Genomic DNA, 57,671 nt, shown 5'->3' with positions numbered 1-57,671 from the left:
AGGACCAGACTGCACTGCAGGAAAAGCTAGACGAGCTTAATTCGGAAGCCGAGCGAATCGGTGATGAAATTGCAAATATGCAGGATCAGAATAAAGTCTACGAGGGCGGCAAATTTATGTGGCCGACCAATTCCACTTACATTACGTCACCGTTTGGTTTCCGTATTCACCCTGTGACAGGCTATTATACTGGACATACGGGTGTGGATATCGGCGCCAGCTATGGTTCACCTGTCTATGCAGCGGCTGATGGAACCGTTATCGTGGCAAGCAATTCTTACGGCGGATATGGCGTAGCAGTAGTAATTGACCACGGAAGCGGAATCAGTACTCTGTACGGTCATAACGACCACGTGGAGGTTAGCGTAGGACAGCATGTCAAACGGGGGCAGATTATTGCATACTCCGGAAACAGTGGTGTGTCCACTGGACCTCATCTGCACTTTGAAGTCAGAATCAACGGCTCTTATGTGGATCCGATGTCATATTTTTAAATAAAGGGTGAAGAATGAATTTACAACCTAGAATATACGAGTTATTGCATAAAAGAGGTATTGAGACGGAAGCTGATATTGAAGAGTTTCTGTCGGACAAACCTCAGAAGACTTACGATCCATTCCTGCTTCTTAACATGGAGGCAGGAGTGGATTTAATATTGTCTTCTATTGAAGAGGACGAGAAAATCTGTATCTATGGAGATTACGATGCTGATGGAATCACTTCTACGGCAGTGCTTATGGAGGTCTTGTCCAATTTGACGTCCAATCTGGCATATTATATTCCGTCCCGCTTTGAGGAAGGGTACGGACTTAACTGCGGAGCCCTGGACAAAATCAAGGCAGCAGGAATTGATCTTGTGATTACCGTGGACTGTGGCAGTGTATCCTGCGCAGAGGTAGAACATGCCAAGGAAATCGGACTTAAAATACTGGTAACAGACCATCATACCATTACAGATAAAGTGGCGGACTGCCTGGTGATTAATCCTATGCAGCCAGGCTGTCCATATCCTTTTAAACATCTGGCAGGAGTAGGAGTAGCCTTTAAGCTGGCGCAGGCAATTGCAGCGGAGACAGGGCTTCCAAAGTCTGCAGTTAACAGAACGTTGGATCTTGTTGGCGTGGGCACCATTGGAGATATTGTGCCTTTGGTTGATGAAAACCGCACTTTGGCCAAATATGGAATTCGGTCACTAAACCTGACCCAAAGACCGGGGCTTTCAAAGCTTATCGAGGGAACCAGTCTACAGAGAGGAAAGATTAAATCGGAGAATATCTCTTACGTAATCGTACCGCATCTCAATGCGTCTGGGCGTATGCAGGATGCCAAAATTGCAGCGTCTTTGATGATGGAAAAGGACAGCGAAAAGGTGAAAGAAGGGGTGGAAACTTTAATTTCCTGCAATCAGCAGAGAAAGAAAATTCAGAGCGAAACCTTTGAACAGTGCTGCAATATTGTAGAAGAAAAATATCAGACTGCCCCTTTTCTTGTTATAGATTTGGAGGATGCCCATGAGGGGATTACTGGCATTGTTGCAGGAAAGCTGAAGGAAATCTACCATAGACCTGCAGTGATTGTTACTCCTACGGCGGGAGATTGCCTTAAAGGCACTGGAAGGGGTATTGAGGGAATAGACCTTTACAGCCTTTTAAAAGATAACGAGGAACTCTTTGAGCGGTTCGGTGGTCATGCGGCGGCCTGCGGATTTACCATGAAAAAGCAGCATCTTGATACTTTGCGCAGTCGTTTAAATGAGTCGATGGGAAGAATTCTTGCTGACAATCCGGAGTTGGCGGATGCACACATTCAGGCAGATTTAAAATTGGAAGCAGGTGATGTTAATCTGCAGCTGGTTGCGGAGCTTAAGATGCTGGAGCCTTTCGGATGTGAAAACCCTCAGCCTCTAGTCAGTATTAGACTTAGACCTGGGTCCATCAGAAAGATGGGCAACCAGAATCAGTATACCAAGTTCATCGGCGTTTTGGATGACGGCAGGGAGATTCAGTGCGTCATATTTAAAGAGGCAAAGTCATACGATGAATTACTGAAAAAAGGTCAGCCTCTTACAGTTACTGGAAATCTGGAAAGTCAGACATGGAATGGGAAACAGTATCTGCAGATTACGGTGCAGGCCATAGAGGAATAGGTGAGAGGAAATGATAAAGATTAAGAAACGACAATTTGCAGCAGTCATACTGTGCACGGTACTTGTAACCTTGCTTTTGACGGCAGGCGGATTTTATCTGCTTACTAGTGCAGCCGGCGTAAAGCTGGTGCAGGGCAAGGACTATAATATGCTTACCGATATGTCGCAAAAGTATAGTAAGTTGTATACGCTGCAGAATACTATCAATGATAAGTTTCTTTGGGAAACCGATGAGAGAGAACAGATGGAAGTCATGTATAAGGCGCTGGTGGATTCTTTGGGGGATAAGTATTCCAGTTACATGAATGAAGAAGAAACGGAAAAATGGAATCGCTATGTTACGGGAGTATTCAGTGGTATCGGCATTACCTTCACAGAAAATGAAAAGGGACAGATGGAGATTTCCAGCGTTATTAAAGAAGGACCAGCAGACATCAGCGGAATCAAGGCTGGTGATATTATTCGCAAGGTAGACGGAAAGTCATACAGTACCTTAGATGAGGTTTCCACCGCCATTCAGGGTGAGGAGGGGACTGTCGTAAAACTGACTTATCTGCGTGGCAAAAAAGAAAAGACTGTATCCATCGTCAGAGGAGTTGTGGAGGAGCGCAGCGTTTATGCGGGCACAGTGGGCGATTCCTATGGCTATATCAGAATTACTGGCTTTGAAAAATCTACAGCTGAGCAGTTCAAACGGGAATTGTCGGCTTTTGAAAATAACAAAAAAATTAAAGGTGTTGTCATAGATATTCGGGATAATCTGGGCGGTATTATGGAACAGAGTATTGAAATTGCAGATGCATTGCTGCCGGAATGCACTATCGTCCACACCGAGGATAGCAAGGGAAAGAAAGAGTACTATAACTCCGACGAAAGCTGCACGAAACTGAAATATGTCCTTTTAATCAATGAAAACAGTGCAAGTGCTTCAGAGATTCTGGCTGCCGCCGTCAAGGATAATGAGGGCGGAAAGCTGGTGGGAATGACAACCTATGGGAAAGGAATCATTCAGAATTCCATGATGTTCAGTGATAGCACTTCTCTGAAGCTGACCACTATGCAGTACCTGTCACCAAAGAATCATAAAATTCACGGCATCGGAATCAAGCCGGATTACAAGGTGAAACAGCCGAAAAATGAAAAGGAAGATATGCAGCTTAAAAAGGCAATTTCGCTGCTTTCGTAGAGCCACTTTGGGCAAGTGCTGTAGTATAAAAGGTTTTAGACTTAACTCTAAAGCCTTTTTGATTGTAGGTGCTGTTTAAATTCCTGATGCGATTTGTTCCGCTGTGGCTATAGTGTTAATAAAGCATAAACGAATCCTGTAGATTTTAGGCCTGCAGGTTTTTTCTTGGGTTAGAGCGCCACTTTTCGCTGCATTTTTGTGTTTTATGGCATCGGCGGGTTGAAATGTGCCACATTTTCCTTATTTCCGGGATAAAATGGCATACGGTAGCTTAGATGTGCCACGTTTCATCTTTTACCAGACAAAACTGGCGGACCTAACGGAGCTGCCATCTTAGATAAGCAAGTGAAAACCGGAAAAAGGTCTGTCGAGGAGTCCTTCTAGGGCATTTTTAGTCAAAACCCAAGTGGAGTCTCGCCATAATTTCCGAAATAGTTGAAGAATGTGGCAGTTTTCGGGATGGCAGTGCCATTATTTAAGAAAAATCAATGAAATATGGCGTGCAGTGTATCAGCTTACAGACCATGAACATTTCTGACACAGTCAGCGATTGATGGCTTTGGTGTAAAGTGGCTAATCAGCGGACAATCAGACAGAGAATTGCCTTTGACTTTCACAGGTAAAAGTGATATAATTGAAAATGAAAATATTGAAAGAAGAAAGGAGCCTGTTCATGGCCTACGATTCAAAGTTCAAAAGAGACGATATTGATGAGTTGTTCGATGGAATACTGACCCTGAAAGACAGAGAGGACTGCTATAGATTTTTCGAGGATATCTGCACGATTAACGAAATTCATGCCATTGCACAACGGCTTCAGGTTGCGAAGCTTCTTTCTTTAAAGAAAACATACAGTGAAATTGAAGAGATGACAAAGGCTTCTACTGCGACAATCAGTCGCATTAATAAATGTCTGGTTTACGGGGCGGACGGCTACCAGAGAGTATTAGAGCGCCTTGATAATCAGAAGAGAAAATAGAGAAGTTCAGTAAGGGCGCCGTTTGTGTGTCCTTGCTTTTTTCTTTATAAGAATGTTGAGGGGAGATGAGATTTTGAGTAGTATTTATATTTATGACGGACCTTTTGAAAAAGGGGAAAAGGGATATGACCTTATCAGGCAGGCTGCTGTTCGCTACTGCGGAGAAGCCGGTGTAGATTATCCGGTACTGGAGGCGGAGATTTTGAGAGAAGATAAAGGAAAGCCATATTTTGTGGATATTCCTTTGGAATTTTCACTGTCTCACAGTGGAGCGCTGTGGATGTGCATGGTTTCTCAGCAGCCTTGCGGACTTGATGTGCAGTATGTGAAGGACTGCAAATATGAGGAGATTGCGAGAAGACTCTTTACAAAAGAAGAACAGCACTACGTGGAGCTTTGGGGACAGGAAGGCTTCTTCGATGTTTGGGTCAGAAAAGAAGCACTTTGCAAGTGCACGGGACAGGGTATTTTTAGCGATATGCCGTCTGTTGCAGACAGAAACAGTAATTTGCTTGGCACGGTAGCCTGGAATGACAGAGAATATTTTTTTACAGAAATAGAAATTGCACCGGATATCAAATGTGCGGCATGTACAGATGATGAGGCACAGGTAGTGATTCGCGTATTATAATATTGTAATCGGGAGGACTTATGGCAGTCAGTATAGACAATGCGGCTTTGCGGTATTTATCCGCCAGAAGCCGCACTGTTTTTGAGATGAAAAAGAAATTAGCAGAAAAGGGTTTTGAGGAAGAGGAAATTGAAGCGCTTATTCAGCGTTTTTTATCCTATGGATACTTAAACGATGCCACGTACTGCCTATCCTATTTTCGCTATGCCTTTGAAAAAGGCAAGGGCAAGAGAAAGGTTTTTCAGGAACTGCGTCAGAAGGGCGTGGACAGTTTGACTATAGAAAATGCTTTTGAGGATTACTTGCAGGAAGAAGAAAACGAATACGACGAGCGGGCGATGGCGCTGGCAGAAGCGGAGAAGGTGCTGCGTATTGCAGGTGTCAGCAGAGACGAGGAAATTCCGGAAAAAATTTTGGGAAGGATTGCAAGGCGTCTTGGCAGCAAGGGATATGGCGGTGAAACTATTTACGGCGTGATAGGAGAACTTAGAAGATGAGCAGGACAGAGAGAACAGAGTTACTGATTGGGGAGGCAGGTGTCAACAGCCTGGCTTTGGCAAAGGTTCTCGTCTTCGGCGCAGGTGGTGTTGGAGGCTATGTGTGTGAAGCTCTGGCGAGAGCAGGAGTTGGGATGATTTCTATTGTAGATAACGATGTGATTTCAGAAAGCAATATCAATAGGCAGATTATTGCAACCTATGATACTCTGGGCATGGAAAAAATAAAGGTTATGGAGCAGAGGATTTTATCTATCAACCCGAGCTGTAAAGTAAGCACCTATGGGTGTTTTTACCTGCCTGATACGCAGGAAGCGGCACAGTTTGACTTTACGGACTACGACTATGTGGTGGACGCTATTGATACCACTTCAGCCAAACTGGATATTATTTGCAGGTGTAAGGAGGCAGCAACGCCGGTGATTTCCTCCATGGGAACAGGAAACAAGCTGGATGCTTCACGCTTTGAGATTACCGATATTAGTAATACCAGCGTTTGTCCTTTGGCAAAGGTTATCAGAAAAGAACTGCGGGACCGCAGGATCAAAGACGTAAAAGTTCTATATTCTAAAGAAGAACCGGTGAAAACAGGAAGCAGAACACCGGGCAGTATCAGTTTTGTGCCGCCGGTGGCGGGACTTCTTATCGCAGGAGAAGTCATTAGAGATTTATTAAAACGTTAATCTATTTTTAATCTTTCTTTCCTTTTTCTTTCATGTTGACGAGGTAAGATAAGTATACAAAAGGGGATACCATAGAAAACGATTAAAAATGGAAAGGAAATTATCATGGATAAGCTTGAAAAAATTGAAAAAATCATCGAAAAGACAGGTGTATCTTATGCAGAGGCGAAGAACGCTTTAGAAGAAGCAGGAGAGGATCTGCTGGACGCCATCGTACTTCTTGAAAGTCAGGGCAAAATCAAGAAACCGGAAATGGGTTCTTACACAACCAAAACAGAGGAAACCAGCGAGGCGTTTCGAGAGGCTGCAATGTGCTACGAGGAAAAAGACGGTGAGAAGTTCGGAAACATCATGGTGCGCATTTTGAAATGGTTTGGACAGCTTATTAAAAAGGGCTGTGAAAACTTTTTTATCGTCAAACGCTATGGGCAGGAAGTTGTCAATGCGCCGGTTATCGTTTTGATTTTACTTCTGTGCTGCACATTTTGGGTAATCGTGCCGCTGATGATTGTAGGAATGTTCTTCGGTTATAGCTATAGCTTCAGTGGAACAATCACACAGTCTGTAGATATCAACAAAGCGTGTGACAAGGCAGCAGAAGCTGCGGAAACAGTGAGACAGGAGTTTTCCCAAGAGTTCGTGAAGGGATCTTCCAACCCGAAAAATAAATAACAGCGAAAGTAGGAGAGATACAGGTGGCAGAGAAAATTTTACTGGTAGAAGACGATACCAAAATAGCAAGATTTGTGGAACTTGAACTTGCTCATGAAGGATACTCAGTAGTCAAGGCTTTTGACGGCAGACAGGGTTTGGAACTAGCGGAAAGCGGCGGCTTTGATCTGATGCTTCTTGACATCATGCTGCCCGGTCTCAACGGTTTGGAAGTGCTCAGAAGGCTCAGAAGGGCTTCTGATATGCCGGTTATTATGCTGACGGCCAGAGATGCGGTTATGGATAAGGTTTCCGGACTTGATTCTGGGGCGGACGACTATATTACCAAGCCTTTTGCAATTGAAGAACTGCTTGCGAGAATTCGTGTTGTCTTCAAGAAACGGAGTGGACAGAAGCATACTCGAAAATTTACCGTAAAAGGAGTCACCATGGATACAGATCGTCACGAGGTCACCTATAACGGCGAAATCGTAGAGCTAAATCACAGAGAATATGAGCTGGTTCGCATTCTCATGGAAAATAAGAATATTGTTTTGAATCGGGAAAAGCTTTTGGACAGTGTATGCGGCTATGATTATATGGGGGAAACGAATATCATAGATGTATATGTGCGCCACATCAGAAGCAAACTTGACGATCGTTTCGGCATTAAATTTATTACAACTGTGCGAGGCGTAGGCTATGCAGTCAAAGAGGATTAAAAAGATGAACGAAGCAAGCCGCATGACCTCTATTGCCAGAAAGATAAATTTTGAGTTCTGGCTGCGCCAGTTTGCTAATTTCATCGCCATCGACCTGATATTGCTGATTACTATTTGCGTCAGCTTTTTCCTTTGGAGAGAGGGACTGGTGCCGGATTCAGAAATGGTCAGCGATCGGGATTTTATCTGGGGTAACTATGAAAACTGGCGGTATATCATAGAGACAGAATCAGGAAAAGTCTATTCCTATTACATTCGGGATTATGGTGCATTCTTTAAAATACCGGCGCTGATTTTGTTAATCCTTCAGGCAGTTATGCTTATTGAGGATTTGTTTCACACCAAAAAGGTGCGTCATCTGATGAAACCCCTTAACGACATTGCAGTCAGAACAGAAAAGCTTTCTAACATGGCTTTTGACAGTGCAAAAATGGAAAGTTTTGAACAGGCGGTCTCAGGACTGGATCCGGAAAATCCAGAGGCAAAAGTTTCCACGGGAGATCAGGATCTTCGCAGTCTGGAGATTGCCATCAATAATCTGATTGAGCGCATGCGGGAAAGCCACAGGCAGCAGGATCGTTTTGTTTCTGACGCTTCCCACGAGTTGCGCACGCCTATTTCGGTTATTCAGGGGTATGTTAATATGCTGGATCGCTGGGGCAAGGAAGACGAAAAAATTCTGGAAGAATCCATCGAAGCAATTAAGAACGAGTCTGAACATATGAAAAACCTCATTGAACAGCTTTTGTTTCTTGCCAGAGGTGACAGCGGACGGAATACGCTGGAGTTCACGCAGGTGAATCTGACGGAAATTGTAGAAGAGGTGTGGGAAGAATCGGAGATGATTGATGAGGATCATGTGTACCGCTTTGAGGGTGAACCGGGTCTTTGGCTGCGTGCAGATCGCGCCATGCTGAAACAGTCCCTGCGCATTCTAGTACAAAATGCGGCTAAGTATTCAGGCTCAGGAGATACTATTTATCTTAGAACAAAGCGCATTGACGGAAGACCTGCTTATATTGTTCAGGATGAAGGAATCGGGATGGCTTCTTCGGAAGTGGTGCATGTATTTGAGCGGTTTTATCGGGCAGACGCTGCCAGGAGCCGATCAGAATCAGGAACTGGCCTTGGGCTTTCCATTGCAAAGTGGATTATCGACGCCCATAAGGGAGAAATCGAAGTACTGTCCAGACCTGAGTTTGGGACCAGGTTTACCGTAAAATTATAGAAAAATAGAAGCGGCTATTTCTAAGCTGGCATCGTATTTTTGCACCATTTTTTCTAAAATGAGGGTCAATGGTGCGGATTGGGGAGCCGTTGAAGAAGAGTCTGCACCATTTGACATTGAAATATAACGTCATGGTGCAGATTTAACGGCTTGGCAGTCATAGGCGGTGAGCGTTTTGCATATAGTGTACCATGTTTATCGATATTAATAAAAAGAGAGTAAGGCAAGTGGGAGTAGGCGCATTGGCGGCGGTACTGGCTATCGGTCTTGCTGCGGGCTATCGAGTCGTCAAACCGGGAGAGGCGAAGAAAGGACCGGAACAGATGACCGCAGGAAGCACGCAGGCTACGGACTGGGGTCTGTCTTTTCAGACTGAAGGGCAGCCGCCTGTGGGAAATGCCAGCAGTGAAGAACTCGCTAAATACGATGCATATTACTGCAGTGATTCCAAAGAAAAGGTATTGTATTTAACCTTTGACGCCGGCTTTGAAAACGGCTGCACTGGAGAGATTTTAGACGTGCTGAAAAAAGAAAAAGTGCCTGCTGCATTTTTCCTGGTAGGAACTTATATGAAGGAAAACGGGGATTTAGTAAAGCGCATGGCGAAGGAAGGGCATATCGTCGGCAATCACACCATGCACCACCCGGATATGTCAGCTATCACCGACGAGGCTGCATTAAAAGAGGAACTGGAAGGGGTAGAAAAAATCTACAAAGAGGTTACAGGAAAAGAAATGCAAAAGTTCTACAGACCGCCCCAGGGCAAGTTCAGCACCTCCAATTTGGAGCAGGCGAAAAAGCTGGGCTATACCACCGTCTTTTGGAGTCTTGCTTACGTAGATTGGTATGTTGACAAACAGCCGACTAGAGAGGAAGCGTTGGAAAAACTGCTGCCAAGGACTCATAATGGGGCGGTGATACTTCTTCACTCCACTTCTAAGACCAATGCAAAGATTTTGCAGGAACTGATTAAAAGGTGGAAAGACGAGGGATATACCTTTAAGTCGCTGAAAGAGCTGGGAAACTGAGACATTTGACTGGCAAGTTGGTGTTGCAGACATAAGAATTCTATGATATAATCGAATCAAAAGGAGGGGTTTTTATGGAAAATGCAGCACAAAAGACAAACAAGAAGAACATACTGATTCGTATATTAGCGATAGGGCTGCTTCTTTTCTTTCTGTTCTTTGGAATGGAGATGAAAAGCGGATACTGCTTTGGGGTAGAAGTCTTTCATAGCCTAGGATTGAGCCCGTGGTCTCTAGTGAATCAGGGATGGTTTTATCCCGGGATTTTAAGTATCACCGGAGCCCTTGCTTCCATCATTTTGTTTTCCTTTGCGACAAAAGACAGAATGAAAACTTTCAGCTATTTCATGATAGGAGCCCTTGCAGTAGGCATCGGATGCAGTGTTTTGTCACTTCATGGTGTGATATAGCAGCGTATATCAGCCGCGAATTTTAACCTGCAGCTGGGTGATGTATTCGTCCTCGCAGTTGGTGTCGTGATTATCAATCATATAGAGTTCAAGCGGGTCGCTTTCAGCAGTGTACCCGCTTTTTTTCATGTGGATGAAAAAGTTTTTCCATGCAGCAGGGATGTTCTGGTAGCTGCCGCAGCAGGTTGCGCAAAGATATTTGCCTGCGGGAAGGGTTGTATCGAAGCTGCCTTTGTCCACAATACAGAAAGCGGAGTTGAAGTGACCATAGTGGCCTTTTTCGATAAAATCCAGCGGAATAGTGGCTCCGGTTCTGCTGTTTCCGATGAGATAGAGGTGTGATTCGTGCTCCTTTTGCAGTTTTTTGATGACAAAGTCCAAATCCTCATCACGGTAAACCCTCTCACTCAGCTTTAGAATTTTTCGTACAGGCAGGACTTCGACGTGAGGCTGTTCGCTGCCTGGTGCGCTCCTTCTATGACTCTCAATTTCTGAAATGCGGTCTGTCAGCTGACTTTTCAGGTTTTGCAGGGTCAGCATTTTTTCGTCGATAACAGAAATTTCCTGCTGAAAAAGGGCCAGGGTTTTGGCAAGATCAAAATCTGCCAGATGATTTTTGATTTCCTCCATAGAAAAGCCAATGGTGCGCAGATCTCTCAGGATGTTCAACGTGCGGATATCGCCAATACCGTACATTCTGTAGCCGTTATTGTCACGATGTGGCTTTAAAATCCCGATTTCCTCATAGTAGCGCAGGGAGTCGGTACCGATTCCATACAGGGCTGAAATTTCTCCGATTTTGTAGTATTCTTTCATAAAAAAACTCCTTTACCTTGGTATTATACCAAGGTTTATAATGAAAGGGAAGAGCATGGGAGGAAATCATGGATTTAGATGTAAAACGGGAGATTAAACATAAATTTTTCAGCTATGCGCTGCCATCGGTGGCAGCAATGTGGGTTTACACCATTTATACTATGGTGGACGGCATGTTTGTGTCAAGAGGTGTAAGCACTACGGCGCTGGCTGCTGTCAACATTGCTATGCCGCTGATTAATGCTGCTTTTGCTTTGGGCATTTTATTTGCGGTGGGCGCCAGCACAAAAGCTTCTATTTGTAAAGGACAAAATAATCAAAAGGAAGCAAGTCGGATTTTTACCACCAGTACGGTAACTGTATTTTGCCTGGCATGGATTGTGGTAATTGCAGCACAGCTGAATTTGCATAGACTCGCTCTGCTTTTGGGTGCGACGGAGGGTACGATAGAATATGTAGAGGATTATCTGCGCATTATCGTTTGCTTTGTGCCATGCTATATGACTTCTTATAATATGGAAGTTTTGATTAAGGCGGATGGCTTTCCAAAGAAAGCTATTATGACGACCTGTGTGGGAGCGGTTACCAATATTACGCTGGACTATTTCTTTGTCATGGTATTTCAGTGGGGGATAAAGGGTGCAGCTATTGCTACGGGGATTTCTCAGGTGCTAACCTTTACAGTATTTTTGAGTCATTTTCTTTCAAAAAAATCCTACTTTAAGTTTGTAAAAATCAAATGGCATATCAGGGAGGTGCTGGGTTTTGCCAAACTGGGCATAGCCGACAGTGTCACGGAGTTTTCTGTAGGCGTGATTATTTTCATGTTCAACAATGTGCTGATACGTGTCTCTGGAGATAATGGTGTGGTAATCTATACGGTCATCGCTTACGTTTCTCAGCTGATTCTGATGACTATGATGGGGATTAATCAGGGCATGCAGCCTCTTGTCAGTTTCTATCACGGCAGGAAGGAAAATACGGTTCATCGGTATATTCTTCGCATTGCGATTTTTAGTGCGGCAGTAGCTTCGGTGCTGTCTTTTGCTGTCGGTGCACTCTACCCTAATCCGGTGGTGGCGGTCTTCATCGATCCAAGCCTTGATATGGAGCTGTACCTGGATGGGGTGCGGGCGTTTAAGCTGTTTTCGTTTTCTTTCCTGCCGCTGGGCGTGGTGATTATTCTGGCGGGATATTTCACAGCGCTGGAACAAAACAAACCAGCCATGGCAATCTCTATGGGCAGAGGTTTGATCTTTGTAACAATTTGCCTGTTGCTCTTTGCAAAACTCTTTGGAGAAATCGGCGTATGGCTGTCTATGGGTGTTTCAGAAACGATGGCGTTAATACTGGCGCTGGTATTATATAAGTGGAAGCTGGCAGGAGGGCGAGATGAGAACCCGGCTAATCGTTAAAGCAAAATGCAGGAATCTATATAGAAAACCCGAACTTTTGGGCAGTAAGCGCCTAAAAGTTCGGGTTTTTGGCAGTTTTAAGACTTTTTATTATAGTATCTGGTTTCTTTGCAAAATGCGTGTTACGAAGCGGAGCTGCTTGGCTGGAATGCGGCCTTGACCAGTCGCCATATTTGTATAAGCAGTGTAGGCACAAAGGCGAGCAGGCAAACCAGGAGCAGCTGATCGATAGAAAGCGGTGCGATACCAAAGGCTGTTTCAAAGATGGAAAGCCGCAAGATGGCAAAGAGCAGAGCGGCGCCAAGGGCAAAAGCTGCAATCGTGTAAATGTTACGAAATATGCCCAGCTGGAAAATGGAGGCTTTTCCTCTGCAGTTAAAGCCGTGCCAAAGTCTTGCAAAGCATAATGTGGCAAATGCCATGGTGGAAGCTGCAGTAGTACTGGTTTTTAGCCCCATGTGAAAAGCAATAATGGCAGCTGCACTGATTAGAAGTCCCTGAACTGTGATTTTTAACAGCGCATTTGCAGACAGTATGGAAGCGTTTTTTGCACGGGGTTTATTGTGTATCAGTGCAGGATTTGCAGGTTCCATGCTGATGGCAAGGGCAGGCAGACTGTCTGTAATCAGGTTAATGAACAGAAGCTGCACTGCGGTAAATGGCGCTGGCAGCGCCATGAGGGCGGCGTAGAGCACGGTCAGGATTCCGGCGGCATTACCGGAAAGAAGAAACTGAATTGCATTTTGGATATTTGCATAGATGTTTCTTCCGTTGAGTACGGATTTGATGATGGTAGCAAAATTATCGTCGGTCAATATCATGGAAGCGGAGTCCTTTGCGACTTCGGTTCCTGTGATTCCCATAGCTACGCCCACATCGGCACTTCTCAGTGCCGGGGCGTCGTTGACGCCGTCGCCGGTCATGGCGACGATGTGGGCGCGGGATTGCCAGGCATTAACAATTCTGATTTTGTTATCGGGGCTGACTCTGGCATAAACACTGATGTGAGGCAGCTTTTCTTGTAATTGGTCGTCACTCATAGCGTCAAGTTCTGTGCCGGTTACAGCAATATCTCCCTCTTCCATTATGCCGATTCGCTTTGCGATGGCAGAGGCAGTCACCTTGTGGTCACCAGTAATCATAATAGCTTTGATACCGGCAGTTTTACAGTCTTTTACTGCCTGCGCAGATTCTGGACGCGGCGGATCCATTTCGGCAACCAGACCTAGATATTCAAGATCTTGTTCATCATCCAGGGTCAGGTCCTTTTGTGCAGGCAGAATCTTACGGGCAAAGGCGAGAACTCGCAGCCCCTGCTTCGATAGAGCAGTATTAGTCTGACGGATTTGTTCTTTTTCATCTTCTGAAAGGGTGGAGGTTCGCGCTAAAATCACATCTAAGGCGCCCTTAGTATACATGGTTGGATCCCCGTTTATTTCATGCAGAGTACTCATCAACTTTCGGTCGGAATCGAAGGGAAGTTCCGAAAGACGGGGGAAGTCTGCCATTACTTTATCGTAGTCATCTTTTTCGGTCATATAGTAGGTGACCAGTGCAGTTTCCGTTGGATCGCCGGAAACTGCACCGTCTGTGATGACTGTATCGTTACAGAGTATGGATGCTTGCAGAAGCGGCTCTTTCTTCTCAGAAGAAACGGAAAGCTGCTCTACTGTCATTTTATTTTGGGTTAGGGTACCGGTTTTGTCGGAGCAGATGATGGAAACGCAGCCTAGCCCCTCGACAGCGTTTAGCTCTTTGATGATAGCATTCTGATCAGCCATGCGGGAGGTGCCGATGGCAAGGGATATGGTGATGATGGAGGACAGTGCTTCTGGAATGGCAGCTACAGCTAATGCCACTGCAAAGAGCAGGGATTCGCTGAACTCCATGCCGCGATAGAGATTGAGTGCAAAGACACCAGCGCAGACAAGGAGTATACCGATGGAAAGGTTTCGGCTGAATTTATCCATGGTGACCTGCAGGGGCGTTTTCCGCTGGGCAGTCTGATTCATCAGATTTGCAATTTTTCCAAGTTCTGTGGAATTGCCGACAGCGGTAACAACGGCAAGCGCCCTTCCATAAGTAACCAATGAACCGGAGAATACCATATTAGTTTGATCTCCCAGCGCTACTTTATGATCAGTAATCATATCTGCACTTTTTTCGACACTCTCAGATTCTCCAGTCAGAGAACTTTCACTGACTTTCAAAGAATGACTTTCGATGATACGACCATCTCCGGCAACGATATCGCCGGCATCAAGACGGATGATATCACCGCAGACAAGCTGGGTAGCGGGAATTTCCTGTGCTTCTCCGCTGCGAATAACCTTTGCAATAGGCGCAGAGAGATTTTTCAGACTTGTCAGGGATTTTTCGGCTTTGATGGACTGCACAGTGCCAAGAATGGCATTGAGAATGAGCACCACCAGAATTACGATGGTACTTTCTTGATTTCCTGTAAAGAAAGAAATTGCTGCTGCAATAATCAGAATGATAACTAAAAGATCGCGGAACTGTTCTGCAAAGATTCTTAGGGCGCTCTTCTTCTTTTTTTCGTAAAGCTTATTTTCTCCGTAGGTTTTGCGGCTTTCTTCAATCTGCTGCGGGCTGAGCCCGGAAGAAGCGGAAGAAAAGGCTTTTAGCACCTGACTGATGTCTTGATTGTAATACATAAATGAACCTCCTGTTTCTCTAAACTTAAGTATGCCCAGATTTCACCTGGATAACAAAAAAGAGACCTTTAAAGCAAATATAAAAATATGCTTTAAAAGTCTCGCTATTTCAAGTAGATGCGAATTACCTCTTGGTAATTGTATTGACGCATGTTACTACAGCCATACTGCTTTCGCTGCGTGCGATTTAGCAGGCTGCCAGCTACTCCCTCTTAAACAAAGTATGTATGTGAATCTTTTTGGTGAATAAAAATATAGCACATCTTCTAAAAAAATGCAAGGTAATTTTGCAGAGTTTCGCGGCAGGGATTTCTTAACCATCTATAAAAAGTGGCTCGCCTGCCCGACGGATAGTAAGCTTTTTCAAAAAATGTATAATACCAAAGATAAATCTTAATCCCAAATATTTACTCTTTAGTAGTGAAAAAATTTGTTAGAGTCTGATGGACACCATTGCGCCGTCATGGGATTCGACATGAACGATTTCAAGACCGGGATACTCCGCCATGATTTCCCTGCACATCTTGTAGTAAAATTGTATTGCTTTGCGGCTGACTAAGTGTTCAAACTCCTTAGGAACGGATTCCTTCATGGCGTCAAAGGCAGAATTTGGGATAACCTTAAGTGCAACGCCTGCAAGACTGACGGGCACAGGAATGGTCATATGATATTTATCTGCGTGAATTTTGATTTTCATGGGAATCACCTATTCAATACAGATTCGGATAGTGGTATTTTCGGCGGAAGAAGTAACATTGACGATGTCACCGTCTAGTTCTTCATCCAGACATTCGTTGATGGCTTCCATCAATTCGGCTAAATCGAAATCCTGCATCTGTTCTTCCGGCAGGGGCAGTTTTCCTGTGACTTTTAGAATTTTTTTTACAGCACCCACAGGGAACTGTACTGTGACCTTGTCACCGTTTGATTCATTGTCCACAAGGATGCGAAGCATCCGTTTATTGTAAGGCTTTTCAGCCATTAGGGTGGTCTGTGTATCTGTGCTTTGCAGTGCCTCTATCAGATCGGACGCCTCTTCTGCGGTGATGGTTCCTTCTTCTAGCATTTTTAAAATTCTCATTTTCTCTTCCACTTGTGGTTACCTCCATAAATTGATTCAATTTGTTTTACTTCAGCATGGCAAGCGCCTGCTTTGCTGTGATCTCTCCCTTTTCTAGCGAATTTAAGATCCCCTCTCTGCGCATTGCTTCCGCATCTTTTTTGGCTGCATTTTCATATCCCAGCGCTCTGATAATGCCGTCCAGGCGAGCGCGCACTGTAGGATAGGAAATGCCCAGTTCTTTCTCAACTTCTTTAATATTGCCGCGACAGCGGATAAAGGTTTCTGTGAAATACAGTTCTTCTTCTGTAAGATAATCGAACTTGCTCAGTGTAAAATCGTTTTCGATGACGGTTTCACAGCGGCTGCATTTCAGTCTCGTTACCTTCAGTTGCCCGTCGCAGACGGGACAGCGGCTGATGATCTTTTTCATAAATAACTCGTTTTCCTCCCTTCCGATATCAATAATTTAACATCGTAAATTCAAAAAGTCAATATAAAAATTAAAAATATTAATCTTGTGATTGAAAAAATTGATATTTTCGTGACGGAATAAATATGGTAAAATAAAAAGAAAGAAATACTGGAAGTTTATAAGGAGTGTACAGATGAAAGAAGATAACTTTTTTCTAGGTCAAATAGAGGATAAAATTGCTCAGTGCGAAAATAAATTTATTGCAACCCATACCGGATTTATGGACCTGCACCAGCAGTCGCTGGCGCGGGTTTTCTGCAAGAAAAATTTTGTCCAGGTTTTTACACAGAAGCAGGAGGAAGTCCCTGAAATGGCGGAAGAAAGACCTGCCTTGAGGACTTTGTTTTACGGAGGATATGAGCAGGCGGAGCGAGTGATTTTGTTAAATCTGCCGGGGTATGCGGATTTGAAGAATGAGAATCCTTTGGTGATAGTGAGGGCAAAGGTATCGGAGAAAAGTAAGTCGTTGACGCACCGGGATTATTTAGGTTCTCTCATCGGACTCGGTATGAAGAGGGAGATGATCGGCGATATTCTGGTGCGCGATGACGGTGCAGACATCATAGTGCTTGCGGAAATTGCGGACTTTATTTTGCAGAATTACTGCAAAGCCGGTAGAGTCAGTCTTTCGCTGGAAAAATTGGACATTTCTAAGCTCATCGTGCCGGAAGCAAAGGTGAGAGAAATCACCGATACGGTAGCATCCCTGCGTCTTGATAGTATTGTGGCCTCGGCGTTTTCGCTATCTCGCGGAAAGGCAGCAGAGGCAATCACAAGGGGAATCGTTTTTGTCAACAATATGGAGACGGTGAAACCGGATTTTCAGTTGAAAGAAGGGGATAAAATTTCACTAAGGGGAAAAGGCAAAGCCTGTTTGCGAGAAGTGGGCGGCAAGTCCAGGAAAGACAGGCAGTACATTGCTATTGAGAAGTATGAATAACAGGGAAAAATATACAGTAAGCAAATAGATTTTCCAGTAATAAACATTTTTTGACGGATATTCTCTTCCTCGCTGTGATAATTGAGGAATACTGTGTAAAAGCGCAAGGAAAGAATGAATTATATGTGATGCAAGCGAAAGAGGAATTTTCAACAGTATGGGGAGTAATCTAAATAATAGAACTTCTTTTTTGAGACCAAAAAAGGCTGGAGGGGCATAGTCCTTTATGATATGATTGGGGTAGGAAGAGTGGATTGTATGCTTTAGGAGGAGAGAGGATATGATTTTAGGCAGAGATGATTTAAGAGCCATTGGACTGATTGTGGATGAGCGGATTAAACCTTTGGAAGAGAAAATAGATAGGCTGGAAGCCAGAGTCGGTGGTCTGGAAGAGAGAATGGATAGGCTGGAAGCCAGAGTTGGCAGCCTGGAAGTCAGGTTGGATAGATTGGAAGACGATATGGAAATTCTCAAGGCTAGGACCAGCAAGCTGGAAGAGAATATGGAAATTCTCAAGGATAGAACCAGCAAGCTGGAAGAGAATATGGAAATTCTCAAGGATAGAACCAGCAAGCTGGAAGAGAATATGGAAATCGTCAAGGATAGAACCGGCAAGCTAGAAGAGAATATGGAAGTCCTCAAGGATAGAACCAGCAAACTGGAAGAGAATATGGAGCTTGTCAACAGTCAGCTTAATATGCTGAACACCAGCATGCGGGCGGCTAATGAACGAATTGGAAAGCTGGAAGCAACTGTAGGAGATATGAAGTGTCAGATTGACAAGAGAGTCATACCAGGCTTGTCAAATATTGAGGCGGTATATCTTAGCACCTTTGAGCGCTATAAAAGTGAATCGGAAAAGCTGCCGGAGGCATATGAAGATATCGCGATTCTAAAGAAAGTAACCAAAAGTCAGGGACAACTTATAAAAAAGCATGATCAGACGTTGAAAAGACTTCAGGTGCAGTAAAAACAGGAAATGAAACCTGACTAATCATAATAAAAACAAGCTTTTATACATATCAGGAGGACTCCTTCATTTTGAGGGAGTCTTTGTTTTATTTCTGCTATCTTGTGGTGCGATACGGTATACATCTAGCAGGAATTAAACAAAACAGTACTTACACAAATCGTATTTCAGTTTTTTCCAAAAGGAAAGGAGTTTACTAAGAAAAAAATTTGTGCTAGAATATGGCATGGATGAGTAAAATTTGACGAAGTATCAAGAAAGATATACGGGATTTTTGTAGGAAAGGGGCGCCTTATGAAACAGAAAATGACAAAAACAAAATGTTTACTTCTTTGCATTTTGCTTCTTATCGGCACAATTCCTTTTAACATACTATACGCAGAGGAAGAAAAGGATACAACGCCTTATGTGCAGTATAATTTCAACAATAATTTGACAGATGCCAAAGGTCATTCTACACTGACCGCGTGGAGTTCTACTGGGGATAACAACAGAAGCAATGCGACCACCAGCTTTGGAGAAGATGCTGACAATGGAACGTATTGGCAGTGGCACTCCAATACCGCAAGAGGCGGCGGTTTTTATATCGATATTGATAAGGATATTGGGGAAGAATATACCATCGGTCTGAAATTTTCTTTTGAAAACACTCTCGGTGGTTGGAGAAAAATTATCGATTATAAGAATTCAACCGTTGATACAGGGTTTTACTTCTATAATGGTGGACATCTGAATTTCTACAATTATGGGGTCAACGGCGCCAGTGTAACACAGCCGAATCAGGTGGTTGATTTAATCGTAAGAAGAAATAAGAGCGGCACATTTGAGGCTTATATCGTAGATGGTGTCAATAAAAAATTTGATATGTCTGTGCAAGACAGTAGTGGTCAGGGTGTACCGACGGTCATTGGTGGAAAAACCAGACTGGGGTTCTTCTTTGATGATATTGCTACTAGCGCAGAGGCCTCTCCTGGCGGTAAAGTCTACAATTTAAAAATTTGGGATAAATACATGGATCCCGATGATGTAATTGAGGCACTTTTACCGAACGGAACGGTCAATATCCATTATACTGACGAAGATGGAGATGAAGTATTGCCTGACGAAAAAGTCAGCGGTAAGAGCGGAAAGCCTTACTCTGTAGCGCACAAAGAGGTGTTCGGATACCAGTATATGCGTGCAGAGGGGGCGCCTACCAGCGGTACATTCCCAGACAGTGATGAAGTGGATGTTACATTCCGATACAAATGCCTGATTCCTTATACAGTAACAGTCAGATATGTTGATGAAGACGGAAATCAGCTTTGCGAAGATATCGTAGGAAAAGGTGCGGAAGGAAAGACATATAAGGCAAATCAGCTGGAGATTGAGGATTATGATTTTGTCCGAGTTGAAGGGAATGTAAGCGGGACTTACACTAAAAAGCCACAGCTTGTTACTTTCATCTATAAGCCTGAGGAAAAACTGCCAGTACATGAGAACAGTACGGTAATGGCAGTATATCAGGATGAGGATGGAAATCAAATCAATCCAGACATGACATATAAAGGCTATGTTGGGGAAGCGTATCAGACTTCACAGCTTTATATTCCAGGCTATACTTTTAAAGAAATCATAGGTTCTGCAGCAGGTAATTATACGGAAGATCCGATTGTTGTAACCTATGTTTACACGAAAAAAGCGGAAGATGATCCGGACTCTGATAAGGGTGGCAGTATCATCATACGCTATCAGGACAATCAGGGCTATACCATCAGCAGTGATGTTCTGTGCAATGGCAATATTGGAGCTGCTTATGTTGCGCCGCTAAAGGATATTGCTAAGTATAAATTTGATAAAGTGATTGGTGAAGAAAGCGGTGTTATTGAGGATGGCGTCAAGGTAGTTACAGTGCTCTACATACCTCTCGCCAGTGACGTGCTGGCAAGATATCTGGATACTGCAGGCAGAACTGTAGCGGAGACGAAAGTTTACTCAGGCGGAGTTGGACAAAGCTACCGCACCGAAAAACTTGATATAGAAGGCTATGAGTTTATCCGGGTAGAAGGTAATGAAGCCGGTACATTCAGTGAAGATGTGCAGGTGGTAAAATACATCTACAGGCAGCGAGGCAGCATTACCGTAAAGTACGTGGATTTAGACGGAAAGCCGATTAAAGACGAGGTTTCTTTTACTGATTATGTGGACGAGGCGTATGATGTGACAGCGCCGTACATTTCCGGCTATGAGCATATCAGAACAGAAGGAGATGCGACAGGCACGTTCCAGCCGGGTAACCAGGTTATCACCCATGTGTATGAGAAAATTAACGAAGGCAGGGTTATCGTGCATTTTGTTGATGACGAAGGAAAACCGGTGCGGGATGATCTGTTGATACATGGCAGAGTTGGAGCGCCCTATGAAGTAGAGGTGCAGCAGTTCCATGGTTATGAGTATGTTCGAACAGAAGGAGAACTTCATGGCACACTCAGCATGGAAACTGCAGAGGTAACCCACTATTATAAGCTTACGATGCCGGATACAGTAACGGCAAGGTATGTAGATGAGGATGGAAATTTGCTTTGCGATGATATCATCTATAAGGGGAAAACCGGCAGCAGTTATAAGACCTCTCAAATTGAGCTTGCCGGCTATGAATTTGTTAAAGTTACAGGCAGCGAGCAAGGGCGTTTTCAAAGGAAGCCGCAGCTTGTCACCTATGTTTACCGCAAAGCGGCAGAAAAGCCTGTGCCTGAAAAAGGGCAGATAACAGCAAGCTATGTAGATGAAACAGGAAATACCCTTCACAGTAATCTTGTATATCAGGGCGTTTTAGGGGAAAGCTGCCAGACTTCGGCGCTGACCATACCAGGTTACCAGTTGAAAGAGATAGTTGGATCAGAATCTTTGATCTATAAAAAGGAAAATCAGACAGTTACCTACATTTATGTTCCAGAAGATCCGGATACTCCTGAAAATCCGGAGAGGGGTGGTACTGTTATAGTTCGCTATCAGACGGAAGAAGGTCTGACTATCAGAAATGACGATGTCTTTAATGGTGACATCGGAGACGCTTATAAAGCTGTTCGCTACCAGATTTCGGGCTATCAGTTTATTCGATCTGAAGGACCGTTTTACGATGCAGCACGGGCAGCCGCAGGCAGTGCGGAAGAAGGCGAAATTGAGGAACGGGTAAAGACTGTCATCATGTATTATGTGCCGGAGGACAAGGCGTCTACGGTGATTGCGAAGTATGTGGATGAAGACGGCAACACGATACAATTTGACAGTATCTATAACGGATTCGTCGGACAAGTCTATCAGACCAGTCAAAAGAATATCAGCGGATACAAGTTTCTGCGTGTTGAGGGCAGTGAAAGCGGTACGTTCAGCGAGGATGTGCAGATTGTAACTTATGTGTACAAGCGAAGTCCAAATGTGGTCATGACGGGCAGAGTGGTAATTCGTTTTGTAGATGAGGATGGTAATATCATTCGAGAGGAAGACACTTACATTGGCTATATCGGTGACAAGTATCAGCTGCAGCAGTATGAAATCAGCGGATATAAATATGTGCGTGCCGAGGGAGAAAGTCAGGGTGTCTTTACTGCAGAGGATCAGGAAATTGTATTGGTTTACCAGAAGCTGAAAGAAGATATCGATAAGCCAGGCGATAATAAACCAGGACAGGACAAACCAGGCGACAGCAAGCCGAATCAAAAGCCAGGAGGCAGTTCTGGGAATTCCGGTGGAACCGGCAACCAGAGCGGCACAAATAAAAACCAGAAAAATGACAATTTGCATCAGATGAATTGGCAGGAAGGTAGACCAAATACGGGTGACCAAACGGCACTACATTTCTATATTGATTTGCTGATTGTATCGATGATAGGGCTTGTTGCCATAGTGAGAAAGTTAAAAATTGACAAGAAAAAATAGAAATGAATAAAGGACAGCATCTGCGAGGGTATCCTTCAGGCAGGGCTGTCCTTGTTTCTTGATTTTTTGTGGTAATAATTTACAAATGCTTTGCTTCTTCGTGACGCTTGACCTTGCCGGTAGTGGTCTTAATCATAGGCTGGTCGGTGACGATGATACGAAGCATCTGCTTGTAGGTCGGCAGTTCTTCGTTAATGATATCGATATCTTTTTTTATGATCTGTTCGATTTCGTCAGGATTAGTGGTGCCATAAGTTTCCTTCATATAATCTGGCTTATAAACAATCTTTGCACAAAGTGCAAGATCTTTTTCGTCACCGTCTGCTTTGCGCGGCTGACCAAAGACCATATTTTCTTCTACATAAGGCAGATTGCTGATGAGAATCTCCAGTTCTTCCGGATATACGTTCTTGCCGTTTTTTAAAACGATGACGTTTTTCTTTCTGCCGCAGATGAAGACATAGCCATCTTTATCCAGATAGGCAAGATCGCCGGTATGGAGCCAGCCGTCAGCTAAAATAGCAGCAGTTTCTTCTTCGTTTTCGTAATAACCGCACATTACATTTGGACCGCGGGCGATAAGCTCACCGATGCCTTCGCTGTTAGGATTATCAATGGCAAGTTCAACGCCGGGCATCGCCATACCGATGGAGCCTGTTTTATGCTGCCAGGTATTTTCTGCGGCAAGTACAGGAGAAGCTTCTGTCATACCGTAGCCCTGTACTGCGGTGATACCAAAGTTATTAAAGCCCTCCAGCGCTTCTGGGTCGATGGCAGATGCGCCGCTGATGACGTAGCGCAAATTACCGCCTAGTTGGTCTAAAATTTCCTTAAATAGTTTGCGGCGTATGTCAATACCGACTTTCAGCAGCAGCTTGGATAACTTCAGACCGAAAGTAACTTTCTTTTCCAGTCCTTGCTTTTTTACTGTTGCCATAATCTTTTTATAGATAGACTCGATGAGAAGCGGTACACAGACAAAGAGCGAAACTTTGTATTCAACGATGTTTTTCTGCAGATATTTCAGCCCGTCGCAGAAGGTGGTGGTTACACCGGCAGCCAGCATAACGACTTGACCTGTTGAGCCAAAGGTGTGATGGTACGGCAGAAATGCCATGTTGATATCGCCGTGACGGATATCTTCCACTTTAAGCATGGCATAGACATTGGCAGTAATGTTGTACTGGGACAGTTGTACAGCCTTAGCCATGGAAGTGGTGCCAGAGGTGAACAGAATAATTGAGGTCGCTTTTCCATCAATCGGCAATTTGCGATATTCGACAAAACCTGCAGTTAGTGCGTCGTGCCCTTCCTTGATCAGAGCAGGAATGTCTTCATAACCCTCTAAAGGTGATATAGATATGAAGTTTTTAACCTGTGTATTCTGATTTTCCTGCAGGGCAGTTACGATATCAAGGTGCGCAGGATCAAAGACAAGCACATCGGCTTTGCTGCGAATCAGAGAAGATTCCACTTCTTCGTAAGGAAGTCCTTTGTCCAGCGGTACACTGATGCCGAGTCCGCAAAGGGTTGAAAAATATGCTAGCATCCACTCGCAGCAGTTTTTTCCAATGATAGCGATACGCTTTCCCTGAAAGCCCCGCTGTAAAAAAGCGGTGCCCAGATAGTCTACTCGGTGACGAAATTCCTCGAAGGTAATATGCTCGTAGGAGACTTCTTTCTTTCCCTTTTTATGTTTTACAATAAAGGCGTCATCGCTGCGGTAAGCTTTTGCGCTGTAGTCCAGCAGCGCTCTGAAATCTTCGTGAAATACCGGATGAAAGACCTGTTTCAGTTCCTGAATTTTTTTCAATTTTATATCTCCTTATGTTTAAAAATTGGCGGTACAAATCCTATAATATTTACGTAGTTATTGAAACTATATTAACTCATTATAATGACTTTGTCAACGGGTTGACAGAAACTTTCCTCTGTGGTATGATTTTTCACAGCAATGAATGAGAAAGAAAGGGATGTATCATGGGAAAAAGCAAAGGTCTGGAACAATTTAAACTGCCAAGATGGGAAGAACTTCCTTCTATTGACCTATATCTGGATCAGGTGCTGTCGCTTTTGGAAACGTGGCTGGGACCTTATCTGACCTTTGACGGCAAAAAAATCATGACAAAGACCATGATAAACAATTATGTCAAGCAAAAGTTCATCGCACCGCCTGTCAACAAGAAGTACGACAGAACGACTGTTGCTTCTCTTTTTGTCATTGCCATTTTGAAGCCAGTTTATACGATCGAAGAGATTTCTCGGCTGATTAAACTTTCTATTAGAATCAACGAGAAAGAGAAGGCTTATAATGAGTTTTGCGGACACATCGAAAGTGCGGTGTATCATGCTTTCCATCAAACTTCTATGCCGAAAATTCCCTGTGAAACTGACCCTCGCCACCTGTTCTGGAATGTCTGCAATTCTTTTGCGTGTCAGCTTTATGTGCGGAATATCTACTTGCAGTCCCACCCCAAAAATGATAAAATTTAATGAAATATGTACTTTGATTTATGAAGGAGTAAAATAGATGAGCGTTTTAACAGTAGAAAAAGTGTCTCACGGATTCGGCGGCAGGCAGATCCTGGAGGACGCTTCTTTTCGTTTAAATAAAGGAGAACATGTAGGTCTTGTCGGCGCTAACGGCGAAGGAAAGACTACCTTTTTAAATATTATAACCGGCAATCTAATGCCTGATGCAGGTACAGTCAGCTGGTGTAATCATATCACTACAGGTTATCTGGATCAGCGCACAACGCTGAGTCAGGGAAAGACCATCAGAGAGGTGCTGCGGGAGGCTTTTAGCTACTACTTTGACCTTGAAAAAGAAATGCTGGAAGCCTATGACAAAATGGCTACAGCATCGGATGATGAGATGACGCGCCTCATGGAAGACGCTGCAGAGATTCAGGATATCTTGGAGCACAGTGGGTTTTACACCATCGATTCCCGGATTGAAGAATTCGCAGGTGGTCTGGGACTTGCTGACATTGGTCTTGACAAGGACGTGTCAGAGCTTTCAGGTGGACAGCGTTCCAAGGTGCTTTTGACAAAGCTGCTTTTGCAGAACCCAATGATTTTGATATTGGACGAGCCAACCAACTATCTGGATGAGAATCACATTATCTGGTTGACTAGATTTTTGCAGAACTATGAAAATGCGTTTATTCTGGTATCCCACGACATTCCGTTTTTGAACGACGTGGTCAACGTGATTTACCATGTAGAGGATGCAGTGCTGACCCGCTATAGCGGAAACTACGATGATTTTATGCACATGTACGATATCAAGCGGGCGCAGCTAGAACAGGCGTACAAGAAACAGCAGAAGGAAATCGCCGATCTGGAGGATTTTATCGCCAGAAACAAGGCGAGAATCGCAACCACCAACATGGCAAAATCTCGCCAGAAAAAGCTGGATAAGATGGAAAAAATTGAGTTGATTAAAGAAAAACCGAAGCCGACTTTCCGCTTTGACTATTCTCGTGCGCCGGGTAAGTATGTCATCGAAGCGGAAAACCTGGTGCTGGGCTATGATGACGCACTGACAAAGCCGCTGACTTTCCATGTGGAGAGGGGCAAGAAGATTGCTATTAAAGGAGTTAACGGTCTCGGAAAGTCTACTTTGCTGAAAACTATGCTTGGAATTATCCCAGCTTTTGGGGGCAGTGTAAAGCTGGACTACTACGCGGAGCCAGCTTACTTTGAGCAGGAACACGATGGCAGCGATAAAACTGCTTTGCAGGATTTCTGGGACGAATTTCCGGCGCTGGATAATGGAGAGGTACGCCGCGCTCTTGCAAAGTGTGGATTGACCAATGAGCATATTGAAAGTCAGGTGCGCGTTTTGTCCGGTGGAGAAAATGCCAAGTTCCGTCTCTGCAAGCTGATGCAGAGACCTATGAACCTGCTGGTTTTGGACGAGCCGACCAATCACCTTGACCCTGTTGCCAAAGATGTACTGAAAGAAGCAGTTCGTGACTTTAAAGGTACTGTCATTCTGGTCAGCCATGAACCGGAATTTTATCAGGACATCGTCACCGATATCTGGAATATCGAGGACTGGACCTGCAAGGTGATTTAACAACCATAAGATAGCGACAATCTGCGGTAATCGCAAAAATGACACAATTGATGCGATTCTGAGGGGAAAGTGTCAAAATTAGCTTGACCGACAAAATGGATTAAAGTAGAAAACTGCCTGCAGGCGATTTTGTCAATCGACCAGTACAGGCAGTTTCCTTTATAGGATATATTGCAGTATAGTGGTTGCTGAATTTATAGGGAGGAAATGACTCCTGTTGGAGAGCATTTCAGACTTAAAGAAACATTTTTGTGATATCTGATTTATATTGGAATGTACCTTGTCCAGTAGCGACTGCACCGGAAACGCTTCCGTGTTTGTAAATGCACTTCCAGCCGGAAACATGGAGATTGTAGCTGGTATCTGCTTTTGTTGCTTTGGCGGTAGTTCCATTGTAAGTGAAGGTTCCGGTTAAAGTGAAATCCCATTCTTTGCTGCTATTTGCAGCATAGTAAGTATAGGTTCTGCTGGCGGACTTAGTTTTTTCGCTTGCCAATGGAATGATAGAACTCGTTTCTATAGTAGTTGTAATGATTGCATAGGAACCATCTGGATAGAATTCTTTCTCATAGGTGGTATCTGTTTGCGTTGCAGCAGATATAGGTATTGTAAACGCCATTACCATAGCAATCATTGAAAATAGAGTGATAATTTTACGTTTCACTTCGACTTTCTCCTTTACTTGTATTTTATTCTTCTATTACATCATCATCTGCATTTTCTTCATTATCGTGAATTATGATGACATCAGTCGCCATGACTTGTGTATGCCTTTTTAAATCATGGAGATGCAGCATCTCGCCGATTACGATTGCAACCAAAGCAAGAATGATAGCAGTTTTTAGCCAGCCTCGTTTTCTGGATTTAGCAATTTTCTTCGGCTTGAGGGCAGAACATGTTTCTAAAAAATCTGCCGCAACTTCTTCCGGTGTGCCGAATTCCTCTACTAGTGCGGAAATCGAAAGGATTGTGTGCACTTCGGCATAGTCATATAGTTGTTGGCGGAGTCCGTCAATAAAGCCGTCGGATTCTGCTAGATGATAGATCGCTGCTTCAATTTGCTGCAGATATTGTTCAATCTCCTGGTTTGGCGTATACATCAGTCGTCCCTTTCTTTCTCAGTATATACGACGGACTGAACCGCGCGGCTCAGCTTGTCATACAGAGATTTTAGTCTGTACAGATGCGAAATTCCTTCTTCTGTGATGCGGTAATACACTCTGACTCGGTTGCTTTCTGAAATGGTTTTTCCAACTTCTTCGACAAAGCCTTGTTCCAGCAGTTTGCTGAGAGTGGTATAAAGGAGGGGCATCTTGTAAATACCGTCTGTGCGCCGCAGACACTCCTGGGTAATTTCATAAGCGTACATTTGCTCCTGCTCTGATAAAAGTGTAAGCACCATCAGGGGAAGGGTAGATTTCTTGAACTGGGCTTCGAAATTATCCAGGACGTCCCTGCCGCCGGCGGCAGCGTTTTTCTTTTTCATAAAAACCCTTTCTGTCCTAAATTCTCCTATATCCTTATTATAACCCAAAAGAAACACAAGTCAATCATTCATGTAAAAAAATCATCTATAAATGAAATTTTTCTATATATTTTATTGACATATATAAAAAAGCGTGATATTATAATGGCAAGGATATAGATTGAATTTTCGGATAATACGGTTCTTTGGGCAAGGGGACAAAGAGATACAGGGGAGGAGAGATTCTGGTGTGAGCTTTTTTACTATACAGCTTTGAACAATTATAAATTGCAATGAAAGGGGTAACTATGAAAAAAAGTGCAGAAAGACTAATTGCCTTATTATTAGTGCTTTGCCTAATGATTGGGACTTCAAATATCACTTTTGCAAACACCGATAGACCTGAAAAAGCTTTAAAAGAAGACGCTAATAATTTTGTGATTAGTGAATATGATTTATATAAAGATTTATCACAAAAAAGTGATTCGGAATTGAAACTTGAAGGTTATAGTGACAAGAACATAAAAGAGCTTCGCGAAAAAAATCCTAAGGCGGAGTTGAAAAAACTATCTGAGAAGAGTATTCTTGAATTAAAAGCGTTAGGATATGATCAAGAAAGGATTAATGCCATATATTCAGTTAAAAATCTTGACGAGAATCAAATTTCTGACGAGGTATTGCGAGTTGTATGGGCAAAAGTGGAATTAACTTTAAGATCATTATCTTATACTACGACTGGAACATTAACAAAAGGAACTACAAATGCTAGATTGATGGCAACCTGGAAATGGGATCTATGTCCAAGCACAACATATATAGATAAACTTGTTTTTTCATGGGGAAAATCATTGGCATCGAAAGATGCGGACATCACTATAAAGCATTATTCGTCGACTGATAGAGTCAAAAAAACAACAAAAGGAACGGTGGCAGAAAAAGATCCTAACCATGGATGTGCCCTTGAAATTAAGTTTATTGCTGGTCTGAAGAATGGAGGAAATGCGTATATCACTTTATATTCTTCTCAACAGGCATTAAAAAACATAGAGTGCAAAGTAACGTATGGTCATAGTATGGTTACATTAACGCCGAGCGTTAGCTGGAATGGTGCAAGTGTATCTTTTGGAACGTCGACAAAGGACATGGGAAGCAAAACAATCACACTTGAATAGTTGAAAATAAAGCAACATTTAGCTTCTATGGAGGTTAATCCTAAATGAATGTAAAAAAGATTGCCAAGAGTATTTTATTCTCATTTGTAATTATGGTGATACTATATCTGACCATAGTTCCAATCTTGGCGTATTTCTTTGGAGAAGAGTTAGGCGTATTTCTAGCCATTTCTTTCGTACAAATAAGTTTAATGTTATATATGATTATAAAATGATGTCAAAATCTGAGGGTACAAAAATGCTCTGAGGAAATAGCACACCCATAAAGAATTTTTAAGAAAACACAAATTCAAATGATTTCTTTAGACCAATTAGTGCCGGAAGACCATCTTCTTCGAAAAATTGACAAATACGTAGATTTTAACTTTATCTATGACTTGGTGGAAGAAAAATATTCTACACAAACCGGAAGACCCAGCATTGACCCTGTTATGCTAATTAAAATTCCTATCATTCAATATATGTATGGAATTAAAAGTATGCGTCAGACCATCAAAGAAATTGAAGTAAATGTAGCATATCGTTGGTTTCTTGGGCTGGATTTCCACGATAAAGTACCTCATTTTAGTACATTCGGAAAAAACTACAAAAGACGTTTTGAAGGCACTGATTTGTTTGAACAAATCTTCCAGGAAATTCTTTTACAATGTTTAAAATGCAATGTCATCAACACGGATACAATATTTGTAGACGCAACACATATTAAGGCAGCGGCAAATCGAAAAAAAGCGAAGAAGATTTCCATAGCAAAGAAACAAGCTCGCTTTTATGACGAACAGTTGAAAGCAGAAATCAATGCAGACAGGCTCTCACACGGAAAAAAGGAACTGAAAGAAAAAGACGACGATTCCGATTGTGATGGCGGAGATTCCGGTGGACTTTGTGATTCAAATACAGAAGTAGGCCGAGAGCAAAAGCAAAGCACGACAGACCCTGAAAGTGGCTGGTTTCATAAAGGAGAGCACAAAGAAGTCTTTGCATACACAACAGAAACAGCCTGTGATAAAAATGGGTGGATATTAGATTATACAATTCATCCCGGCAATGAGCATGACAGTAAAACCTTTCCTGCGTTATATGAAAAACTGAGAAAGTATGATGCAAAAGTACTTGTAATGGATGCAGGCTACAAGACTCCGGCAATCGCAAAATGGTTAATTGATGATGGTGTAAAACCATTGTTCCCGTACAAAAGGCCAATGACAAAGGCAGGATTTTTAAGAAGTATGAGTATGTATATGAATTGCTATTTGTGCTTGGCAAATCAGATACTGAAGTATACAACAACAAACAGGCAAGGATACAGAGAATACAAAAGCGATGGGAAAAAATGTGCAGACTGTCCATATTTATCCCAATGTACGCAAAGCAAAAATCATGTAAAAGTAGTGACTCGACATATATGGGAAGAGTATATGGAGATTTGCGAAGATATTAGACATAGCCGAAGTATGAAAGATATCTATGGGCAAAGGAAAGAAACCATAGAGAGAATCTTTGGAACTACCAAAGAGCACCATGCAATGAGATATACTAATTTAGTAGGGAAAGAGAAAATGTCCATGAAAGTTGGACTAACCTTTGCGTGTCTGAACATGAAAAAATTGGTTAAACTTCTTGAATACAGGAAGCATATGGGGCAGAAAGTCCCTCATCGCACTCCGTTTTTGGTTAAATTGCGTAAAGTGATTTGGGGAAAACATATCTTTTTAGAAGGGATACTATGAGCATAGAAAAAGCTCAAACCTTGCACTGTGGTCTGAGCTTTTATCTACAGTCTGAGAAATAGTGATAATGTGTTGGTTTGGAAACAAAGTAACTTTTAGGTGATAAGGAGGAAAAAGATGAAGAAGCGTTTAAACTTTATGCTGATATTTGGACTTGCTGGTATTTTAATTTTTTCTACTACAGTTATGGGATATGCGGCGGATGCGGTACAGTTTGATCAAAATTCACAGATGAAAGATGAAGCGTATTGGAATGAGATTAAGGAATTGAAAGTTAAAGCTGAAAGTTATGTAGACTCTGTGCTTTCACCAGCCAGAGTGGGAGGACATAAAAGTTTAACCATACCTACTAAAAAGCAGATAAATTACTATTATTGCGGACCTGCTTCGCTTCGTATGGTACTGTTGTATCATGGTATTGACCAAACGCAATCGTATATTGCTGGAAAAATAGGAACAACGGAGGCTGGATCAGATGTTGCCCCGATGAGAACTTACTTAAATAGCCAAGTTGGAAGTGGGACATATACTTATGTCAATGTTTCGGAGCTGGCTTTTTCGGATGGGTTAGTATATAGCATTGACAAAAGAAAACCGCTGATTTGTATGATTCAAACAAGTAAACTCGAATATTATAAAGGACATAAGTCAGTTCACTTTGTTGTTGCAAAAGGATATGACTGGGACATGAATGGCTCGGCTAGCTACTCGACAGTGACTCTTAATGACCCAAACAATAACAACGATTATTATGGAGAGAGGACTTGCACATGGACAGAGATGAGCCAGGCGCTTAATGCAAGTAACGGATGGTATATAATGGCAAAATAATTCTTAACAGCATTTCACAATGCTGGGGGAGGAAATATGAAGACCTATCAAAAGGCGGTGACTTTATTACTTCTAATTGTGCTAGTTTTATCCAGCTATGGTTGTAAGGAAACGCTAAATAAGCCTGAAAAGGATATGCTGACCTTGAAGTATAAATTGACAGAGGATGAAGAACTGGAACCCTTTTATGTTTCAGACACAAAAGTATATGCTGCGGTAAATAAACTTGAACCTTCTAGTATGTCAGCACCAAGCTTTGGCGCTACGACGGAGAGATTTATTGTTTATGATCTTCTGGCCGAAAAGGAAGAGACATGTTATGATCTGGGTGAGGATGATGTCTACATTTATCATGCGATGCCATTTGAAAATGGTATTATTTATGCAGTGTATACACCGCTGGGGCCGGAGGCGTCGTTGGATGAAAGGATTCAATGGCACATCAAATATATCTCGGATGAGGGGAGCAAGGTTCTTGACTCCGGTCGCTGCAGCAGTATGTTTGATATGCTGCCCGGATTTACTATGTTAGATGGAGAAGTGTACTATCTGTATGAAGATTTTGATGAAAAAACCGGATATGGTTTCGGAATCAACAAAGCTGATTTGGACAATCCGAAAACCGTGGTGAGGGAAACAGATTACAGCCTCTCGGAAACCGAATTTTACTCCAATGGGACTGATTGGGCGATACATGTTGACGGAAAGCTTTTAATCGGTAATGTGAAGGGAATTTACAGGGAGTACGATTTGCCGGAAAAAATGTCGGACTTTGGAATCTGTAAAGATTACCTGTTCTGCTGCACCACATCAGATGGGAATAAGTGGACAGCAAGGAGCATCTCGTTGGAAACAGGTGAAGAGTATACAGCAGAAATCGGAATGCCTCTTTATCGGATTTGCAGCATGAGCGGGGATGAACTTTCTTGCATAAGCACGGGTTTTAGTATGTATGTTTTTCGTCCAGGCGAGGAATTTGAAATACTACCTGTAGAAGATACACTGGAGATTATTGAAAATAGGGAGTATGTCCGGTATTATCCATATGGTGAAACAAAAACGCTGGCACAGCTTAATGAAACAAAGTTCTGCAGGATAACCTGGTAGCCGCAAGGGTGTGCGGTCAGAAGTGCAAAACCACAGGGAACCAGTTTGGCGAGCCACCGTGCACTAGCCTGCAGATAGCACGTCCTAAACTCGTCAGACTGACGCAAAACAAAAATTGTGGAAAGTGCACAAAAAAATACAAAAAAGTTGTGAAAAAACACTTGATTTATCTAAGAACCTGTGTTAGAGTATTAACATCGAGTTTATGAAAGGAAACAAAAGTTATGAGAAACTTCATCTTTGCAGCTGCATATTACTTTTATTACTTTTTCTTTACTAACAAGGAAGAGTCGGTTGTGCTGCACAGAAAAGTTTTGAGTAATTGCTATAATTAAATCCTAAAATAATGACAAATTACTTGAGAAACTCCGCAGTCTACCGGCTGGCGGAGTTTTTCGCATTTTAAAAAGATTAACCCAACTAGAATAAAAACATAACGGAGGTAAGAAAGAAATGATTACAGTACTGAAGCCGGGCACCGGTGATGAACAGAGAGAGCAGCTGATACAATGGTTTGAAGAGCAGGGTGTGCAGGTGCATTCCTATATCGGAGAAAATCAGATGGCAGTGCTTGGGCTCATCGGTGATACACATGATATTGATGTGGAAATGCTGGAGCTTCTGGACATCGTAGAAAAGGTTGCGCGGATTTCAGATCCGTTTAAAAGTGCAAATAGACAATTTCACCCGGAGGATTCAGTCATCGACGTCATGGGTGCTAAATGCGGCGGCGGACATTTTGCAGTCATTGCAGGTCCTTGCTCTGTAGAAAATCCGGAGCAGATCAAGGAAGTTGCAGAGGGTGTAAAGGCAGCGGGCGCCACCATGCTGCGCGGCGGAGCTTTTAAGCCTAGAACTTCTCCATACGATTTCCAAGGCATGAAAGCAGAAGGTATCGAACTTCTGCTGGAAGCGAAGAAAGCAACAGGTCTTCCAATTGTAACAGAAATTATGAACGCCAACCATCTTCCGCTCTTCGAAGAGGTAGATGTCATTCAGGTCGGCGCTAGAAATATGCAGAACTTTGAACTGTTAAAGGAACTGGGAAAAACCAGAAAGACCATTTTGCTCAAGAGGGGGCTTGCAAATACGATTAAAGAACTGCTCATGAGTGCAGAGTACATCATGGCAGGCGGAAATGAAAATATCATTCTCTGCGAAAGAGGTGTGAGGACCTTTGAAACCTACACCAGAAATACTCTTGATTTATCGGCAGTACCGGTGCTGCACAATTTGACCCACCTTCCGGTTGTCATTGACCCAAGCCATGCGACCGGTCATGCAAATCTGGTAAAGCCGATGGCACTTGCAGCGACAGCTTGCGGTGCTGACGGACTGATGATAGAGGTTCACAACAATCCGGCGAAAGCTCTTTGCGATGGACCGCAGTCCTTGACACCAGCACAGTTTGCAGATGTGATGGAAACCGTAAATAAAATCAGAGGGGTTATTTAAATGAAAATTGGAATTGTGGGACTGGGTCTTATTGGAGGCTCTCTTGCAAAGGCATATAAGAAAGCCGGTGCAACAGTTTTCGGCTTTGATAAAGATAGACTGATTACTGCCTTTGCAAAGCTGGCAGAAGCCATCGATGATGAACTCAGTGAAGATAGATTTGAAGAATGCGATTTGATATTGGTGGCAATTCCACCGGTACCGGCAGCAGCGTGGCTTTCTGAAAATGCACCGAAGCTGCCAAAGACAGCCCTGGTCATTGACTGTTGCGGAACAAAACGAAATATCTGCGAGGAAGGCTTTAAACTGGCGAAAGAATACGGCTTTACCTATGCCGGAGGCCACCCTATGGCAGGTAATCAGTTTGGCGGCTTTAAAAACAGCAGAGCGGATCTTTATGAAGGTGCTATCTTTGCGCTGGTTCCGCCTGACCACAACGACATTCACTTTATGGAGCGAGCAAAGAAACTGATTTTGCCGGCAGGATTTACAAAGCTTGTTATCACTTCGGCAGAAGAACATGACAAGATGATTGCCTTTACATCGCAGATGGCACACGTGGTGTCCAATGCGTTTATCAAAAGTGATACAGCACTGGAAATGGGTGTGGCAGTGTCTGCGGGAAGCTATAGAGACTTTACAAGAGTTGCTTATCTTGACGCAGAGATGTGGACAGAACTGTTTTTAGAAAACAGAGACAACTTGAAATATGAATTAGATGTTCTCATCGCAGAACTTTCCAAATACAGCAAGGCCCTTTCTGATTGTGATGAGCAGGAAATGCTCAGACTTTTGAAAGAGGGCAGAGATAGAAAGGTAGAGGTAGAGAAAAAATGCAGTTAGAGGAGGTTGGCTATCAGGCCAAAACCGTAGTAAAAGGAAACAGCATCGTAGTTGTGACAGACGAAAACGTTGAAAAATTATATTTAAATCGATGCATGCAAAGTCTCAAATGCGAAGGCTTTGATGTATATAGCTTTGTGGTTCCTCCGGGAGAGGAATCCAAAAGCGGGATGCAGTATCTGAAACTTATGAATGCACTTGCAGAAATACCGCTGACCAGGACCGATGCCCTGGTAGCACTGGGAGGCGGCGTTGTGGGCGATCTTGCGGGATTCGCAGCGGCTACATATCTGAGAGGCATTCCAGTCATTCAGGTACCTACAACCCTCCTTGCGGCAGTTGACTCTTCCATTGGCGGCAAGACAGCAATCAATATACCTGCTGGTAAAAATCTTGTCGGTGCATTTCACAGACCAGCCCTAATCTTGCGGGATGCGAGCCTTTTGGAGAGTCTGCCGAAAACAATCTACCAAGACGGTATGGCAGAGGTCATTAAGTACGGAGTTTTAGCGGATTCTGATTTGTTCAACCTGCTCTGTGACAAAGCGGCGGCTTCTTCGCAGATGAACGAAATCATCGACCGCTGCGCGGAAATCAAAACCCGCATTGTGGAAGAAGACGAGTTCGATACAGGGGTCAGACAGCTGCTGAACTTCGGCCATACCATTGGTCACGCCATTGAAAAGGCGGCGGATTTTACCGTCAGTCACGGAAAAGCCGTTGCAAAAGGCATGACCATGATTGCAGAGATTTCAAAAAAGCAGGGCTGGTGCAGCGAAGAAACTGCAGACCGCATTGTAGAAATTTTAAATCTCTATGAGTTTGACCTTTCTATTGCGCAATCGAAAGATGTGCTTTATGATATAATGAAGACAGACAAAAAAAGGAAAGGCGGCTATATTGACTTAGTTGTGCCGGAAGAAATCGGCTGTTGCCGTCTTCAGAGAGTAACTATAGAAGAACTGGGAGAAATTTTATGAGGGAGATTACGGCTATTGCCTCAAAGTCTGACGCGCACAGAGCTATGATCTGTGCAGCGTTGTCGCAGCTGACATCGGGCAGAACCTGTCAGATCCACGTAGACAGTGGATCTAAAGATATCGAGGCAACAGCTGCTTGCTTATCTGCATTCCTTGCAGGAGAAGAAACCATGCACTGCGGCGAAAGCGGTTCCACCCTCAGATTTCTGCTGCCTGTGATGGGTGCCCTGGGACATAGGGCTTCTTTTTACGGGGAAGGACGTCTTCCGGAAAGACCGCTGTCTCCTCTTTATGAAGAGTTGACAGCTCACGGTTGCGTTTTAAGTCCAAAGGGAAGCAGACCACTTGTCATTAGCGGAAAACTTAAGGCAGGAACCTATACCATGCCGGGTAATGTATCCAGCCAATATATCAGCGGACTTTTGTTCGCACTGCCGCTTCTTACGGGAGACAGTAAAATTCTGCTCGAAGGAAAGTTGGAATCACGCGGATATGTGGATATGACTCTGCAGGTAATTAGAAAATTTGGCATACAAATAGAAGAAAGCGATACAGGATTTACAGTTCCCGGCGGTCAAACGTATCAAGCACCGCAAAGTTATGTGGTGGAAGGCGATTGGTCTAACAGCTGCTTTTTCCTAGTGGCAGGCGCGCTGGCAGAAGGCGGTATTTGCGTCAAAGGGCTTTCCCAGCAGTCACTGCAGGGCGATAAGAAGATTCTCGATTTGCTGAAAAATTTTGGCGCAGAGGTTTGGCAGGGAGAAAACGAAGTCATTGTAAAGCCAGGAAAACTTAGGGGCATTACCATAGACGCTTCTCAGATTCCCGATATGGTGCCGATACTGGCGGTGTTGGCATGTGCGGCGGAAGGCAGAACCGTCATTGAAAATGCAGGCAGACTGCGAATCAAAGAAAGCGATCGCCTTGCCACTGTGTCGCAAGTTTTAAATGGTCTCGGTGCAAAGGTTAAGGAACTTCCGGAAGGTCTTATCATAGAGGGGCTTGCGGGAGAGCAGATGAGTGGCGGAACTGCAGATGGTGCGAATGACCACAGAATCGTCATGATGGCAGCTATTTCCTCGCTTCTTTGCAAAGAGCCGGTTATCATTACCGGTGCGGAGGCGGTAAGCAAGTCCTATCCGGATTTTTTCTGGGATTTAAAGAAACTAGAGCTTGATGGAAACGTCAGGATTTAGAAATAGATCAGTTATTGTTTGTAGGGAGAAAGGAAAAGACATGTCTTCTTCTTATGGAAATCATGTAAAAATTACTATTTTCGGACAGTCCCATTCTGCGGCCATCGGCGTAACCATTGAGGGACTTCCGGCAGGTTTTTCCATCGACATGGAAAAGCTTCAAGTCTTTATGAACCGGCGTGCCCCTGGACGGAGCAAATACAGTACGCCCCGAAAAGAGGCCGATATGCCGGCATTTTTAAGCGGTCTTGTAGGAAATACTACCTGCGGCGCACCGCTGACAGCGATGATAGAAAATACCAATACCAGGTCAGGGGATTACGACAATATCAGAGATATTCCAAGACCAGGTCATGCAGATTATACAGCACACGTAAAATACGGCGGTTTTGAAGATGTCAGCGGAGGCGGGCATTTTTCAGGACGTCTGACTGCGCCTCTTTGCATTGCAGGCGGCATTATGAAGCAGATTCTGGAAAAAGAAGGAATCGAGATTTCCGCTAAAATTAAAGAAATCGGCGGAAACGCCGTGCAGCCTACCAAGGCAATCGAAGAGGCTATGGAGCGAGGCGACTCTGTAGGCGGCATTATCGAATGCACCATCACCGGCGTTCCTGCAGGCGTTGGAGAGCCGATGTTTGACGGACTGGAAAACAAAATTGCCCAGGCGGTCTTCGGAATCCCTGCTGTCAAGGGAATTGAGTTTGGCAGGGGATTTGAGGCGGCAAAAATCTGCGGCAGTGAAAATAACGATGCGTTTTATTTTGAAGGTGATACGGTGAAGACGAAGACCAATAATCACGGCGGTATTCTGGGTGGAATCAGCTCTGGCATGCCAATCGTTTTTCGTGTTGCAGTCAAGCCGACTCCTTCCATATCTACAGAGCAGCACAGTATCAGCTACGAAAAGGGCGAGAATGCGATGCTAAAAGTAGAGGGAAGACACGACCCTTGTATCGTGCCAAGAGCAGTGCCGTGTGTAGAAGCAGCGGCAGCTGTTGCAATTTATGAATTATATCAATATCGATACCGATACTATGAGAAATAAAGGAGATTGAAAAAAATGAGTATGGACGACTATAGAAGCAAAATTGATGCGATTGACGAAGAAATCGTAAAAAAACTGGAAGAGCGAATGAGAGTGGCGGAAGAAATCGCACGTTACAAGAAAAATAATGAACTTCCGGTGCTGGATGCTATGAGAGAAAGAGAAAAAATTGACAAACTTACAGATTTAGCCTCAGAAGATATGGCATCTTACACCAGAGTGTTATATAATACAATTATGGAGATGAGCAAAGATCACCAGAGAAAGATTACCCAGAAGGAATCACCTCTGGCAAAATCTATCGCTGATGCACTGGAAAACACACCTAAGGTATTTCCTGCAAAGGCCAGCGTAGCTTGCCAGGGAGTGACCGGCGCTTATTCTCAGGAGGCCTGCGAGAGACTGTTTAAAATGCCGAAGATTATGTATGTGAAGAATTTCAACGGTGTATTTGCAGCTATCGATAAGGGGCTGTGCCAGTACGGCATTCTGCCTGTCGAAAACAGTACGGCAGGTTCAGTGAACCAGATTTACGATTTGATGATGAAGTACAACTTCTACATTGTCAGAAGTATCAAGCTGAAGATCGACCATAGTCTTTTAGCCAAGAGAGGAACAAAGAAAGAGGACATCAAGGAGATTTTTTCTCATGAACAGGCAATTATGCAGTGTGATGACTATCTGAAACATTTCCCTCACGCAAAGATTACCATTTGCGAAAATACTGCAGAAGCGGCTAAGATGGTAGCCGAATCCGACAGAACGGACGTTGCTGCGCTGGCGGCCTATGAGTGTGGACAGCTTTACAGCTTGGAGTGTCTGGAAGAAGGAGTACAGGATAATGGAAACAACTATACCAGATTTATCTGCATCAGCAAGAATTTAGAGATTTATCCCGGCGCTGACAAGACGAGTCTGAAACTGGTGGTTTCCCATAAACCGGGTTCTTTGTACAATGTACTGGCTAGATTTAATGCACTTGGTATTCAGATTTTTAAACTGGAGAGTCGTCCGATTCCAGAAAGAGATTTCGACTACATGTTCTATTTTGACATCGTATCCGAGGTTTACTCTGAGGAATTTGTCAGACTGATGAACCAGCTTGAAGATCTGACACAGGAGTTCAAGTACTTAGGAAGTTATATGGAGATTTAACATGAAAAAATTTGGACTGATTGGCGGAAAGCTGGGGCACAGCTATTCGCCGCTGATTCACAGTAAGTTCGGAGATTATACCTTTGAACTTTGCGAGACGAAACCAGAGGATTTGGAAAGCATGCTGCATGATGAAAGCTACGGCGGCTTCAATGTGACTATTCCGTATAAGAAAGTAGCCATGGAGATGTGCGATGAACTTTCCGATACGGCAAAAGCCGTCGGTTGTGTCAACACAGTGATCCGAGATGAAGAAGGAAGACTGCATGGCTATAATACAGACTATTTTGGGTTCAAGTATATGCTTGAAAAGAACAAAATCGAAGTGAAAGGAATGAAGTGTCTGGTTCTTGGAAGCGGCGGGGCGTCTCTGACCGCAAGAGCAGTCCTAAAGGATTTGAACGCTGCTGAAATTCTCATAATTTCACGCAGTGGTGAACATAATTATGAGAATATCAGTCAGCATTTTGATGCGGAAATTATTGTCAACACAACGCCTGTAGGAATGTATCCGAACAACGGGAAATCACCGGTCAACTTAGATGATTTTAAAAACTGCTGCGGTGTTGTGGATGTGATATATAACCCTAACAGAACCAAGCTGGTGCTGGACGCCATAGAGAAATCTATTCCGGCAACCGGCGGGCTGGAAATGCTGGTAGCGCAGGGAAAGCAGGCCAGCGAGCTGTTCCAGCATAAAGAAATTGAAGACGAAGAAATCGACAGCGCGATTGATGAAGTTCGCAGCGAGACGATGAATATGATTCTAATCGGCATGCCGGGCGCAGGAAAGACCCTGATTGGCGGCGAAATCGCGAATAGAATGGGGCGTAAATTCGTGGATATCGATGATATGATTGTCGAACACGAAGGCATGTCTATTCCGGAAATTTTTGACCAGAAAGGCGAAGCATATTTCCGAAAGGTGGAAACTGAAATGCTGGAAAAGGCCTGTGTGCAGACCGGTCTTGTCATTGCGACCGGCGGCGGTGTTGTCAAGAAAAAAGTCAACTACAACATTTTGAAACAAAACGGAATCGTGATTTGGATTAAGCGCGACCTTGATAAGCTGGAAACAGATGGAAGACCTCTTTCTAAATCCATGCCGCTTGCGCAGATGTATGAGGAGCGAAAGGACGCTTATTCCTACTGGAGCGATTTTTACATCAATAATAATGAGGAGAGAGAATGATGAAGATTCTGGTAATCAATGGACCCAACATCAATATGCTGGGAATCAGAGAGCCGGAAATTTACGGAAAAGCGACTTACTCCGATTTGGTGGAATATGTTGAAAAGGCGGCTTCCCGGCTCAACGTGGAAGTCGCTTTTTTTCAGTCCAATCATGAGGGCTCCATGGTGGATGCCATTCAGGAGGCTTACGGTAAATTTGACGGCATTGTAATCAATCCGGCGGCGTACACCCACACCAGTGTGGCTCTGTTGGACGCTCTGAAGTCTGTAGGGATACCTGCTGTGGAGGTACACATTTCCGATGTGCGTCAGCGGGAGGATTTCAGGCAGGTGTCCTTTGTCAGGGCTGCCTGTGTTGCGACGGTCATGGGCAAGGGTTTTGACGGCTACGTAGAGGCTATGGAGGTACTGCGTGGAAAACAAAAAGAAAGTTAAGGCAAAGCTAGTGTCGACGCTGCCTTATATCGTTGGTATGATTTGCGGCGGCCTTTTGGGATATTTTGGCATGGAGATCTTTAGTGGTCATGGACTGGAGATTCCGCTTTTGATACTCAGCTTTGCAGTGATTGTGTATGTGCTTATCATCACTCACGAAGCGGGGCATCTGGTCTGCGGGTTGCTTTCTGGCTATAAGTTCGTATCTTTTCGGATCGGCAGTCTTATCTTTGTCAAGCAAGAGGACAAAATCCTTCGCAAAAAGTTCAGTATTCCGGGAACCGGCGGTCAGTGTCTTTTGGATCCTCCTGACAAGGACGAGGATGGAGGATATCCGGCTGTTTTATACAATTTAGGCGGCGGTCTTTCCAATCTGCTGTTCAGTGCGTTAGGATTTATAGGTATGTCGCTGTGCCCACAGGAAACGACTGGGCGTATGATATGTTTGATACTGGGGTTGATGGGGCTTTACTTTGCAGCAACCAATCTGGTTCCTCTGAAGATGGGCGGTATTGCTAACGACGGCTATAATATCAAGACATTTCGCAGGGATAAAGCCAGTGCGGATACCTTTTGGGTGCAGATGCGGATCAACAAACTGCAGCAGACGGACGGCAAACGGCTTGCTGAAATGCCGGAAGAATATTTTGTAGTGCCGGAAGGGGATTTTTCGGGTAATCCTCTGGTAGAAGCCATTGCTTTCGCAGAAATGCAAAGGCGCATGGATGAGGGAAGATTTGATGAGGCACAGGCGGCAGGATACAAGTTATTCAGCTCGCCAAAACTACTGCCCTTCTATAAGAATTTTGTTCAAATGGAACTTCTATTTTTGGAACTCATCGGACAATGTAGGAAAGAAGAAGTGGACAGGCTGTATACGAAACAGCTGAAAAAGTTTATGAAGTCAATAAAGAGGTATCCAAATACCCAAAGGACGCTTTATGCCTATGCAGTTCGGTTCAGCAAAGATGAAGAGGCGGCAAAGAAGGCGAAAGCGAATTTTGAGAAAGTCCTGAAGACTTACCCGACGCCGGGTGAAATCAGGACAGAACAGAAACTGATGGAGGTTGTGTAGATGAAAGTATATTGTTATCCAAAATGTTCCACCTGCAAGAAAGCTCTCGCGTGGCTTGATGAAAATGGTGCAGAGTATGAACTCTTTGATATTAAGACGCAGAATCCAGATTCGCAGCAGATTCGCAGCTGGTATGAGATGAGCGGTCTTCCGCTGAAAAAGTTTTTCAATACCAGTGGAATGATCTACAGGGAGATGGAACTTTCGAAAAAATTGCCGAATATGAGTGAAGAGGAGCAGATTGTCCTGCTTGCCAGCGATGGTATGCTGGTAAAGCGTCCCCTTGTAATTGGAGAAAATTATGTGCTCACAGGCTTTAAGGAAGCGGAATGGGCAGAAAAGATACTTAAGTAATGATTGGAGGGTAAAAATGGATAGGGCACAGCAACTGCGGGAAATCAGGGAAGCGATTGATACAGGCAGACTGACTCTGCAGTACTTAAATCGCGCAAGAGATGAACTGAGTGCAGCCTCCGGCTTTGGAATTGCTGATATGTTGGGCTTTGACCTAATCGGAGGAATCGGCAAACACATGAAGATGGGGAGTGCAAAGCGGGAATTGGAATCAGCAAAACGCCAGGTAATGGTCTTTCAGAGAGAATTGAAAGACGTCAGTGGAATATTGGATTTCCAGATTGATATTGGAGGATTTCTAACTTTTGCCGATTTTTTCTTTGACGGAATTTTGGCAGATGTGTTTGTCCAGTCTAAGATCAGCCAGGCGAAGGAGCAGGTGGATCAGGCGATTTGGCAAGTGAACAGAATTATAGAGGATTTGCTGCGCATGGAGCAACAGGCGCTGTAAAAGGACATCAGGGGGACACATAATGGTATATTTAAAAAACTTCAAACTGCCGGAAATGATAGCGGAAGAACTTTTTCTTAACGATATAAGGCAGACTTGTTATGACAGTTTTTACCCCTTTGGCATTTTTCCGCAGAAGGGGTTTTCTGCTGTAGATTTTGAACCGATTACCATATTTTATGGCAGCAATGGTTCGGGTAAGACGACCTTGCTCAATGTTATCGCTGAAGCCATAGGCGCACAGCGCAGCGCACCTTATAATGATAGCAGTTTCTTTGCGGATTTTTCCAGAATGTGTCAAGTAGAGTGGGAATCTTACTATCAGGATAGCACCATTATCACCAGTGATGATGTTTTTGACTATCTCTTTGATCTGCGAGCCTTTAACCATGGTGTGGACACAAAACGAGAAGATCTGATGGAGGCATACAGACAGCTGCGGTGTGAGAAATTTCAGCTGAAAAGTCTTGACGACTATGAGAAACTGAAACAGGTTAATTCCGCTCGGAGAAATACGAAGTCGGAGTTTATCAGGCAGAATATGCCGGGAAATGCCCGTGGACGTTCCAATGGAGAAAGTGCATTTATGTACTTTACAGAAAAGATAGAGGCAAACCAAATTTATCTTTTGGACGAGCCAGAAAACAGTTTGTCGGCAGCATATCAGCAGGAACTGACCGGATTTATCGAAGATTCTGCAAGATTCTTTAATTGTCAGTTTATTATAGCGAGCCATTCGCCCTTTATTTTGGCGACAAAACAGAGCAAAATCTATGATCTTGATGCTCTGCCAGTTACTGAGCGCAGATGGACTGAACTTGAGAATGTACGCAGATATTTCGAGTTTTTTAAGTCCCATGAAGAGGAGCTATTAGCAGAAACTTGACAACGACTTCCTGCGGGTGTAGAATAAAAATGATTTTTGATGAAAAAGAATGAAGCGAAGGAAGAGTTTGATATAGCGCTCCATCGCTTCTTACCATTCAAAAGTCTATTAACTTAAGAAAGAAGTAAGAACTTACCAAAACGAAAAAGGGAGGCAAACCAAATGAAACATTACAACAAGAAGCTTTTAGCTCGCATGTTGTGTCTGTTTTTCGTTTTCTCAGCATTCGGTGGTGGCTTGCTTTCTTCCGGAAAATGGCTGGGGGGGGGGTCAGTCCTATGCGACTGAGGCACCTTTAACTGAAGCCGAGCACGAAGTGCAGCCGGAAGGCAGTGAAATACCGGATGAAAATGTTGATGCAGAGGGCGGCATTGTAGATGGCGCCGATGTTGACGTTGACAAAGAAACGGAAGATGTAGATGCGGCAGAAGTGGGTGAAGAGGAAGAAAATCAGACTGAGAGCGGTAAACGCATGGTTGCATTTTCTGATGACGGCATTGATCCACAGTCAAATGACACTGGTGCATTTAATGTAACCGGCGGTACATATGGCGTGGATTATGAGTATAAAGAAACTGTATATAATACGCAGGGATATGGAAATGCAGAAAGCACTGCTGGTCAGTATGTGCCTACAGTAGGTAGTGTAGTGCCGCGAACATTTCAGGCACTTGTTATTAAAAAAGGCACACCATTGACGATATCCACTAGTGGTACGTCAAATGCAGGGATTTTTATTGAGGCAGGTGTGCATGCGGATTTAACCTTTGCAGGTGTAGATATTAATGCATACTATCCGGTAAATATCGTGACAAATAAAGAGGATTTGAGTAATCCGACTTCTTTGCATTTGACCCTTGCCGATGGCAGTACGAATAGGCTTACTTGTAATAATAGCAATGGAAATATTCAGTCTCCGGGTATTCGCTGCGGAGAAGGTTCTAAATTGACCATTGACGATAGTCGTAGAAATGTAGATCAGAATGGACAATTTGTAGCGCCGAAAGATGGCAAAGTATCCAGAGATGCAGTTCTTGCTGATGGCACTGTGGTTAAGGCAGGCGATCGATTGACAATGCTGGATAGTGCCAATCCAGGTACTTTAGAAGTCAACGGCGGCCTTCGCGCATCAGCAATTGGAGGCGGTCCGATTGAAAACAGTGGAGATATGACTTTTAACGGTGGTGTTATTAAGGCATATGCCAACGGTCCGACAGAAAGCCAATATGGAGCGGGATGCGGCATCGGCGGCGGGCATGCCGGTGGTAGTACAGTGACTACGTTTAACGGCGGAGACATTGATGCAAAGGGTTCTTTTCATGGCGCGGGCGTTGGTGGCGGCTGCACCTATATAGGTGGGATGTCCAATGGAGCAGAAACCACCTATGCGTTTACAGATGCGATTTTATGTCAAACGCCGAAGAGTACCATTGCCGGTGATATCAATATCAACGGTGGATTCCTCAAATCGGAGGGATTTGAGCATAGTAATGCGTTTGGTCAGGGATGCGCTGGAACCAATACTGGCAAGACTATTACGATTACCGGGGGCACATTGTTGCCGAAATCGCAGGCAGGCTGGTATGATATCGGAGGCGCCGGCGGTGACGTTGTGGTTACAGGCGGTTCCATTCGATTATCTGCACCGGGAAAATTCCAATGTAATGGTGGTACGGCTTATGGAGACTTAACGAAGAAAACAAGGGTCTTTGTAACAACTGTGAACTTATCTAGCGAAAAGATTAAGCACGAAATGGCAGATGGTACGACAAAGGAAGAGTTTATCGAAAATCATGCGATTACAGATTGGGAGTTATCGATTGGTGGTCAAAAATACGAATATGGTGCACCGTCTTTCTTTGATGACGGCAAACTATATCTATGGCTGCCATACGAATTTCAGGGAAAACCAGTTGCAGGGCAGGAAGTAAAAGTAAGCTTGAAGCCTGTAACAGTAGATGAAAATGGTAATGAAATCGCAATGGATATAGAACCGCTTTTCATTAGTTCCGTTAAACCTACGGAGGATCCTAATGCAGCAGCACCTTTGAAACGATATGTAGACTTTGAATTGCCAGATGAATATAGTCAGGAGAAGATGACCAAAGATTACGATGGCTTACCGTTTAATGCCATTGACGTATCAACGATTGAAAACGAAATCACAGATGCTTCTGGTAATGTCATCGATACGAAGATCGGACTTTATACCGGAAAAATAGACAATAAATATTTAGATAATCCTTCAAAGGTGTCGTATAAGGCGCAGCGTTATGATAAACAGAATGGGAAACCGATTGAGCAAGAACAGCTGCTTGGAAATAAGCTGCCGGAAGACGCAGGTATTTTGAAATTTACGATGACCTCGACCCAATATTCTGACGGTACGCTTGCAGGCTATGAGAACTTTGCACAAAGTTACTGGGGGCATCGTGCAACGGGCTGGGCAATTATCAATAAGATTCCATCAGAAATTGCAGACGCGACTTATGATATCGAATATGGAGAAGACCCGGCTACCCATGAAACCATTGTAACGAAGATGACCTTTAAAGCCAAGGCAAAACAGGGGGCAGCAAAGAGAAAACCTACCTGCAAAGCGCCAGATGGATATATTCAGTTTTATGTCAACGGTGTAAAAGTTGGAGAGCCGATTAAAGCGAATGCAAAAACAGCAACGGAAGAAATCAACGGAGAAGAGTATGCATATGGCGTGATTGATAAAGTGATTTCTTTTAATACAGGTGCTTATCCAGCTATTCCGAAGCTGGAATCCGGCAAGTTTGTAGTAGAAGCAAAATATACAGAAGGTTATAACTACGAAGAATCTTATTCTCTTGTCAAACCGGAAGAAAAGCCGGGTACACCAGGTGGCTCTGATACAGATGAGCCGACCAACTTCCCATTTGTAAATCCGCCAACTCCAGTGATTCCAAGTGCTGGCAGTGACCCGGATCATCCGGATGAAGAGCCGAAGGGAACTATCCTGGAGCCAGGTGAGATCGAGAGAATCGAAGACGATGGTGATATTTTTAGATTGCATGGAAAAGTCAATGACAAAGTAAACCGGAAGACGGAAAAAGATAAGACCGTTTCGAAGGATGAGCTAGTAGAATTTTTCAACGATCGGTATGTATTTATCGGGATTGACGGGCGTTTGCTGAAAGATGAAAAAGGAAATCCTTTAAAAGTTGCAGACGTTACAATTAAGGATGCAGATGGCAATGAAATTCAAGAGATTGATTTATCTGAGCCTGGAAAATATGTGATTACTACAACTGTTACCGATGCACAGGGAAACAAGACGACGATTAATCTGGCGTACAATGTAACAAAGCCGATTATTCAGGATCTTGACCTTAATAAGGATACCAATGACGATGGAATTCCAGACATCAATATTGATACGGATGACGATGGACTCCCTGATATTAACATTGATACCGATGGCGATGATAAGCCGGATATCAATATTGATACCGATGATGATGGTAAACCGGACGTCGACATTGATACCGATGGAGACGGCAAACCAGATATCAATAAAGACACCGATGGAGATGGCAAACCGGATGTAGATATTGACACCAACGGAGACGGCAAACCGGATATCAATAAAGATACTGACGGAGACGGCAAACCGGATTTAGACATCGACACCAACGGAGATGGTAAACCGGATGTGAACGTTGATACCGATGGCGATGGAAAGCCAGATATTAACAAAGATACCGATGGAGACGGTAAACCGGATTTGGATATTGACACCAACGGAGATGGTAAACCGGATGTAAATGTAGATACCAATGGCGATGGAAAGCCAGACATTAACATCGATAAGGATGGGGACGGAAAGCCAGACATCAACATCGATAAAGATGGAGACGGAAAGCCAGACATCAACATTGATAAAGATGGGGACGGCAAACCGGACATTAACATCGATAAAGATGGAGACGGAAAGCCAGACATCAACATCGATAAAGATGGAGACGGAAAGCCAGACATCAACATCGATAAGGATGGAGATGGCAAACCGGATATCAACATTGACACCAATGGAGATGGCAAACCGGATATCAACATCGATATTGATGGAGACGGCAAACCAGATATCAACATTGACACCGATGGAGATGGCATCCCAGATTTGAACGTGGATACGGATGGAGATGGTAAACCGGATGTCAATATCGACACTGATGGAGATGGCAAGCCAGATAAAAATATCAAATCTCCAGAAGATATTAAGAACATTATCAAGGAACAGAATCCTGAAACAGACGAGCTACCTTGGTGGATTCCAAGAACTGGAGATACAGCTAATATGCTGCTCTGGGTTGCAGGACTTGCTGCTGCAGTGCTGGCACTTTGCGGCATGGTATTTGGAATCAGAAGAAAAAACGGTGTAAAATAAATCATTTATAACCTAAAGCTGCTGCACAGAAGTTGTGCGGCAGCTTTTTAAATGAAGAAAAACTACTTGACCTGTCGTAGTAGTTGTGCTATGATTGGAACATAAAAGTACTACGACAGACGTAATACTGGAAAGGAGGTCTGCCAGGTGATTAGCAGTGATGTGATTCGGGGCTATAATGATACCATGATTTTGTATCTTTTACGAGAGGCACCCTCTTATGGCTATGAGATTTCCAAACGGATTAAGGAACTGACCGAGGAGAAATATATTATCAAAGAAACTACCCTTTATTCGGCATTTACCAGGCTTGAGAGGAACGGCTATGTAGAAGTTTTTGCAGGAAACAGCGCCAGCGGCGGAAAGCCCCGCACCTACTACCGCATTACAGAAGAAGGCAGAGCTTATTACAACGAAAAATGTCGGGAATGGCAGGTTACTAAAGAGGTTGTGGAGAAATTTATAATAGAGGAGGATGTGTAGTGGAAATTATTTTGAATTATTTAGAGAGCATGTTTTCTGAACTTGCGGATACAGGTGAAGTCAGAAGGGTAAAGCAAGAAATGGCTTTTATGATGGAGGAAAAATATACAGCATTGAAAGCTGAAGGTAAAAGTGAAAATGAAGCGATAGGCACAGTTATTGCAGAATTCGGCAGTGTAGATGAGCTGATTTGTGAGCTGGGCATTGATAAAAGCAAGAAGTCGCAGGAAAGTTGTTATTCGCATACTGAGGGAATGTTTTCAGGGCGCAGAGTAACGAAAGAGGAGTGCAGAACTTATATTGCTTCCATGGAACGCTTGTCTCAGGGAATCGGGGCAGGAGTTATGTTGATTTTAGTATCTCTGATTTTTCCTGTCATGGGAGAAGAAATCTTCGGAGAGGAAAGAGGCAGCGCGCTGGGTGTGGTACTGATGTTTGTTCTGATTGCGGCTGCCGTAGTGCTGTTTATTATAAATGGTGTAGCTATGAGCAGGTTTGATTATCTGAAGAAAGAGAACCTTTCCTTGGATGAAAGTGCGATTCGTATGCTGGAGGATATGCAGCAGAAAGACAGACCGCAGTTTGCATCGAAAATTGCTGTCGGCGTACTCCTCTGTATTCTTTCTGTGATTCCGGTAATTCTCAACGAGTCGGTGCTTCACTTAGCAGAGAATATTCCGCCGTGCATTTTGTTTGTTATGGCTGGCAGCGGTGTTTACCTGTTTATTACTACAGGCGTTCCTTATGGCTGCTATAATGTGCTGATGCAAAGAGAAGACTATTCGCCGCAAATGAAAAAAGGGATGCGAAAGGGAGAGGACTTTGCAAACAGAATCGGCGGAATTTACTGGCCGTGTATCGTACTGATTTATCTGGTCTATAGTCTCCTCACCCACGACTGGGGCAGAAGCTGGATTATATGGCCGGCGGCAGGACTGTTTTTTGTAGTCATTATAGCTACTTACAGTGCTTTTTGTTCTGGCAGGGATAAGGACTTCTAAAAAGGCGACCATAGGGTGCACAGATAGAACAGGCTGCAAAAAAGAGAAGCAGCAGAATCAGTACGGTGCCAGAAAGGAGCCTGATGGAAACCTTTCCTAAAAACTCCAGAGTCATGAGAGCGTGGGAGGAACTAAAGGCGATTACCACAGAAGCTGCAAAGATGCCGATATCTGCAGGAAGAAAATTTCTGCCACAGATGGCGGTATAGCTGTAAAAACATAATACGATGAATACGATCCCTGCAAGAAACCCTATGGTTTTAGCAGGGATAAAATTTTGCGTAAACTGACCGTAATGAACGTACTCATTGAGGCTCCAAAGCAGAAACGGAGTCAGCAAAAGCTTTAAATGTTCGAAGACGCTTTCGTTTGTTGGAGCAAGAAAGGAAATCAGCAGACTGCGACCGGACCACTCATAGGTAAAGTGGAGAAGTACACCCAGTCCGAAGGTAAAAAATATCCCGTAAATTTCAATCAAAATCAGTCACCTCTTTTTTATTATGTAGGAAATATCCATTTTTCGATATTTCCGGAATATCAAGAAAGTCTACCTATAGATAGAATCGGCGCAGCCGACTTTCTTATTATCTATTTGATTTTATGCTGGGATTGGTATAAAATAGAAGGCAAATATGTTTATTAAAGGAGTGAAATTATGTCGGAGTATAAATTCAATACAAGCTGTATTCACAGCGGATATAAGGCAGAGAGTGGGAAACCGCAAGTATTGCCGATTGTCCAGAATACCACTTACAGATACTATGATGCAGAAGATGTGGCTAAGCTTTTTGATTTAGAAAGTGCAGACTTTATGTATACCAGACTGGGAAGTCCAACCGTTAATGCGCTGGAAGAAAAGATGGCAGCGCTGGAGGGTGGAACTGCGGGTATTGCAACTAGTGCAGGACAGGCTGCAAACCTGATTACCATGCTGAATATTTGTGAAGCAGGCGATCATATTATCGCATGCGGAAATATTTATGGAGGCACATTTAACCTGTTTAACGTTACTTTGAGAAAGATGGGGATTGAAACTACTTTCATCGATTACAACCTTTCCAAGGAAGAAATCATAGCACAGGCAAAGCCTAATACTAAGGCAATTTTTGGCGAATCTTTAGGAAATCCTGCATTGACCGTTCTAGATATTGAAAAGTTTGCTGAGGCTGCTGGCGAGGTTGGCGTGCCTCTCGTGGTGGATAATACTCTGGCATCTCCATACCTGTGTCAGCCATTGAAGCATGGTGCAAATTTTGTAACCCACTCTACAACCAAGTGGGCAGACGGACATGCAACCAGTGTAGGGGGCATGGTAATTGAAGGCGGTAATTTCGACTGGAATAAATATGCAGACAAGTATCCTGGCATGGTAGAACCGGATGAGAGCTATCACGGTTTGAAATACTTTGAGAAGTTTGGAAATCAGGCATTTTGTGTAAAGCTGAGAGCGCAGATGCTTAGAGATTTGGGCTGCACTATGGCACCTATGAATGCGTTTCTTACCTTCCAGGGACTGGATACTCTGCATCTTCGAATGGACAGACACAGCAGCAACGCTTTAGCGCTGGCACAGTTCCTTAAGAATCATCCAATGGTTGATTGGGTGAAATATCCGGGGCTGCCTGGTGATGAGGATTATGAAAGAGCACAGAAATATTTGCCAAAAGGTGCCAGCGGCGTACTTGCTTTTGGCGCGAAGGGCGGCAAGGCCGGCGGCGAAGAAGTGCTGAAAAATCTAAAACTGGCAAGTATCGTGGTACATGTAGGCGATATTAGAACCAGTGTGCTGCATCCTGCGTCCACCACTCACAGACAGCTTAGCGAAGAAGATCAGCTGGCTGGCGGTATCAAACCGGAGCTGATTCGTGTATCTGTAGGCTGCGAAGATATCGAGGATATCATTGCAGACTTTGATCAGGCGTTGAATGCACTGAAATAATGTTGACAGCTGACGGGCTTTAGTACCGAATATTGATTTTTGAAAAAAAGGTATCAAAAGTGTGATAAAAATTCAAGTGAATCTTAAAAATAGCGGCAAATTGTCGCTATTTTTTTGTGAAGAAGGGTAGCAATTTGTTCGGATATAGGATATAATGGATAAAATGTAATAATTTGTAACATGGCTTGAGCAAATTGTGAAATTTTGTTGTGATTTTGGCTAAAGAATTAGTACCTTATTTCAAAAAATCTTAAATAGGTACGAAAGGACAATATGGAAGACATTAGAGGAATCATTGAAAATGAAAAACGTCTGCAGGAAATGCAGAAACAGACTTTTGAGCATCGACTACGTAAGCTGCCGAAGGGAAAGCTGGTAATGAAAAATGGCTACTACTATAAGAGAGACTATAATGCTAATGGGAGAGAGGAATTTTATATCCCAGGCAGCAAGCAGCTTTTAATTGACCAGTTAAAGGAGCGAGGCTACCTTGAGAAAAGCATTAGACAGATTGAGACGAATCTTTTAGCAATGGAGCGCTTACTTGAAAAATATCAGAATTATGATCCGCTTTCAGTTTTGCCTAAGTTAGGTAAAGCATATCAGATGCTGCCGGAGGAATGTTATGCTCTGTGCGGAATATCATCTCCGGAAAACTTTGAGAATGAAAATCAGGAAAGAAACTTCTATTTGCAGGAACATTTGAAAATGACAACAATCAAGGGTCATAAGGTCAGGTCGAAGTCCGAATTGGATATAGCTAATCAGCTGTTTTTGAATCAGATTACTTATCGCTATGAGCCACAGATTCTGATTGGTGGGAAAGTTTTTTATCCAGATTTTGAGATTTTGAAAGTACCAGAACAGAAAATATTTTATTGGGAGCATTTAGGTATGATGGGTCAGCCGGAATACCGTGAACATGCAGAGTACAAACTTGAAGAGTATCGTAAGGCGGGAATCGTGCCATGGAAAAATCTTATAATTACGTATGATGATGAGAACGGCGGATTGGACTCGAAAACTATATCAAAAATTATAGACGTTTTTTTGAAATCATAGTAAAATAGAAGCAATAAGGAGGTAGCAGCATGGACTATCAGCGGGCATAAAAAGATCGGATGGAGGCATATTATCAGATTACTGCTTCCTATCGTGCAACTACGATGGACGCTGCAAAGGCGGCGAGAGGACCGAAGCTATGTGCGGGCAGGTGCAGCTTGAGAACTGAAAAAACTAGAAGCCGCATATAAAGAGTACTTCGCAGACGATTTTGCCTGTCAGTAAAGAAATCATAAGACTTCCTAGCCAGATACATATGGCACCGGGAAGTCTTTGTTGTTTTACCAGAAGGACTGCGGAGTTAAAGCAAGGCACAGAAAAGGTCATCATTACCACGCAGCTCAAAAGCTGGGCAGCGCTGAATATGCCGCTTCCTGCAAGGGAGAGTAAAGATGCTGCACCGAAATCCCGTTTTAGAATGTTTAAAAGCAGCAAAGATGCAGCTTCGGAAGGCAAGTGAAACACATTCTCAAGTATTGGTGCACAGAGAGAAGATAATGCATCTAAGGTGCCGAAGTAAAGAAGAATACTGATAATAACACTGCCAGCGCAGAATGCTGGTGCGGTATCAGATACTGATCGAAAGGCTTCTCTTAGGATTTGCAGAATAGAAAAGTTTCCGTTTGCGCTTTCCGGCTTTACCATGGTATCTGTCAGTGGAAACAGCATCCCCAGCCCTAAGTATAAAACCCCGGCGAACAGAACAAAAAACAGAAAAAACACTAAAAAGACTCGTAAGGTAACCATGGATGCAAAGGCGGCAAGGAGGGTAAGCTGGGCAGAACATGGAACCAGCAAAATGAGGATCAGTGCCATGCGGCTGCGACTTTTGGAATCGGTCAATGGTGTCAGCGCAGCTAAGGCACAGGTGGTGCAGCCCAGTCCTATAAATCCGTAGAAAAGTTGATTGATCAGAGGAGAAGTGGTTTTAAGAAATGGGATTTTGGGGAGAATCTGTCCTAGTATTCCAAGAAATACCATGACGGGAAATAGAACTAGAAGCAGATATCTGGGGGTGAGGGTGAAAAGTCCGAATTCACCGAAAAAAATACAGTCTAAAAGTGATAGGAGATTACACATTTCTACTTTTGAATCCTTTCAAAAAATGGTATACTATATATGTATGAGTAAAAGAAACTTTAATGAAAGAAAGAGGTAAGGCAAAATGATGGATATCGCATTGGTGATACTGGGCGTTATCATTCTGATCCTTCTCATTGCAGTGCTGGGCAAGTTTTCGGCGGTGCAGAAAGAAATCAAGGAATCCAGAGTGGAGACCATTCAATACATAAATAATTCTTTTAAGAACTTTGGGGATATGGTAAGCGGAAACCAGAAAGAGGTAACTCAAATGCAGGACAAGCGCCTTGCGGAACTGAGTGAGAGATTTCGTTATATGACCATGGAAAATGAGCAGAAGTTGGAAAACATTCGCAGCACCATGTCGCAGAAAATTGGTGAGCTTACGGAAGATAATAACAAGCAACTTGAGCAAATGCGCCAGACTGTAGATGAGAAGCTGCAGAAAACTTTAGAGGATCGCATTGGGCAGTCCTTTAAGCTGGTCAGCGAGAGACTGGAGCAGGTTTATAAAGGTCTCGGCGAAATGCAGACTCTGGCAACGGGGGTAGGCGATTTGAAGAAGGTTCTTTCCAATGTAAAGACTAGAGGAATTCTCGGTGAAATTCAGCTGGGAGCCATTTTGGAACAGATATTGTCACCTGATCAGTATGAGGAAAATGTGACGACCAGAAGCACTGGCTCTGAGCGTGTCGAATATGCAGTGAAGCTGCCGGGTGAGGACGATAGAACTGTTTACCTCCCTATCGATGCAAAATTTCCTGCAGATGCATATGCAAAGCTGGTCGACGCATATGATGAGGGAGACAGTGCAGCCATCGAAGCAGCAGGAAAGAACTTGGAACGTATTATCAAATCCGAAGCAAAGGATATTCGTGATAAATACGTAGAACCGCCAAATACAACGGACTTTGGCATTATGTTCCTGCCTTTTGAGGGACTTTATGCGGAAGTGGTGCGGCGCGGACTTGTGGAGACGCTGCAGAGAGACTATAAGGTCAATATCGCAGGTCCGACTACCATGGCAGCGCTGCTCAACAGTCTGCAGATGGGCTTTAAGACTTTGGCAATCCAGAAACATTCCAGTGAGGTATGGGATATTTTGGGTGCTGTAAAAAATGAATTTGAAAAATTTGAAAGCGTTCTTGCGGCAGCGCAGAAAAAAATCAATCAGGCAAACGACGATCTTGACAAGCTGGTGGGCACTCGCTCGCGGATGATTCGCAGCAAGCTGCGCAAGGTGACGACCTTAAACGACGATGAATCTGCAGTTTTGCTTGATTTAGAGGAGAAATAAAAGGTGAAGATATTTGCAATTGCTGATTTACATTTGTCCATGGATGCACGCATTGAAAAACCGATGGATATTTTTGGAAGCAGATGGCAAAACCATGCAGAAAATGTGGCGAACCACTGGAAGCGTCTTGTTACAAGAGAAGATGTGGTAATTCTACCGGGAGATATTTCCTGGGGACTCAGGCAGGAGGAAGCTATGGCTGACCTTGCGTGGATTCACCAGCTGCCGGGCAGAAAGGTGATTACCAAGGGAAACCACGATTTGTGGTGGACCTCTGTCAGCAAGCTGAATAAACTGTTTGATGATATTACGTTCCTGCAGAACAAATGTTATATGGCTGGCAGCGTGGCAGTTTGTGGTAGCCGCGGATGGGTGTGCCCCGGAAGTGACGGCTTTTCCGCCCACGATAAAAAGATCTACGAAAGGGAACTGATTCGTCTTGGACTGTCTTTGGATGAAGCAAAGAGGCAGGGCGCAGAGCATATCGTTGCGGCTTTGCATTTTCCGCCTACTAACGACAAATTGCAGCCGTCAGGATTTACCGCTTTGATGGCAGAACATGGGGTGAAAACCTGTGTTTATGGGCACCTTCATGGAAAGGACGCATTTAAAAACGGACTAAAAGGACGACTTGACGGTGTAGAATATAGATTGGTTTCTCTCGATTTTCTGGAGGGAAAACCGGAACTTATTTATCAGTCAGAAGAATAGAAAGCAGGTGATTAGGAAATGAGAAGAGTAATTTTGATGGTGACAGACAGTGTGGGTGTAGGGGCACTTCCTGATGCAGCCAGCTATGGAGATATGGGAGCAAATACCTTTGCCCATGCGGCGGCAAATACGCCCGGCTTTGCGGTGCCAAACCTGAAAAAAATGGGCTTTGGCAATATTGAAGGTGTCCTTGAAGGTGCGCTTAGGGAAGATGCACCAAAAGGCGCTTTCGGCAGGCTGGCAGAGGTTTCTAAAGGAAAGGATACTATTACAGGCCATTGGGAAATTGCCGGAATTGAAACAAGGACACCCTTTAAGACTTATCCGGACGGATTTCCGAAGGCGTTTATGGATGCTTTTGAGGAAAAAATCGGAATTTCCTGTTTGGGCAATTATCCGGCTTCCGGCACAGAAATTATCGAGCAGCTTGGAGCGGAGCACGAGGCTAGCGGCAAGCCTATCGTCTATACATCGGCTGACAGCGTTTTTCAGATTGCTGCAAATACGGCGGTGATTCCGCTGCCAAGGCTTTACGAAATCTGCCAGGCGGCGAGAGAACTTCTCACCGGAGAGTTTGCTTGCGGTAGAGTTATCGCAAGACCTTATGTAATGGAAGACGGAAAGCGGGTCAGGACCTCAGACAGAAAGGACTATGCCGTTTCACCGCCGCAGAAAACGCTCCTGGATTTTGTCAGTGAAGCGGGACAGAACGTTTATGCTGTCGGTAAAATCAGCGATATTTTCAACGGCAGCGGTGTTACCACCTCGATACATACAGAGAGCAACATGGACGGAGTGGATCAGACCATCAAGGCGCTGGCTGATGATTTTGGCGGTCTAATTTTTACAAACCTTGTGGATTTTGACTCTAAATTCGGTCACAGAAGAGACGCAGAAGGCTACGGCAGAGCGATTATGGAGTTTGACAGAAGACTTCCTGAAATCACAGCAGCTATGGGTGAGGACGATATTCTAATGATTTGTGCTGATCACGGCAACGATCCGGTACACGCTGGATGGGATCACACCAGAGAGTACATTCCGCTGGTGGTCTATGGAAAGCATGTCAAAGCAGGCACCGATTTAGGTACGCGCAAATCCTTTGCTGATATCGGGGCGAGCATTGCGGCATACTTAGGTGCTGAAAAAACTGCAATTGGAGAGAGCTTCTTAGAGGAGATTTTAAAATGAATATGAACGATATCATCGTAAAGAAACGGGACGGCGGTAAACTGACAACAGAGGAGATCGGATTTTTTGTCAAGGGCTATGCGCAGGGCGACATTCCTGATTATCAGGCGGCGGCACTTTTGATGGCGATTTATTTCCAGAAGATGGATAAGGAAGAGACCTTTGCGCTGACTGACGCTATGCGATATTCCGGCGATACGGTGGATTTGTCTGGAATTTCCGGCATCAAGGTAGATAAGCATTCCACCGGCGGCGTGGGAGATAAAACCACGCTGATTTGTGCGCCCCTTGCTGCAGCATGCGGCATTCCTATCGCAAAGATGAGCGGCAGAGGCCTTGGATTTACAGGTGGAACTGTGGATAAGCTGGAGGCCATTCCTGGATTTCAGACCACCCTTGAGCCAGCAGCTTTCCTGAAACAGGTCAATGAGGCGGGCATTGCCGTCATCGGTCAGACCGCCCATATCACGCCGGCTGATAAAAAAATCTATGCACTGCGGGATGTGACGGGCACGGTGGAAAATCTCAGCTTGATTGCCTCCAGCATTATGAGCAAAAAGCTTGCTGCAGGCAGCGATGCCATTGTACTAGATGTAAAATGC

Annotated in this window: 55 protein-coding genes (2 of these 55 cut by a window edge); 44 read left to right on the top strand and 11 right to left on the bottom strand. The window is 43.8% G+C overall.

Translation table 11 applies throughout. The features are described 5' to 3' along the window. The 12 genes from NFR88_RS01835 to NFR88_RS01780 form a co-directional block, all read left to right on the top strand. Positions 1 to 494, top strand: partial view of a murein hydrolase activator EnvC family protein gene (locus NFR88_RS01835; RefSeq protein ID WP_160200710.1) — the 3' portion only. 553 nt of this gene lie to the left of the window's left edge; 494 of the gene's 1,047 nt are visible here — the last part of the coding sequence; the start codon falls outside the window, past its left edge; it ends in the stop codon at positions 492 to 494. Positions 495 to 508: 14 nt separating this feature from the next. Then, positions 509 to 2,146, top strand: a complete 1,638-nt coding sequence (recJ, locus tag NFR88_RS01830; protein WP_160200709.1) for a single-stranded-DNA-specific exonuclease RecJ — start codon at positions 509 to 511, stop codon at positions 2,144 to 2,146. A 10-nt stretch (positions 2,147 to 2,156) separates the two neighbouring features. Then, positions 2,157 to 3,332, top strand: coding sequence for a S41 family peptidase (locus NFR88_RS01825; protein ID WP_160200708.1), 1,176 nt, complete (start codon positions 2,157 to 2,159; stop codon positions 3,330 to 3,332). 673 nt (positions 3,333 to 4,005) lie between these two features. Continuing rightward, on the top strand, positions 4,006 to 4,311 hold the full coding sequence (locus NFR88_RS01820) for a YerC/YecD family TrpR-related protein (RefSeq protein WP_160200707.1): 306 nt from the start codon (positions 4,006 to 4,008) through the stop codon (positions 4,309 to 4,311). 73 nt (positions 4,312 to 4,384) lie between these two features. Beyond that, positions 4,385 to 4,942: a 4'-phosphopantetheinyl transferase family protein gene (locus NFR88_RS01815; protein WP_251613121.1), complete on the top strand. Its 558-nt coding sequence runs from the start codon at positions 4,385 to 4,387 to the stop codon at positions 4,940 to 4,942. A gap of 20 nt (positions 4,943 to 4,962) precedes the next feature. Beyond that, positions 4,963 to 5,439, top strand: a complete 477-nt coding sequence (locus tag NFR88_RS01810) for a regulatory protein RecX (protein WP_160200705.1) — start codon at positions 4,963 to 4,965, stop codon at positions 5,437 to 5,439. Then, positions 5,436 to 6,122: a tRNA threonylcarbamoyladenosine dehydratase gene (locus NFR88_RS01805; protein ID WP_251613117.1), complete on the top strand. Its 687-nt coding sequence runs from the start codon at positions 5,436 to 5,438 to the stop codon at positions 6,120 to 6,122. The genes NFR88_RS01810 and NFR88_RS01805 overlap by 4 nt, the downstream gene beginning before the upstream one ends. 105 nt (positions 6,123 to 6,227) lie before the next feature. Further along, complete coding sequence (locus NFR88_RS01800; protein ID WP_160200703.1) at positions 6,228 to 6,794, top strand: UBA domain-containing protein; 567 nt, start codon at positions 6,228 to 6,230, stop codon at positions 6,792 to 6,794. A gap of 23 nt (positions 6,795 to 6,817) precedes the next feature. Further along, positions 6,818 to 7,495 (top strand): response regulator transcription factor, encoded by a 678-nt coding sequence (locus NFR88_RS01795; RefSeq protein WP_251613112.1) that lies wholly within the window; start codon positions 6,818 to 6,820, stop codon positions 7,493 to 7,495. Between the two features lie 4 nt (positions 7,496 to 7,499). Then, positions 7,500 to 8,723 carry a sensor histidine kinase gene (locus NFR88_RS01790; protein WP_251613108.1) on the top strand — a complete coding sequence of 408 codons (1,224 nt, stop codon included), beginning with the start codon at positions 7,500 to 7,502 and terminating at the stop codon, positions 8,721 to 8,723. A 191-nt stretch (positions 8,724 to 8,914) separates the two neighbouring features. Then, positions 8,915 to 9,751 carry a delta-lactam-biosynthetic de-N-acetylase gene (gene pdaA / locus NFR88_RS01785; protein WP_160200700.1) on the top strand — a complete coding sequence of 279 codons (837 nt, stop codon included), beginning with the start codon at positions 8,915 to 8,917 and terminating at the stop codon, positions 9,749 to 9,751. Positions 9,752 to 9,825: 74 nt separating this feature from the next. After that, positions 9,826 to 10,161, top strand: coding sequence for a hypothetical protein (locus NFR88_RS01780; protein WP_251613104.1), 336 nt, complete (start codon positions 9,826 to 9,828; stop codon positions 10,159 to 10,161). Positions 10,162 to 10,170: 9 nt separating this feature from the next. On the opposite strand, the gene NFR88_RS01775 is transcribed toward NFR88_RS01780, so the two are convergent. Next, entirely contained in the window at positions 10,171 to 10,977 is an 807-nt protein-coding gene (locus NFR88_RS01775) for a MerR family transcriptional regulator (protein ID WP_160200698.1), read from the bottom strand. A gap of 68 nt (positions 10,978 to 11,045) precedes the next feature. Here NFR88_RS01775 and NFR88_RS01770 point away from each other — a divergent pair, with 68 nt between their 5' ends. Next, positions 11,046 to 12,392, top strand: coding sequence for an MATE family efflux transporter (locus NFR88_RS01770; RefSeq protein WP_251613101.1), 1,347 nt, complete (start codon positions 11,046 to 11,048; stop codon positions 12,390 to 12,392). A gap of 122 nt (positions 12,393 to 12,514) precedes the next feature. Here the strand turns inward: NFR88_RS01770 and NFR88_RS01765 are convergent, their stop codons facing one another. The 4 genes from NFR88_RS01765 to NFR88_RS01750 all read right to left on the bottom strand — a co-directional run bounded on the left by NFR88_RS01765 (position 12,515) and on the right by NFR88_RS01750 (position 16,560). Next, positions 12,515 to 15,067, bottom strand: coding sequence for a cation-translocating P-type ATPase (locus tag NFR88_RS01765; RefSeq protein ID WP_161908692.1), 2,553 nt, complete (start codon positions 15,065 to 15,067; stop codon positions 12,515 to 12,517). 433 nt (positions 15,068 to 15,500) lie between these two features. After that, positions 15,501 to 15,764, bottom strand: coding sequence for a hypothetical protein (locus tag NFR88_RS01760; RefSeq protein ID WP_161908693.1), 264 nt, complete (start codon positions 15,762 to 15,764; stop codon positions 15,501 to 15,503). A 9-nt stretch (positions 15,765 to 15,773) separates the two neighbouring features. Further along, complete coding sequence (locus tag NFR88_RS01755; RefSeq protein ID WP_160200694.1) at positions 15,774 to 16,160, bottom strand: SHOCT-like domain-containing protein; 387 nt, start codon at positions 16,158 to 16,160, stop codon at positions 15,774 to 15,776. A 34-nt stretch (positions 16,161 to 16,194) separates the two neighbouring features. Next, a complete protein-coding gene (locus NFR88_RS01750) occupies positions 16,195 to 16,560 on the bottom strand; it encodes a DUF2089 domain-containing protein (protein WP_251613098.1) in 366 nt (121 codons plus the stop codon). A gap of 175 nt (positions 16,561 to 16,735) precedes the next feature. Between NFR88_RS01750 and NFR88_RS01745 the strand changes: the two genes are divergently transcribed. From NFR88_RS01745 to NFR88_RS01735, 3 genes are all read left to right on the top strand, one after another. Next, the gene (locus tag NFR88_RS01745; RefSeq protein ID WP_251613095.1) at positions 16,736 to 17,542 is read left to right on the top strand and encodes a YlmH family RNA-binding protein; all 807 of its coding nucleotides are present in this window, start codon (positions 16,736 to 16,738) and stop codon (positions 17,540 to 17,542) included. A 280-nt stretch (positions 17,543 to 17,822) separates the two neighbouring features. After that, positions 17,823 to 18,512 (top strand): hypothetical protein, encoded by a 690-nt coding sequence (locus NFR88_RS01740; protein WP_251613093.1) that lies wholly within the window; start codon positions 17,823 to 17,825, stop codon positions 18,510 to 18,512. A 294-nt stretch (positions 18,513 to 18,806) separates the two neighbouring features. Then, on the top strand, positions 18,807 to 22,430 hold the full coding sequence (locus NFR88_RS01735; protein ID WP_251613090.1) for a MucBP domain-containing protein: 3,624 nt from the start codon (positions 18,807 to 18,809) through the stop codon (positions 22,428 to 22,430). Positions 22,431 to 22,509: 79 nt separating this feature from the next. Here NFR88_RS01735 and NFR88_RS01730 read toward each other — a convergent pair whose 3' ends face one another. Next, positions 22,510 to 24,243, bottom strand: coding sequence for an AMP-binding protein (locus NFR88_RS01730; protein ID WP_251613087.1), 1,734 nt, complete (start codon positions 24,241 to 24,243; stop codon positions 22,510 to 22,512). Positions 24,244 to 24,410: 167 nt separating this feature from the next. Between NFR88_RS01730 and NFR88_RS01725 the strand changes: the two genes are divergently transcribed. Next, positions 24,411 to 24,923: a DUF1836 domain-containing protein gene (locus tag NFR88_RS01725; RefSeq protein ID WP_251613084.1), complete on the top strand. Its 513-nt coding sequence runs from the start codon at positions 24,411 to 24,413 to the stop codon at positions 24,921 to 24,923. A 37-nt stretch (positions 24,924 to 24,960) separates the two neighbouring features. After that, positions 24,961 to 26,514 carry an ABC-F family ATP-binding cassette domain-containing protein gene (locus tag NFR88_RS01720; RefSeq protein ID WP_160200687.1) on the top strand — a complete coding sequence of 518 codons (1,554 nt, stop codon included), beginning with the start codon at positions 24,961 to 24,963 and terminating at the stop codon, positions 26,512 to 26,514. Positions 26,515 to 26,749: 235 nt separating this feature from the next. Here the strand turns inward: NFR88_RS01720 and NFR88_RS01715 are convergent, their stop codons facing one another. Genes NFR88_RS01715 through NFR88_RS01705 form a run of 3 tightly spaced genes read right to left on the bottom strand, consistent with a single transcriptional unit; the run spans position 26,750 to position 28,000 of the window. After that, positions 26,750 to 27,178, bottom strand: a complete 429-nt coding sequence (locus tag NFR88_RS01715) for a hypothetical protein (RefSeq protein WP_251613081.1) — start codon at positions 27,176 to 27,178, stop codon at positions 26,750 to 26,752. Positions 27,179 to 27,203: 25 nt separating this feature from the next. Then, positions 27,204 to 27,614: a hypothetical protein gene (locus NFR88_RS01710; RefSeq protein ID WP_161908700.1), complete on the bottom strand. Its 411-nt coding sequence runs from the start codon at positions 27,612 to 27,614 to the stop codon at positions 27,204 to 27,206. Continuing rightward, on the bottom strand, positions 27,614 to 28,000 hold the full coding sequence (locus NFR88_RS01705; protein WP_251613077.1) for a PadR family transcriptional regulator: 387 nt from the start codon (positions 27,998 to 28,000) through the stop codon (positions 27,614 to 27,616). Before NFR88_RS01705 ends, NFR88_RS01710 begins: the two co-directional genes overlap by 1 nt. 287 nt (positions 28,001 to 28,287) lie before the next feature. On the opposite strand from NFR88_RS01705, the gene NFR88_RS01700 reads away from it, so the two are divergent. From NFR88_RS01700 to NFR88_RS01610, 19 genes are all read left to right on the top strand, one after another. Further along, positions 28,288 to 29,151, top strand: coding sequence for a hypothetical protein (locus tag NFR88_RS01700; protein WP_251613073.1), 864 nt, complete (start codon positions 28,288 to 28,290; stop codon positions 29,149 to 29,151). A gap of 293 nt (positions 29,152 to 29,444) precedes the next feature. Continuing rightward, complete coding sequence (locus tag NFR88_RS01695; RefSeq protein WP_251613069.1) at positions 29,445 to 30,878, top strand: IS1182 family transposase; 1,434 nt, start codon at positions 29,445 to 29,447, stop codon at positions 30,876 to 30,878. Positions 30,879 to 30,995: 117 nt separating this feature from the next. After that, positions 30,996 to 31,709 carry a C39 family peptidase gene (locus tag NFR88_RS01690; protein ID WP_251613066.1) on the top strand — a complete coding sequence of 238 codons (714 nt, stop codon included), beginning with the start codon at positions 30,996 to 30,998 and terminating at the stop codon, positions 31,707 to 31,709. 36 nt (positions 31,710 to 31,745) lie between these two features. Next, entirely contained in the window at positions 31,746 to 32,816 is a 1,071-nt protein-coding gene (locus tag NFR88_RS01685) for a hypothetical protein (RefSeq protein ID WP_160200681.1), read from the top strand. A gap of 453 nt (positions 32,817 to 33,269) precedes the next feature. Continuing rightward, the gene (gene aroF, locus NFR88_RS01680; RefSeq protein WP_160200680.1) at positions 33,270 to 34,271 is read left to right on the top strand and encodes a 3-deoxy-7-phosphoheptulonate synthase; all 1,002 of its coding nucleotides are present in this window, start codon (positions 33,270 to 33,272) and stop codon (positions 34,269 to 34,271) included. Continuing rightward, positions 34,272 to 35,114, top strand: coding sequence for a prephenate dehydrogenase (locus NFR88_RS01675; protein WP_161908704.1), 843 nt, complete (start codon positions 34,272 to 34,274; stop codon positions 35,112 to 35,114). Next, positions 35,105 to 36,094 carry a 3-dehydroquinate synthase gene (gene aroB / locus NFR88_RS01670; RefSeq protein ID WP_251613062.1) on the top strand — a complete coding sequence of 330 codons (990 nt, stop codon included), beginning with the start codon at positions 35,105 to 35,107 and terminating at the stop codon, positions 36,092 to 36,094. Before NFR88_RS01675 ends, aroB begins: the two co-directional genes overlap by 10 nt. Beyond that, on the top strand, positions 36,091 to 37,290 hold the full coding sequence (aroA, locus tag NFR88_RS01665; protein ID WP_160200677.1) for a 3-phosphoshikimate 1-carboxyvinyltransferase: 1,200 nt from the start codon (positions 36,091 to 36,093) through the stop codon (positions 37,288 to 37,290). Before aroB ends, aroA begins: the two co-directional genes overlap by 4 nt. A 40-nt stretch (positions 37,291 to 37,330) precedes the next feature. Beyond that, the gene (locus tag NFR88_RS01660) at positions 37,331 to 38,338 is read left to right on the top strand and encodes a chorismate synthase (protein ID WP_160200676.1); all 1,008 of its coding nucleotides are present in this window, start codon (positions 37,331 to 37,333) and stop codon (positions 38,336 to 38,338) included. 15 nt (positions 38,339 to 38,353) lie between these two features. Beyond that, positions 38,354 to 39,493, top strand: a complete 1,140-nt coding sequence (locus tag NFR88_RS01655; RefSeq protein ID WP_243150978.1) for a bifunctional chorismate mutase/prephenate dehydratase — start codon at positions 38,354 to 38,356, stop codon at positions 39,491 to 39,493. Between the two features lies 1 nt (position 39,494). Further along, complete coding sequence (locus NFR88_RS01650; RefSeq protein WP_251613058.1) at positions 39,495 to 40,685, top strand: shikimate kinase; 1,191 nt, start codon at positions 39,495 to 39,497, stop codon at positions 40,683 to 40,685. Continuing rightward, positions 40,682 to 41,122, top strand: coding sequence for a type II 3-dehydroquinate dehydratase (aroQ, locus tag NFR88_RS01645; RefSeq protein ID WP_161908708.1), 441 nt, complete (start codon positions 40,682 to 40,684; stop codon positions 41,120 to 41,122). Before NFR88_RS01650 ends, aroQ begins: the two co-directional genes overlap by 4 nt. Continuing rightward, the gene (locus NFR88_RS01640) at positions 41,100 to 42,197 is read left to right on the top strand and encodes a M50 family metallopeptidase (protein ID WP_251613053.1); all 1,098 of its coding nucleotides are present in this window, start codon (positions 41,100 to 41,102) and stop codon (positions 42,195 to 42,197) included. Before aroQ ends, NFR88_RS01640 begins: the two co-directional genes overlap by 23 nt. Further along, positions 42,198 to 42,551 (top strand): arsenate reductase family protein, encoded by a 354-nt coding sequence (locus NFR88_RS01635; RefSeq protein WP_251613049.1) that lies wholly within the window; start codon positions 42,198 to 42,200, stop codon positions 42,549 to 42,551. Positions 42,552 to 42,567: 16 nt separating this feature from the next. Continuing rightward, positions 42,568 to 43,002, top strand: coding sequence for a hypothetical protein (locus tag NFR88_RS01630; protein WP_161908711.1), 435 nt, complete (start codon positions 42,568 to 42,570; stop codon positions 43,000 to 43,002). A gap of 22 nt (positions 43,003 to 43,024) precedes the next feature. Then, positions 43,025 to 43,888, top strand: a complete 864-nt coding sequence (locus tag NFR88_RS01625) for an AAA family ATPase (RefSeq protein ID WP_251613046.1) — start codon at positions 43,025 to 43,027, stop codon at positions 43,886 to 43,888. 229 nt (positions 43,889 to 44,117) lie between these two features. Beyond that, positions 44,118 to 48,305 (top strand): hypothetical protein, encoded by a 4,188-nt coding sequence (locus tag NFR88_RS01620; RefSeq protein WP_251613043.1) that lies wholly within the window; start codon positions 44,118 to 44,120, stop codon positions 48,303 to 48,305. Between the two features lie 147 nt (positions 48,306 to 48,452). Then, the gene (locus NFR88_RS01615) at positions 48,453 to 48,788 is read left to right on the top strand and encodes a PadR family transcriptional regulator (protein WP_330588321.1); all 336 of its coding nucleotides are present in this window, start codon (positions 48,453 to 48,455) and stop codon (positions 48,786 to 48,788) included. Further along, entirely contained in the window at positions 48,788 to 49,789 is a 1,002-nt protein-coding gene (locus NFR88_RS01610) for a permease prefix domain 1-containing protein (protein WP_251613038.1), read from the top strand. The genes NFR88_RS01615 and NFR88_RS01610 overlap by 1 nt, the downstream gene beginning before the upstream one ends. On the opposite strand, the gene NFR88_RS01605 is transcribed toward NFR88_RS01610, so the two are convergent. Next, positions 49,746 to 50,267 (bottom strand): DUF6512 family protein, encoded by a 522-nt coding sequence (locus tag NFR88_RS01605; protein WP_251613033.1) that lies wholly within the window; start codon positions 50,265 to 50,267, stop codon positions 49,746 to 49,748. The genes NFR88_RS01610 and NFR88_RS01605 overlap by 44 nt on opposite strands. 177 nt (positions 50,268 to 50,444) lie before the next feature. Between NFR88_RS01605 and NFR88_RS01600 the strand changes: the two genes are divergently transcribed. From NFR88_RS01600 to NFR88_RS15015, 3 genes are all read left to right on the top strand, one after another. Beyond that, positions 50,445 to 51,728, top strand: a complete 1,284-nt coding sequence (locus NFR88_RS01600; RefSeq protein ID WP_251613030.1) for an O-acetylhomoserine aminocarboxypropyltransferase/cysteine synthase family protein — start codon at positions 50,445 to 50,447, stop codon at positions 51,726 to 51,728. 273 nt (positions 51,729 to 52,001) lie between these two features. Then, positions 52,002 to 52,790, top strand: coding sequence for a hypothetical protein (locus tag NFR88_RS01595; RefSeq protein WP_161908716.1), 789 nt, complete (start codon positions 52,002 to 52,004; stop codon positions 52,788 to 52,790). A gap of 59 nt (positions 52,791 to 52,849) precedes the next feature. Further along, entirely contained in the window at positions 52,850 to 52,981 is a 132-nt protein-coding gene (locus NFR88_RS15015) for a hypothetical protein (protein WP_285813806.1), read from the top strand. On the opposite strand, the gene NFR88_RS01590 is transcribed toward NFR88_RS15015, so the two are convergent. Continuing rightward, positions 52,965 to 53,771 (bottom strand): nucleoside recognition domain-containing protein, encoded by an 807-nt coding sequence (locus NFR88_RS01590; protein WP_251613025.1) that lies wholly within the window; start codon positions 53,769 to 53,771, stop codon positions 52,965 to 52,967. The genes NFR88_RS15015 and NFR88_RS01590 overlap by 17 nt on opposite strands. A gap of 184 nt (positions 53,772 to 53,955) precedes the next feature. Between NFR88_RS01590 and NFR88_RS01585 the strand changes: the two genes are divergently transcribed. The 4 genes in view from NFR88_RS01585 to NFR88_RS01570 are tightly spaced (at most 18 nt apart) and all read left to right on the top strand, a layout consistent with a single transcriptional unit that may run on beyond the window. Next, a complete protein-coding gene (locus NFR88_RS01585) occupies positions 53,956 to 55,167 on the top strand; it encodes a DNA recombination protein RmuC (protein WP_160200663.1) in 1,212 nt (403 codons plus the stop codon). A 3-nt stretch (positions 55,168 to 55,170) separates the two neighbouring features. Continuing rightward, positions 55,171 to 55,878: a metallophosphoesterase gene (locus tag NFR88_RS01580; RefSeq protein ID WP_251613022.1), complete on the top strand. Its 708-nt coding sequence runs from the start codon at positions 55,171 to 55,173 to the stop codon at positions 55,876 to 55,878. An 18-nt stretch (positions 55,879 to 55,896) separates the two neighbouring features. Then, positions 55,897 to 57,069: a phosphopentomutase gene (locus NFR88_RS01575; protein WP_251613019.1), complete on the top strand. Its 1,173-nt coding sequence runs from the start codon at positions 55,897 to 55,899 to the stop codon at positions 57,067 to 57,069. Further along, on the top strand, positions 57,066 to 57,671 hold the 5' end (the start) of the coding sequence (locus NFR88_RS01570; protein ID WP_251613016.1) for a pyrimidine-nucleoside phosphorylase. Its footprint extends 702 nt past the window's final position; the window shows 606 of its 1,308 coding nt (coding positions 1-606); the start codon lies at positions 57,066 to 57,068; its stop codon lies off the right edge, out of view. Before NFR88_RS01575 ends, NFR88_RS01570 begins: the two co-directional genes overlap by 4 nt.

The sequence above is a fragment of the Senimuribacter intestinalis genome (assembly GCF_943192965.1).
GTDB lineage: Bacteria > Bacillota > Clostridia > Peptostreptococcales > Anaerovoracaceae > Senimuribacter > Senimuribacter intestinalis.
The sequence above is the reverse complement of the archived record's forward strand: the minus strand, read 5'-3'. Positions and strand labels throughout refer to the sequence as shown.

Bases quoted from the DNA above. Each gene is read 5' to 3' on its own strand.
- recJ (WP_160200709.1), top strand. From the start codon at position 509: ATGAATTTACAACCTAGAATATACGAGTTATTGCATAAAAGAGGTATT.
- NFR88_RS01825 (WP_160200708.1), top strand. From the start codon at position 2,157: ATGATAAAGATTAAGAAACGACAATTTGCAGCAGTCATACTGTGCACG.
- NFR88_RS01820 (WP_160200707.1), top strand. From the start codon at position 4,006: ATGGCCTACGATTCAAAGTTCAAAAGAGACGATATTGATGAGTTGTTC.
- NFR88_RS01810 (WP_160200705.1), top strand. From the start codon at position 4,963: ATGGCAGTCAGTATAGACAATGCGGCTTTGCGGTATTTATCCGCCAGA.
- NFR88_RS01805 (WP_251613117.1), top strand. From the start codon at position 5,436: ATGAGCAGGACAGAGAGAACAGAGTTACTGATTGGGGAGGCAGGTGTC.
- NFR88_RS01800 (WP_160200703.1), top strand. From the start codon at position 6,228: ATGGATAAGCTTGAAAAAATTGAAAAAATCATCGAAAAGACAGGTGTA.
- NFR88_RS01790 (WP_251613108.1), top strand. From the start codon at position 7,500: ATGAACGAAGCAAGCCGCATGACCTCTATTGCCAGAAAGATAAATTTT.
- pdaA (WP_160200700.1), top strand. From the start codon at position 8,915: ATGTTTATCGATATTAATAAAAAGAGAGTAAGGCAAGTGGGAGTAGGC.
- NFR88_RS01780 (WP_251613104.1), top strand. From the start codon at position 9,826: ATGGAAAATGCAGCACAAAAGACAAACAAGAAGAACATACTGATTCGT.
- NFR88_RS01775 (WP_160200698.1), bottom strand. From the start codon at position 10,977: ATGAAAGAATACTACAAAATCGGAGAAATTTCAGCCCTGTATGGAATC.
- NFR88_RS01770 (WP_251613101.1), top strand. From the start codon at position 11,046: ATGGATTTAGATGTAAAACGGGAGATTAAACATAAATTTTTCAGCTAT.
- NFR88_RS01765 (WP_161908692.1), bottom strand. From the start codon at position 15,067: ATGTATTACAATCAAGACATCAGTCAGGTGCTAAAAGCCTTTTCTTCC.
- NFR88_RS01760 (WP_161908693.1), bottom strand. From the start codon at position 15,764: ATGAAAATCAAAATTCACGCAGATAAATATCATATGACCATTCCTGTG.
- NFR88_RS01750 (WP_251613098.1), bottom strand. From the start codon at position 16,560: ATGAAAAAGATCATCAGCCGCTGTCCCGTCTGCGACGGGCAACTGAAG.
- NFR88_RS01745 (WP_251613095.1), top strand. From the start codon at position 16,736: ATGAAAGAAGATAACTTTTTTCTAGGTCAAATAGAGGATAAAATTGCT.
- NFR88_RS01740 (WP_251613093.1), top strand. From the start codon at position 17,823: ATGATTTTAGGCAGAGATGATTTAAGAGCCATTGGACTGATTGTGGAT.
- NFR88_RS01735 (WP_251613090.1), top strand. From the start codon at position 18,807: ATGAAACAGAAAATGACAAAAACAAAATGTTTACTTCTTTGCATTTTG.
- NFR88_RS01725 (WP_251613084.1), top strand. From the start codon at position 24,411: ATGGGAAAAAGCAAAGGTCTGGAACAATTTAAACTGCCAAGATGGGAA.
- NFR88_RS01720 (WP_160200687.1), top strand. From the start codon at position 24,961: ATGAGCGTTTTAACAGTAGAAAAAGTGTCTCACGGATTCGGCGGCAGG.
- NFR88_RS01710 (WP_161908700.1), bottom strand. From the start codon at position 27,614: ATGTATACGCCAAACCAGGAGATTGAACAATATCTGCAGCAAATTGAA.
- NFR88_RS01705 (WP_251613077.1), bottom strand. From the start codon at position 28,000: ATGAAAAAGAAAAACGCTGCCGCCGGCGGCAGGGACGTCCTGGATAAT.
- NFR88_RS01700 (WP_251613073.1), top strand. From the start codon at position 28,288: ATGAAAAAAAGTGCAGAAAGACTAATTGCCTTATTATTAGTGCTTTGC.
- NFR88_RS01695 (WP_251613069.1), top strand. From the start codon at position 29,445: ATGATTTCTTTAGACCAATTAGTGCCGGAAGACCATCTTCTTCGAAAA.
- NFR88_RS01690 (WP_251613066.1), top strand. From the start codon at position 30,996: ATGAAGAAGCGTTTAAACTTTATGCTGATATTTGGACTTGCTGGTATT.
- NFR88_RS01685 (WP_160200681.1), top strand. From the start codon at position 31,746: ATGAAGACCTATCAAAAGGCGGTGACTTTATTACTTCTAATTGTGCTA.
- aroF (WP_160200680.1), top strand. From the start codon at position 33,270: ATGATTACAGTACTGAAGCCGGGCACCGGTGATGAACAGAGAGAGCAG.
- NFR88_RS01675 (WP_161908704.1), top strand. From the start codon at position 34,272: ATGAAAATTGGAATTGTGGGACTGGGTCTTATTGGAGGCTCTCTTGCA.
- aroB (WP_251613062.1), top strand. From the start codon at position 35,105: ATGCAGTTAGAGGAGGTTGGCTATCAGGCCAAAACCGTAGTAAAAGGA.
- aroA (WP_160200677.1), top strand. From the start codon at position 36,091: ATGAGGGAGATTACGGCTATTGCCTCAAAGTCTGACGCGCACAGAGCT.
- NFR88_RS01660 (WP_160200676.1), top strand. From the start codon at position 37,331: ATGTCTTCTTCTTATGGAAATCATGTAAAAATTACTATTTTCGGACAG.
- NFR88_RS01655 (WP_243150978.1), top strand. From the start codon at position 38,354: ATGAGTATGGACGACTATAGAAGCAAAATTGATGCGATTGACGAAGAA.
- NFR88_RS01650 (WP_251613058.1), top strand. From the start codon at position 39,495: ATGAAAAAATTTGGACTGATTGGCGGAAAGCTGGGGCACAGCTATTCG.
- aroQ (WP_161908708.1), top strand. From the start codon at position 40,682: ATGATGAAGATTCTGGTAATCAATGGACCCAACATCAATATGCTGGGA.
- NFR88_RS01635 (WP_251613049.1), top strand. From the start codon at position 42,198: ATGAAAGTATATTGTTATCCAAAATGTTCCACCTGCAAGAAAGCTCTC.
- NFR88_RS01630 (WP_161908711.1), top strand. From the start codon at position 42,568: ATGGATAGGGCACAGCAACTGCGGGAAATCAGGGAAGCGATTGATACA.
- NFR88_RS01625 (WP_251613046.1), top strand. From the start codon at position 43,025: ATGGTATATTTAAAAAACTTCAAACTGCCGGAAATGATAGCGGAAGAA.
- NFR88_RS01600 (WP_251613030.1), top strand. From the start codon at position 50,445: ATGTCGGAGTATAAATTCAATACAAGCTGTATTCACAGCGGATATAAG.
- NFR88_RS01595 (WP_161908716.1), top strand. From the start codon at position 52,002: ATGGAAGACATTAGAGGAATCATTGAAAATGAAAAACGTCTGCAGGAA.
- NFR88_RS15015 (WP_285813806.1), top strand. From the start codon at position 52,850: ATGGAGGCATATTATCAGATTACTGCTTCCTATCGTGCAACTACGATG.
- NFR88_RS01590 (WP_251613025.1), bottom strand. From the start codon at position 53,771: ATGGTATTTCTTGGAATACTAGGACAGATTCTCCCCAAAATCCCATTT.
- NFR88_RS01585 (WP_160200663.1), top strand. From the start codon at position 53,956: ATGATGGATATCGCATTGGTGATACTGGGCGTTATCATTCTGATCCTT.
- NFR88_RS01575 (WP_251613019.1), top strand. From the start codon at position 55,897: ATGAGAAGAGTAATTTTGATGGTGACAGACAGTGTGGGTGTAGGGGCA.